Source organism: Xenophilus sp., from assembly GCF_044462705.1.
Lineage (GTDB): Bacteria > Pseudomonadota > Gammaproteobacteria > Burkholderiales > Burkholderiaceae_C > Xenophilus > Xenophilus azovorans.
In genome coordinates, this window is record NZ_JBIQNC010000005.1 from 1 (window position 1) to 55,095 (window position 55,095).

Below are 55,095 nucleotides of genomic sequence, written 5' to 3' on the forward strand. Positions count from 1 at the left end.
TCCCACGCGAGCCGGCTCTCGCCGCTGGGCGACTGCAGGCGCAGGCCGGTGTCGAGCAGTTCGATCTCCATGGGCTGCCGGATGGCCGGATAGCGGCGGTAGTGGCGCCGCCACACCAGCGGGCCGATCACGAAGCGCGTCAGCAGCATCATCGCGGCCAGGCCGATCAGCCCGCCCAGGCCGGCCTCGCGCCAGGGCGAGCGCATGAACAGCAGGGCAAGGACGCACAGCAGGGCCAATGCCGCGATGAAGGCCCACTGCCAGCCGCGCGGGCGGGCGTGCAGTTGCATGGCGGCCAGGTAGTCGTCTTCGGTGATCAGGAAGCTGTGGGACATGCGGCGGGAGGAGGGGGCTGGTTCAGTGGGCCGCCAGCGCCTGCGCGCCGGGCTGCAGCCGGGTGCGCAGCAGCATACCGCTCAGCAGCGCGGCGACGGCCGTGAACACTGCGCCGACGAGGAAGGCCCACTGGTAGCCGCCGTTGAGCGCCTGCACCGGATCGGCGCCCGCCGCGCCCAGCGCCGCCGTGCGCGCCGAGGCCAGGCTCGCCAGCACCGCGAGCCCCAGCGCGCCGCCCAGCATGAACGAGGTGTTGACCACGCCCGAGGCCAGCCCCGCATCGGACGGTGCCACGTCGCTCATCGCCGCCAGCAGCATCGGGTTGAAGGCGATGCCCGCGCCGACGCCCAGCAGCAGCATGCCGGGCAGCACGTCCAGCACGAAGCTGCCGCCGGCCGGCGCGCGCGCGAACAGCGCCAGGCCCGCCACGGCCAGCGCCAGCCCGGCCGCCAGCGGCCGGCGGACGCCGAAGCGCATCACCAGCCTGGCCGAGACCCCCAGCGACAGCGCCGCCATGATGATGTTGGCCGGCAGGAAGCCCAGGCCCACCTGCATCGGCGTGTAGCCCAGCACGAGCTGCATGTACAGCGCCGAGAGGAAGAACCAGGCGAACATGCCGGCGGACCACAGCACGCCCGTGACGTTGGACACCGCCACGTTGCGCAGCCTGAACAGCGCGAGCGGCACCAGCGGATGCGCCACGCGCGATTCGATGGCGATGAAGAGAAGCATCAGCACCGCCGCCGCACCCAGCAGCGCGAGCGTGCGCGGCGAGGTCCAGCCGGCCTCGTTGCCGCCCACCACGGCGTACACCGCCAGCATCAGCGACAGGGTGACGGTGACGGCACCCGCCACGTCCAGCCGCGCGTCGGCCGCGGCCGCGCGCGAGGCCGGCAGCAGTGCCGCGCCGAAGGCGTACACCGCCAGGCCGATCGGCAGGTTGACCAGGAAGACCCAGTGCCAGCTCAGCTGGCTGGTGAGCAGGCCGCCCAGCAGCACGCCCACGCTGCCGCCGCCGGCGCAGACGAAGCCGTACACGCCCATCGCCCTGGCGCGCTCGCCCGGCTCGGTGAAGAGGTTCATGATCAGCGAGAGCGCGACCGCCGAGACCACCGCGCCGCCCAGGCCCTGCACGGCGCGCGCGGCCACCAGCACCGCCTGTGAGGCCGCCACGCCGCAGGCCAGCGAGGCCGCGGTGAACAGCACCAGCCCGGCGAGGAACAGGCGCCGGTGCCCGTACAGGTCGCCCAGCCGCCCGCCCAGCAGCAGGAAGCCGCCGAAGGTCAGCATGTAGGCGTTGACCACCCACACCAGCGCTGTCTCGGAAAAGCCCAGGTCGGTGCGGATGGAGGGCAGGGCGACGTTCACGATCGTCGTGTCGAGCACGATCATCAGCTCGCCCAGGCACAGCACGACCAGCGCCAGCCAGCGGCGGCGCGCGTCGGTGGCGGCGGCCGTCATGCCGGCGGGTTGCCCGTGTCGGTGATCACCATCCAGTTCATGCCGAACCGGTCGGCCACCATGCCGAAGGCCGAGGAGAAGAAGGTCTTGACCAGCGGCTGCTGCACCTGGCCGCCGTCGGCCAGCGCGTCGAAGGCGCGCTTCGTCTCGGCATCGGTCGGATACGAGAGCGACAGCGCCATGCCCTTGAACTCGGCCTTGCCGGAGTTCATGCCGTCGGAGGCCATGATGCGCTGGCCGCCCACGAGGAAGCTGGCGTGCATCACCTTGTCCATGTCGGCGGGCGCCGGGGCGCAGCCGCCGGCGTCGGTGTTCGCGCCCTCCGGGTCGGGTGGCGCGTCCTTGAAGCGCATCAGCATCTCGACCTGCGCGCCGAGGGCCTTCTTGTAGAACTCGATGGCCTCTTCCGTGCGGCCTTCGAAGAAGAGATAGGGCTGGATCTGCATAGGTGCTCCTGGGTTGGAAAAGGGGGAAGAGGGAGGCGGCAGCGGCACTGCGCGATCGCATGTTGTGTACGCCGTCCACAAACAATAGCAGGATCGCTGGACGCTGTCCACATTGGAATCCTTCCGGCCGGCCGTGTCCAATGGGCGCATGAGCTCGACCCGCAGAACCTCCCCGCGCCCGCCGGCGCGTGCCTCCTCGTCTTCCCTGGCCTCCCGGCCGCAGCTTGCGGCCGCCTCGCCGGCGGATGCGACGGCCTCCGCCGCCAAGGCGCTGGTGCTGCAGGGTGGCGGCGCGCTCGGCGCCTACCAGGCGGGGGTGTACGAGGCGCTGTTCGAGCAGCACAAGGACCTGGACTGGGTCGCCGGCGTCTCCATCGGTGCCATCAACGCCGCGCTGATCGCCGGCAACCCGCCGGCGCGGCGCGTCGAGCGGCTGCGCGAGTTCTGGCGCCTTGTGTCTTCCGGGGCCGGCCAGATGCTGCCGGGCTGGGCCGGCGAGCGCACCTGGCTGAACCAGTTCAGCGCCGCCTCGGCGATGGTGGCCGGCATCCCCGGCTTCTTCGAGCCGCGCATGACGCCGGCCCTGTTCCTGGGCCCGGCGGCGCCGGTGCTCAGCTACTACGACACCGCGCCGCTGAAGGCCACGCTGGAGCGGCTGGTGGACTTCGACCGCATCAACCATCAGCGCGGCATGCGCTTCTCGGTCGGCGCGGTGAACGTGCGCACCGGCAACTCGGTGTACTTCGACAACGGCAGCGTGGCGATCCGGCCCGAGCACATCATGGCCAGCGGCGCGCTGCCGCCGGGCTTTCCGCCGGTGCACATCGACGGCGAGGACTACTGGGACGGCGGCCTCGTCTCCAACACGCCGCTGCAGTACGTGCTGGACGAGCACCTGCGCACGCGGCGCCTGCTGGTGCTGCAGGTGGACCTGTTCAGCGCCCGCGGCACCCTGCCGCGCACGCTGGGCGACGTGGCGATGCGGCAGAAGGACATCCAGTACTCCAGCCGCACCCGCATGAACACCGACGCGCTGGCGGCCAACGTGAACCTTCAGCAGGCGCTGGCCGCGCTGCTGGACCGCCTGCCGCCGCACCTGCGCGACGAACCCGAGGTCGCCGCCCTGTGCGGGCACCTGCGCAGCGAGCCGATCGACATCGTGCACCTGATCTATCGCCACAAGCCCTACGAGCTGGAGTCCAAGGACTACGAGTTCTCCCGCATCACGGTGGAGGACCACTGGCAGGCCGGCATGCACGACATGTGCCGCACGCTGGACCATCCCGAATGGCTGCGGCCCCACGCGCAGGCCGGCGGCGTGACCACCTACGACCTGGCCGAGCCGGGCGCGGCGCGGGTGCGCCACCCCGGCACGCCGGGCTGAAGCTGCTTCGGGTGGACGATGCGGGGCGCGGCGGTGATAAGGTTGCGGCCATGAGCGCCCAACCGTCCTCCCTCCGTTCGTCGTTCGTGTCGCCTGCCGCCCGCCGCGGCGCGGGCCTTGCCGCCCTGGCGGCGATGGTGCTGGCCGGCTGTACCTCGGTCTCGCTGGACGAGCCGCCCTCCGCGCGGCAGCCCTACCCGCCGTCTCCGCAGGCGCCGTACCCGGCGCCGCCGCCGGTGCAGACCATCCCGGCCGTGCCGCCGCCGGTGCAGGCCACGCCGGTGCCGCCGCCCCCGCCGGTGACGACGGCGCCCGCGCCGGTGCGCGAGCCGCAGCTGGCCGCCTTCAGCACCCGCCTGGACGGTCGCAACGAGGTGCCGCCGGTCTACAGCATGGGCACCGGCACGGTTGACGCCGTGCTGGACCGCGACACCGGCCTGTTCCGCTTCCGCATCGGCTATTCCAATCTCAGCGGGCCGATCACCGCGGCGCACTTCCACGGTCCGGCGGACGTGGGCGCCAACGCGGCGCCGGTGATCACGCTCAACCCCCCGTTCCCCAACCCCTACGAAGGCCGCATCCAGCTCACGCCCGTGCAGGCCGGCGACCTGCTGGCGGGGCGCTGGTACCTGAACCTGCACACGGCGCAGAACCCGGGCGGGGAACTGCGCGGCCAGCTCATCGAGCGCCGCTAGGCGCGCCGGCGGCGCACGCCGCTTCCAGCTGCGCATGGAAGCGCGGCGCGGCGAACTCGAAGCGGCCGAAGCGCAGCGCCTCGTTGGCGCCGCTGGCCAGGCCGGCCTGGATCGATTCCGCGAGCGCGTAGTCCTCGGCCAGCGTGCGCCGGTACAGCGCGACATTGCGCTCCCAGTGGCGCAGCGCCTTGTCGCCGGCCGGCGCCTCGGGCAGCAGCGTCAGCTCGTGCACCGCGGTGCGGTCGGGTGCGAGCGGCTCCCAGTGGCTCAATTAGGCATGGCCGCCCTGCACCAGGATCGCCGTGCCGGGAAAGAAGAAGTAGATGAGGTTGCCGTGCTCGCGCGGCCGGAAGTCCGCCGGCGCCGGCGCGGTGCGTGTGTCCAGGCCGGCCTTGACCAGGTACAGGCGCCGGTTCGGGCCGAACTCGTCGATCACCTGCTGGTTGTCCGCGAACATCGAGGCGATGGTGTCGCGGTGCGCGGTCTTGAAGTGGTAGGCCTCGAAGGCGCCGTCGACCAGCAGCTTCCAGTTGCAGCGCAGTTCGAGCCGCCGCGGCGCGAAGGGCACGTGCGTGCCGAAGCCCATCGCGTCCAGTTCGGCGGCCAGCGGGCCGAACTGCGCGTGCAGGTCGTGGCCGGCGCAGTCCGGGTCGGGCAGCACCCACACGACGCCGGCCGCCTCGGCCACGGCCAGCGGGCGCAGGCCGGCGGCGCTCATGTCCAGGCCGGGAAAGCCGTCGCGCTGCGGCAGGCCGCGCAGCGTGCCGTCGCTGCCGTAGGTCCAGGCGTGATAGGGGCAGGCGAAGCGCCTCGCGCCGCGGCCCTGGCCGTCCGGCACGACCTGCGCGCCGCGGTGGCGGCACACGTTCAGGAAGGCGCGCAGCACGCCGTCGTCGCTGCGCACCGCGAGCAGGGGGACGCCCAGGCGGTGCGCCGCCACGTGGTCGCCGGCCTGCGCCAGGTCCGCGGTTGCGGCGATCGGCACCGGATGGCGGCGCAGCGTCTTCATCTCGCGGGCGAAGCGGTCCGCGTCCAGGTAGTGGCGCACGGGGATCTCGGCGTCGTGTGCGGCCATCTCGGGCTGGCCGGCGGCGAGCGAGCGCAATGCGCGCGCCAGGATGGCGGAGGCGGTCGCCGCGTCCATCGTCAGGGCCTGCGGCGGCCGGCAGGGGAAGGGCAGTGCATCGGCCGACCTTAGGCGCCGGCGTGCACGGCGGGCAAGCCGGGAAGACACCGAGCCCCGCCGCTACAGCCGCAGCGACCAGGTCTCGCCGACCAGCTTCTGCCCGTAGCCCTCGTAGGGCTCCGACTTGTCGAGCACGAAGCCGCGCCGCGCGTAGATCGCCCGTGCGGCGGTGAGGTTGCTGTTGGTCCACAGCACCATCCGGCGGTAGCCCTTGCCGCGGGCGAAGGCGATGGCCTCGTCCGTCAGCCGCGCGCCCAGGCCCAGGCCGCGCGCCTCGGGCGAGAGGATCAGCATGCGCAGCTGCGCCACCGTGGCGGACTTGCGCACCACGAAGATCGCGCCCACCCGCCGGCCGTCCAGCTCGGCGATCCAGCACTTCTCCCACTGCGGCTGGAACTTGCGCACGAACTGCGCGGCGATGTCGGCCACCAGCGCCTCGAATTCCGTGTTCCAGCCGTACTCGCGCCAGTACAGCTCGCCGTGCAACTGCACGACCCAGCCGATGTCGCCCGGCACCGGGTCGCGCAGGACCACGGTGCGCGTCGGGATGGGGGCGGGCGCGCCCTCGGCGCCGAGCAGCGATTCGATGCGCTCCATCGACGCCACCAGTTCCTGGCGCTGGCCGGGGGCCAGGCCGGCCAGCAGCGCGGCCGCCGCGTCGCGGGACTTCTGCTGCAGCGGCGCGAAGGCGGCGTGGCCGGCTTCCGTCAGCGCCAGCAGGCTCTGCCGCGCGTCCTTCGGACTGGGCGTGCGCAGCAGCCAGCCGGCCGCCTCGAAGCGCTTGAGGACGCGGCTGAGGTAGCCGCCGTCCAGCCCCAGCTCGCGCTGCAGCACGGTCGCCGTCAGGCCCTCGCGGTGGGCCAGCTCGTACAGCACCCGCACGTCGGTCAGCGAGAGATCGCTGGCCAGGTACGGGTCCAGCACGCCGATGCGGCGGGTGAAGAAGCGGTTGAAGCGGCGCAGCGCCTTGACTTGCGTGGCATCGATTTCGCTTGCCATAGTCATCTAAATAAATTGACAAAAGCAAGTATATAGCTGTGCCGGCCCGTGTGGGGAATGCCCCGCGCGGGCGACAGGAAGGCGCCGGACTTCTACAATCGCCCGTTGCCTGCGCCGGACGCCGGGCTGCCCCACACGCCCCGCATGAACGCCCCCGTCGACGTCTCCTTCTTCGCGCGCGCCGCCAAGCCGATCACCAGCTACCGCAGGTACTGGGCGCATCGCTTCGGTACGGCGAAGTTCCTGCCGACCTCGCGCGAGGAGATGGCGCAGCTCGGCTGGGACAGCTGCGACATCGTCATCATCAGCGGCGACGCCTACGTCGACCACCCCAGCTTCGGCATGGCCGTGATCGGCCGCGTGCTGGAGGCGCAGGGCTTTCGCGTGGGCATCATCGCGCAGCCCGACTGGACCAGCGCCGAGCCCTTCAAGGCGCTGGGCCGGCCCAACCTGTTCTGGGGCGTGACGGCCGGCAACATGGATTCGATGATCAACCGGTACACCGCCGACCGGAAGATCCGCAGCGACGACGCCTACACGCCCGGCGACGCCGGCGGCGCCCGGCCCGACCGCGCCGCCATCGTCTACAGCCAGCGCTGCCGCGAGGCCTTTCCCGAGGTGCCCATCGTGCTCGGCGGCATCGAGGGCAGCCTGCGCCGCATCGCCCACTACGACTACTGGAGCGACAAGGTGCGCCGCTCCATCGTGCTCGACAGCAAGTGCGACCTGCTGCTGTACGGCAACGCCGAGCGCGCCATCGTCGAGGTGGCGCACCGCATCGCCGCCAGGGAGCCGGTGCACCGCATCACCGACGTGCGCGGCACCGCCTTCGTGCGCCGCCAGGGCGACGAGTCGGCCCGAGGCTGGTTCGAGATCGACTCCACCGAGGTGGACCAGCCCGGCCGCGTGGACGCGCACGTCAACCCCTACCTGATGGTGTCGGAGCAGGCGAAGGCGCAGGGCCAGAGCTGCGCGCGCGAGGACGAGGCGCAGGCTGCCGCCGACGCGGCCAATGCCCGACATACCGTTCAGGCTGAGCCTGTCGAAGCCCGGAGCGGCGCTTCGACAGGCTCAGCGAGAACGGGTGTGGGTGAGCAACCCATCCATTTCGTCGCCAATCCGGCAGTTCGCCTCAAGGCCCCGCCGCGCGACCGCACCGTGATCCGCCTGCCCAGCTACGAGCAGGTGAGAGCCGACCCGGTGCTCTACGCCCACGCCAACCGTGTGCTGCACCTGGAGACCAACCCCGGCAACGCCCGCGCGCTGGTACAGGCGCACGGCGAAGGCGCCACGGCGCGCGACGTGTGGATCAACCCGCCGCCGATCCCGCTCACCACCGCCGAGATGGACCACGTGTTCGACCTGCCGTATGCGCGCAGCCCGCATCCGCGCTATGCCGACGAGCACGGCCGCCACGACGGCGCGACGAAGATCCCTGCCTGGGAGATGATCCGCTTCAGCGTGAACATCATGCGCGGCTGCTTCGGCGGCTGCACCTTCTGCTCCATCACCGAGCACGAAGGCCGCATCATCCAGAGCCGCAGCGAGGACTCGATCATCCGCGAGGTCGAGGAGATCCGCGACAAGGTCGAAGGCTTCACCGGCATCGTCTCCGACCTGGGCGGCCCGACGGCCAACATGTACCGCCTGGGCTGCAAGTCGCCCGAGATCGAGGCCGCCTGCCGCAAGCCTAGCTGCGTGTACCCCGGCATCTGCCAGAACCTGCACACCGACCACGGTCCGCTCATCAGGATCTACCGCCGCGCGCGGGGCCTGAAGGGCATCAAGAAGATCCTCATCGGCTCGGGCCTGCGCTACGACCTGGCGGTGAAGTCGCCCGAGTACGTGAAGGAGCTGGTGCAGCACCACGTGGGCGGCTACCTCAAGATCGCGCCGGAGCACACCGAGCAGGGTCCGCTGTCGAAGATGATGAAGCCGGGCATCGGCAGCTACGACCGCTTCAAGCGCATGTTCGAGCAGGCGAGCGCCGAGGTGGGCAAGAAGCAGTACCTGATCCCGTACTTCATCGCCGCGCACCCGGGCACGCGCGACGAGGACATGATGAACCTGGCGGTCTGGCTCAAGCGCAACGGCTTCCGCGCCGACCAGGTGCAGACCTTCTACCCGAGCCCGATGGCCACCGCCACGGCGATGTACCACTCCGGCCGCAACACGCTGACCAAGGTGCGGCGCGAGATGCGCGACGTGGAGGAGGAGTCGGTGGACGTGGTGCGCGGCGAGAAGCGCCGCCGCCTGCACAAGGCCTTCCTGCGCTATCACGACCCGAACAACTGGCCGCTGCTGCGCGAGGCGCTGAAAAGCATGGGCCGGGCCGACCTGATCGGCAACGGCAAGCAGCACCTGATCCCGAGCTTCCAGCCGGCCACGGACGGCGGCTACCAGAGCGCGCGCCGCAAGAACTCCACGCCGGCGCCGCGCAAGGGCACGCTGCTCACGCAGCACACCGGCCTGCCGCCGCGGCAGACGGGCGGGCAGGGCAAGCCGCGCAGGAAGCCCTGAGGCCGACCGCCGGCATGGCCGGCGGCGCCCGAAGGCGCGGCGGCAGTGCCTATTCGATCTTCAGCGCTGCGGTGGGCAGGCTCACGCGGATCGTGCGCCTTTCCTCCTGCTCGGGCGCGGCCGCCTCTTCCGGCGCGCGGATCAGCAGCACCGGCACGGTGGCGGCGCGCACGATGGTCTCGGCGCTGCTGCCCAGCAGCATGCGGCCCACGCCGCGGCGGCCGTGGGTGCCGATCACCAGCAGCTCGGCCGGCCAGGCCTGCGCCTCGTGCAGCACGACGTCGGTGACGGGGGCGCCGATGTTGTCGTGCAGCGCGGTGTCGCAGGCGACGCCGGCCGCCTTGGCGGTGGCGGCGGCCTCGTCCAGCACCTTCTGGCCGGCGTCGCGCAACTGCTCGGTCCAGCCCTCGATGGGGCCGGCGTAGCCGCCCATGCCGGCCGCCAGCGACAGCTCGTCGACGACGTGGATCAGGCGCAGCTGCCCGCCGGTGAGCTTCGCCAGGCGGACCGCTTCGTCCAGGCCCTTGCGCGAGGTGGCGCTGCCGTCGATGGGGACCAGGATGCGTTGGTACATGGAAGGCTCCTTGTGGTGGTTCGATGCTGCCGAGTGTGGGCCGATTGCACGCTGGTGGTTTGATGTGGCTCAAAAACCCGTGTCGCGGTCATTGCGGCGCCGGCTCGGGCGGGAGCGTGTGCAGCGGGATGTCGCGCTCCGTCGCGAGCGCGTCGAGTTCGGCCCGCGTGCGGCCGGCGATCCACGCGGCCACGCCGCGGTGCGCGGCGGGCGCGACCAGGTCGGCCGTGTCCAGGCCGGCCGCCTCGGCCAGGCGCCGGGCGAAGTGCGGCTCTAGCGCGGCCACCGCCACGCGGCCGTCGGCGCAGGGGTAGACGCGGTAGCCGGCATGCGCGCCGCCCACGGCGCCGTCGGGCGTGGTCAGGCCCCAGGTGCGCGGCAGCGCCAGCCACTCGGCCGCGCCGTGCAGGGCCACCTCGACGCACGTGCCGGCGCCGTGGGTGCGCAGGTGCAGCACGGCCTGCAGCACCGCCTCGGCGGCCATCAGGGCGCCGGCCATGTCGGCGAACAGCGTGGGCGGCAGCGTGGTGCCCGCCACCAGCCCGGCGTCGGCCAGGTAGGTGAGGTCGTGGCCGGGCTCCTCGGCGCGCGCGCCGGCCGCGCCGACGATGGCGACCTGCGCCAGCCGCGGGTGGCGTTCGTGCAGGACCTCCCAGTCCAGGCCCAGCTTGCGCAGCGCGGAGGGGCGGAAGGAGGTGAGCAGCACGTCGGTGCGGGTCAGTTCCTCGTGCAGGGCGGCCTGCGCGGGCGCGGTCTTGAGGTCGGCCTCGCGCACCTCGATGCCCTGGTGCAGGTCGGCGTAGGCGCGGGGCTGGTACAGGCGCATCGGGTCGCCCGAGGGCGGCTCCAGCTTGAGGCAGTGCGCGCCCATGGCGCGGCAGCGCAGCAGGGCGGCGGGGCCCGGGAGGTTGAGCGCGAGGCTGAGCACGCGCACGCCGGCCAGCGGGGCGAGGGAGGGGGAGGGGGTCGATGTCACCGGCAGCACTTTCTCAATCCACGATGTCGGCGCCGCGCTCGGCCAGCAGCTCGCGCAGGACGGAGCGGTGGCAGTGCGCCTCGTTCTCGCAGTAGCAGCCCACCGACAGCGCGCTGCGGTGCGACAGGGCCGCCAGCAGGTCCAGGCTGTGGCTGGCGTGCGCTTCGTTCATCTCGCTGCGGTAGCGGCGCTGGAAGGCCTTCCACTCGGCGGGCGTCTGCGCGGCCTGCGCCTGCTTCACCGTCTCGGCGGAGGGCGCCAGCTCGGGAAACCACACGTCGTACCAGTCGCCGCTGGCGAACTCGCTCTTGGGCACCCCGCGCGGCGGGCGCCGCACGGTGCCGACGCGCAGCCCTTCGCCTTCGGCGCGCGGGCTGCCCAGGCGCACGATGCGCAGGCTCATGTCTCGGTCTCCTCGGGTCTCAGTCGTGAAAGCGCAGCCATTCGTCCAGCGGGGCGCGCTCGCTGCGCAGCCGGTTGACGGGGTGCTCCGGGTCGCGCCGGCCGATGGCCATGCCGCAGAAGATCATGCGCTCGTCGGGCCAGCCGAGGAAGCGGCCGACCGTCTGCGGGTAGAAGGCCCAGCATTCCTGCGCGCAGCTGTCCAGGCCGCGTTCGCGCAGCAGCAGCATCACGGTCTGCAGGAACATGCCCAGGTCGGACCACTGCGGCGGCCCCATGCGCCGGTCGACCGAGCACATGAGCGCCAGCGGCGCGCCGAAGAAGGCGAAGTTGTTGGCGAACCAGCGCCGGCGGGCGGGCTTGTCCTCGCGCGGGATGCCCAAGAGCGCGTACATGTCCTCGCCGACGCCGAAGCGCCGCTCGCGCCAGGGCGAGGGCAGGTGCGGCGGGTACACGTCGTAGGCCGGCGCCTCGGGCTCGGCATCGGGGGCCAGGCGTGCCTGCATGAGCGCCTTGAAGCGCGCCAGCGTGCCGCCGGCCAGCACGTCGACGTGCCAGGGCTGGAGGTTGCCGCCGCTGGGGGCGCGGGCGGCGTCCTCCAGCACCTGGCGGATGATGTCGGGCGGAACCGGGTCGGGCAGGAAGGCGCGTACCGACAGGCGGCTTTGCACGGCCTCGCGGACGGTGGATGCGGCGGCGGTCATGGCCTGCCACTGTAGCGGCGGCCGGCGGGCGGGGCCGTGCCCGTGCAGGCGCCGCCAAAGCCCACCGGCCCCGCTCGGGTGTGGGTTGTCCCGCTCCCTCTTTCTTGACCGATTGGATAAATTTCGATCTTCCCCATCCCCACACACCCGATCCCATGAAACTGCGCACACGCTACTGGTCCGACCTGACGAGCGAGGAGTTCTCGCGGCTCGATCGGGAGCGCCTCATCGCCGTGCTGCCGGTGGGAGCCACCGAGCAGCACGGGCCGCACCTGCCCATGTCCACCGACACGGCCACCATCGACGCGATGGTGCGGGCCTGCCTGCCCTATCTCCCCGGCGAGCTGCCCGTGCTCTTCCTGCCCACCGTGCCCTACGGCAAGAGCAACGAGCACTCGCGCTATCCGGGCACGCTGACGGTCTCGGCCAGCACGCTGATCGCGCTGTGGATGGAGATCGGCGCCTGCGTGGCCCGCGCCGGCGTGCGCAAGCTGGTGCTCTACAACAGCCACGGCGGCCAGATGGCGCCGATGGACATCGTCGCGCGCGACCTGCGCGAGGCGCACGGCATGATGGTGGTGGCGGCCAACTGGTACACGCTGGGCCTGCCGCAGGGCATGTTCACCGAGGAGGAGGGCCGCCACGGCATCCACGCGGGCGATCTCGAGTCCTCGATCATGATGCACGTCACCCCCGACGACGTGCGGCACGACCAATTGCGCAATTTCCACTCGATGACGCAGGACCTCGCGGCGGAGAACCGCTTCCTCTCGATCACGCCCAGCGGCAAGCTCGGCTGGCAGATGCACGACATCAACCCCTGGGGCGCGGCCGGCGATGCCTCGCGCGCCACGGCGGAGAAGGGCGCGGCGGTGCTCGACCACGTGGGGCGGCGCTTCGTGCAACTGCTGCAGGAGGTCGACCGCTTTCCGCTCGCGCGGCTGGGCAACGAGCCCGCGTGGCGCTGAACCCGCACGTGGAACTGAGCGCCCTGCACATCCCCCGCGCGCTGCGCGCCTTCGACGCGGGCGGGGCCGAGGTCTTCGACGTGGCGCTGCACGACGGCCGCATCGCCGCGATCCGCCCCAGCACGCAGCCCGCGCGCGGCCTGCTCCTGAGCGCACCCGTCGAGGCGCATGCGCACATCGACAAGAACTACACCGTGGAGGAAACCGGCGGCGCGCAGGGCGACCTGTTCAGCGCCATCCGGCGCATGGAGGCGCATCGCGCAAGCTGGAGCGGCGCCACCCTGCGGCCGCGCATGGAGCGCGCGCTGCAGGAGGCGTGGGCCTTCGGCACCCGCGCGCTGCGCACCCACCTGGACTGGGGCGGCGCCGCGCCGCCGGCCTCGCTGGCCGTGCTGGAGGCGCTGCGCGAGGCCTGGCGCGGGCGCATCGAGCTGCAGTTCGTCGCGCTCACGCCGCTGGACGTGTATGCCGACGAGGCGGCCGGCGCGCAGATCGCGCGCGAGGTGCGGCGCGCCGGGGGCGTGCTCGGCGCCTTCGTCTACCGCAACGCCGACCTGGCAGCCAGGCTGCGGCGCGTGTTCGCACTGGCGGCGCAGCACGGGCTGGCGCTCGACTTCCACGTCGACGAGGGCCTCGATCGCGACGCGCAGGGCCTCGCCCTGATCGCGCAGATGACGCTGGAGCACGGCATGCAGGGCCGCGTGGTCTGCGGCCATGCCTGCTCGCTGTCGGTCCAGCCCGACCACGAGGTCGAGGCCACGCTGGCGCTGTGCGCCCGCGCCGGCCTGCACCTGGTGGCGCTGCCCAGCACCAACCTCTACCTCCAGGGCGCCTGGGAGCGCACGCCCGTGCCGCGCGGCATCACCCGGCTGCGCGAGGCGCGCGCGGCCGGCGTCGGCACGAGCCTGGCCACCGACAACGTGCAGGACGCCTTCTACCCCTTCGGCGGCTATGACCTGCTCGACGCCTTCGGCCTGGGCGTACAGGCCGCGCACCTGGCGCCCGCGCTGGACTGGATCGACACCATCACCGTGAACCCCGCGCGCGCCCTGGGCCTGGCCTGGGACGGCCGCCTGCACGAAGGCTGCCCCGCCGACCTGCTGTGGCTGGATGCGCGCAACGAGTACGAACTCATCGGCCCGCACGGCCGCGCCCGGCGGGTGATCCGCGCCGGGCGCCCTCTGGAGATGCCCGCATGAACACCGGAACCCCCATGGCCAGGTACGCCGCCGCGAAGCGCGTGGGCGACTTCGTCTTCATGAGCGGTGTGGTCGCCACCCACCCGGCCACGCGCCGCGCCGTCACGCACTACGACGAGTTGCCCGGGCACGCGCGCACGGCCCTGCAGGGCCTGGGCTACGTCACGGGCCAGATGTCGGTGGACGTGTTCGAGGCGGCCATCGTGGCGCAAAGCTGGTGCGTGCTGGAGCGCATCCGCCAGCTCGCGGCGGAGCACGGCGGGACCATGGACGACGTGGTGAAGCTGGTGCAGTACTTCCGCCACCTGCGCGACTACGCGCCCTACAACCGCGTGCGCGGCCTCTTCTATCCGGGCGAGCCGCCGGTCAGCACGGTGGTCGAGGTGTCGCGCTTCCTGCCGGGCGACGAGGTGCTGGTCGAGGTCGAGGCGACCATGTACCTGCCGCGGCGCTGAGGCTCAGGCCGGCGCGCCGGGCGGCGCGGCCTCGATGCCCGCCGCGCGGAAGATGTGCAGCGTCGCCTCGTCGATGAGGCGCTGGCGCCCCTCGGCGCTGTCCAGCTCGCCAGGCAGGAACAGGTGCACCTGGGCGGCCTGGTCCGCGTAGAACTGCGTGATCGCCCAGATGTGGAACAGGAAGAGCAGCGGGTCCACCGGCGCCATCAGGCCGGCCTGGATCCAGTTGCGGATCACGGAGTCGGCCTGCCACGTGCGGCGGCCGCTGCCGCCCATGAGCGGCAGCGCCACCGGGCCGCCGCGCATCATCTCGGCCGTGAAGATGCGCGAGCGCAGCGGCTCCTCGAAGGAGAACACCATCTTGCGGCGGATGTAGTCGCCCAGCACCTTGCGCGGGCCCAGCGCCTCGTCGCCGTAGCCGAAGACCGCCACCCAGTCGTCCAGGATGTCCTGGATCACCTCGCGGTACAGCGCGTCCTTGGTCTCGATGTAGTAGTGCAGCTGCGCCTTCGAGAGGCCGGCGCGGTCGGCGATGGCCTGCGTCGTCGCGCCCGCCGGGCCCTCGCTGGCGAAGACCTCGATGGCGGCAGCGTGGATCTGCGCCATCACCTGCGCGTACTTGCGCGAGCGGCCGCGCTGCTGCAGCGCCTCGCTGCCCGGCGCAGGCGCGTGCAGTTCCTCGGTCGAGTGACGGTGCGGCTTCGCGTTGGCCATCCGCGGCATTGTCGTCAGATGTGCAGGCTCAACTGGTCGCCCCTGGCGCGCGAGCAGCACAGCGCGACCTTGTGGCGGCGCTCGGTGCCGCTGAGGCAGAAGTCGCGGTGCTCGGCGCCGTCGCCCTCGGCCGGCACCACGCAGGTGCCGCACAGGCCCTGCTGGCACGAGACCGGGATGTCGATGCCCACGTCGTGCAGCGCCTCCACGGCGGTCTGCTCGGCCGCCACCGGCACGCTGATGCCCCGTTGCAGCAGCCGCAGCGTGAAGGGCCGGCCGGTCGAGGCGACCATGCCGTCGGGCGCCGCGAAGTACTCGGCGTGGATGTTGTCCTCGGGCCATTCGCCGGCCGCGCCGCGCACCGCCTGCATGAAGCCCGCCGGTCCGCACATGTACAGGTGCGAGCCGGCGGCGGGTGCGGCCAGCAGCTCGGCCAGGCGGATCTTCTGCGCCGGCGTGCCGCCCTCGTCGAAGTGCAGCCGCACGTGCGGCGCCAGCGACGAGGCGCCCAGCGCACCGGCGAAGGCCAGGTGCTCGGGGCTGCGCGCGAACACGCACAGCGTGAAGCGCTCGCCGCGCGCGGCCAGCGTCTGCGCCATCGCCAGCAGCGGCGTCATGCCGATGCCGCCGGCCAGCAGCATGTGGTGCGCCGCGCCGGGCGCCAGGGCGAAGGTGTTGCGCGGCTCGCCGACCGGCAGCAGGTCGCCTTCGCGCACGCGCTCGTGCATGGAGGCCGAGCCGCCGCGGCCCGCCGGCTCGCGCTTGACGCCGATCAGGTAGCGGTTGTCCGCCACGTGCGGCGCCTGCGCCAGCGAGTACTGGCGCGAGAAGCCGCCGGGCATGTGCACGTCGATGTGGGCGCCGGCCTCGTAGGCGGGGAGTTCCCGGCCCCACGGATGCGCCAGCTCGAAGCCGAGGATCTCGGGCGTCTGGCGCGTGATGCGCGCCACCCGCAGGGTGAGGATGCGCGTCTGGCTCATGCTTGGCTCACTTCTCGTTCTTCTCCATCACTTGCCGCCGGTCAGCTGCCTGCGCACGTCCAGGCCGGTGCCCTTGTTGACGAACCGGGTGGTGTAGGAGGCCTCGGGGTTGATCTGGCCCGCGGTGAACAGGCCGGCCTCCACGGTCTTGGCGTGGAAGTCCTTGATGCGCTGCGGGTCGATCGCGCCGATGCCCTTGGCGAGCGCGTCGCCGCTGTCGATGTGCTCGCGCAGGATCGGGATGGACTTGGCGGTGTACTCGGGCGTGATGTCGGGGTTGGACTCGCGGATCAGCTTGTCGGCCGCCGTGCGGTCGCCGTAGAGGTAGTTGTACCAGCCGATGTTGCTGGCCTCGACGAAGCGCTTCACCAGGTCGGGCTTCTTCTCGACCAGGTCCTTGCGCGTCTCGATGACCATGCCGTAGGTGGACCAGCCCGCGTCTGCCAGCGAGAAGGCCAGCGGCTTGAAGCCGGCCTGCGCCTGCACCGAGATGGGCTCGGAGGTGGCGTAGCCCTGCTGCACCGCCTTCTTGTCGGCCAGGAACTGCGACAGGCTGAAGTTGTACGGCCGCACCTGCTCGTCGCGGAAGCCGTAGGCCTTCTTCATCCACTGGAAGTAGCTGATCTGGCCGTCCTTGGCCATGAGGATGGTGGGTGCTTTGGTCAGGTCGGTGAACTTCTCGTAGCCCTGGCCCGGGTGGGCGATGAGGATCTGCGGGTCTTTCTGGAAGTAGGCCGCCACCACCACGGTGGGCACGCCGGCCTTCAGGTTGTCGAAGGGCAGCAGCATGTTGCCGGACATGAGGAAGTCCACGCGGCCGGCCGGCAGCATGGGCCGGTTGTTCACCTGCGGCCCGCCCTGCTGGATGGTCACGTCCAGGCCGAACTTCTTGTAGGTGCCGTCGGCCAGCGCCTGGTAGAAGCCGCCGTGCCCGGGCTGGGCCCGCCAGTTGGTGGCGAGGGTGACCTTGTTCTGCGCCGCGGCGAGGTGGGCGAGCAGGGACATCCCGAGGCCGAGGCCGAGGCCGAGAAAGAGCTTCTTGCGCATGCTGTGCTACTCCGGTTGACGAATGAGGTGTTGGGTTCAGGCCGGGCGGGCCATCTCCGGCCGCCAGCCGCGCGTCTTGCCGGGATTCATCAGGCCCATCGGGTCGCCGTGCTTCTTGAATTCGATCTGCTGGTCGTCGATCGCCTTCATGCCGCCCTCCTCGATGGTGACCACGTGGGGATTGAAGATCTGGCAGCCGCCCTGCGATTCGATTTCGCGGATCACTTCGTACTGGTGCTCGATGCCCTTCCAGCGGACCAGGATGATGCCAAAAGTCCCGAACTCGCCGCCGGCGCGCGCGAAGTCCTGGTGCTGCAGCACGTCGTCGCCGAAGACGTCGAGGTGCCGCTGCACCACGGCCGGGTCGAAGGGCTGGGCGTAGGCCACCTGCAGGTAGGTCCAGCTCCGGTCCACCTTCAGCGCCTGCAGCGTGGTGTGGTTGTAGGCGCACTCGTAGGCCGGCGGCAGGCCGGCGTCGAGCAGCTCCTGCTCGGTGCCGCAGACCGAGATCTCGCCGCCCATGCGCTGCGCCAGCGCGCGCACCTCGCCGATGGCGTCGGGCGAGACCATGGTGAAGACCGCGTGCCGGTCGGCAGGGAACCTGTCGCCCATGCTGGTGTAATAGGGCGAGAAGCGCGCCTCCACGGTGGAGAGCAGGAACAGGTCCAGCGCGGGCGTGCTGGCGGCGCAGGCGAAGTCCAGCGCGCCGCGGTAGGTCGGGAACAGCACCGTCGTGTGCAGCCATTCCACGTGCGGGTCCAGGGCCACTTCCACGTCGAGGATCACGCCGTTGGTGCCGAAGGCGTGCTGCACCTTCTGGATCTCGTCGCCCGCCAGTTCGATGATGCGCGGCTCCTGCTCGACCGTTATCACGCGCGCGCGCAGCATGTTGCCGGGGTCGCGCAGGATGCCGTTGCGCATCGAGCCGATGCCGCCGAAGCCGCCCGAGATGAAGCCGCCGATGGAGGCCACGTGCCAGGTCGAGGGCCACATGCGCAGGCCCTGGCCGGTCTCGCGCGCCGCCATCTCGATGTCGTACATGCGTGCGCCGGCCTGGGCGCGCACGCGGCCCGGCTGGATGTCGAGCACGCGCGCCAGGCCGCTCACGTCCATCACGATGCCGCCGTTGAGCGGCACGCACTGGCCGTAGTTGCCGGTGCCGCCGGCGCGCACCGTCAGCGGCACCCGGTGGCGCGCGGCCACCTGCGCCACCTGGCGCACGTCCTCCTCGGTGCCCACGCGCACCACGACGTCGGCCACGCAGTCGGCGAGCAGGTCGACCAGCACGGGGCTGTACCAGAAGAAGTCCTTGGAGAGCTGCCGCCGCTGCGGCAGCCGCGTGATCACGTCCAGGCCCTGCAGTTCGGCCTGCACCTGCTGCCAGTCCACGCGGGACAGGTCGTAGGCGAAGCCCGCATGGCCGGTGGGCGGCGCGGCGGGAATGGAGATCGGCATGTCGGTCATCTCGGCTATTGCTCCCTGCGCATCTCGCTCTCGTGCCAGTGCCCCAGCACCATCTTCGAGAGGACGGCGAAGACCAGGAAGATCACCACGCCCAGTGCGGAGACCAGGAACAGCGCGGCGAACATCATCGGGATCTCGGTGCGGAAGCTCGACTCCAGGATGCGCGAGGCCAGGCCCGTCTCGCGGCCCGCCGTGCCGGCGGTGAACTCGGCCACCACCGCGCCGATCAGCGCCAGGCCGCCGGCGATCTTCAGGCCCGCCATGAAGTAGGGCAGGGCGCTGGGCACCAGCAGGTAGCGGAAGCGCTGCCAGGGCGTGGCCTTGTAGAGCTGGAACAGGTCGCGCAGGTTGCTGTCGGCGCTCTTGAGCCCGATCACCGTGTTCGACAGGATGGGGAAGAAGGCCACGATCCAGGCGCACAGCAGCAGCGCCGCCGTGGTGTTGGACACGTAGATCAGGATCAGCGGCGCGATGGCGATGATCGGCGTGACCTGCAGCACCACGGCGATGGGGAAGAAGCCGATCTCCACCCAGCGGAACAGCGCGAAGGCGATGGCCAGCAGCACGCCGCCGACCACGGCCGCCAGCAGCGCCAGCAGGGTCAGCTTGACGGTGAACCACAGGGCCGGCCACAGCGTGGCCCAGTTGTCGAGCAGCGTGCGCCAGATCAGCGACGGCGCGGGAATGATGTAGTGCGGGATCTCGTTGACGCGCACCATCATTTCCCAGCCGACGAGGATGGCAAGGATGATGACGGCCGGGACCGCGACGCGCATGACGGCCTCGCGGCGCTGCGCCTTGCGCTGGTGTGCGTCCAGGTGGGGCTTGCTCACGTTCGCCTCGCTCTCTCAGTGGTCGATGTCCTGGCCGCCCAGCGCGCCGTGCAGCGAGCGCTGCACCGCCATGCAGTGCTGGTTGTAGCGGCTGGAGGTGCGGAACTCCTCGCCGCGCGGGTAGGGCTCCTCGATGCCGAAGGTCTCGACCACGCGGCCCGGCCGGGCGGCCATCACGACGATGCGGCTGGACAGGTACACCGACTCGTAGACGCTGTGCGTGACGAAGACGACCGAGAAGCGGTGCTCGCGCCAGATGGCCAGCAGGTCGTTGTTGAGCTTGATGCGCGTCATCTCGTCGAGCGCGGCAAAGGGCTCGTCCATCAGCAGCAGGCGCGGCTGCGTGACCAGCGCGCGGGCGATGGACACGCGCATCTTCATGCCGCCCGACAGCTCGCGCGGGTACACGTCGGCGAAGCGCGACAGGCCCACCATCTCCAGCACCTGCCGGATCACGGGCGCCGCCGCGTCGCGCTTCACGCCGGCCAGCTTGAGCGGCAGCCAGACGTTGTCGAAGACCTTGGCCCAGGGCATGAGCGTGGGCTCCTGGAACACGAAGCCCAGTTCGCGCTGGCCGTCCGCCGGCGCCGGGCGCTCGGGCCATTCCAGGGCGCCTTCGCTGATGCGCGTGAGGCCCGCGATCAGGCGCAGCGCGGTGCTCTTGCCGCAGCCCGAGGGGCCGAGGAAGCTGATGAACTCGTGGTCGCCGCATTCCAGCGACATGCCCTGCAGGGCGAGGGTGCCGTTCGGGAAGCGCTTGCCGACGTCGCGCATGCTGAACAGCGGCGGCGGCGAGGCGGCGGCGGAGGGCGGCTGGAGGCTTGGCATGGGGATGGGCTGGGCCGTGTGGGTTCGGGGGATCGGGAATCTCAGCGCAGGAGGGCGTGCCATTTCGCGCACTGCCCCGATGCGTCCTCGAAGCGGTGCGGCGCCGCCGCGGCGGGCTCGGACCAGACGGGCGCGATGCGGGACGAGGCGGTGAGCGGCGGCCATGGGCCGCGGCCTTCGCCCTGGACGGGCACGCCGCTGCGGGCGAAGGCGCCCCAGGCCTGCATCATGCGATGCGAGAGAGCGCGGTCGTCCGGGTCCAGCGGATAGCCGGGTGGATAGACCGGCGCGGCGAAGAGCAGGTCCAGTTCGTCGCCGTGCGTCGCGCCCAGGTAGGCCTTGGGATGGTTCCGGCTCACGTGCGCGAACCAGTAGGCGTAGGCCGGGCGCCGGCCGTGCCGGGCCAGTGCGGCGGCGGCCGTGTAGCTGCCGCAGTTCAGGTAGAAGTCGCCCAGCAGCCGGCTCAGCGCGTGCCAGTTGCCCTGCGTGGCGCGCTGCGGGGCGTACCACGAGAGGATGTCCTCCACCTGGCCGGCCGGGTAGAAGGGCGAGAGCGCATCGCGTGCGGCCTTCAGGTAGGCGGCGTCGTCCACCGGCTGGTCGGGCCGCTTCCAGCCCGTGCGGGACATGGCCATGAAGTGGCCTTCCTCGGCATTCAGGCCGATGAGGACGGGCACCTGCCGCTGGAAGCGGCCTTCCTCCAGCAGGGCCAGCGGCTGCGCCTTCAGCCGCACGCCGTCGACGGTGGGCTGGAAGGCATGGCTGTCGGCCAGGGGCGGAAGCAGCTTCTCCGCTGGTACGCGCTTCAGGCACGCGACCATCGTGGCGGCATCGTCCGTCGCGCAGTTCAGCCGCCGCGCCAGCGCGTGGGTGCCGGCGGTGGCCTGCGCCAGCGTGGGCAGCCGCCACTGCCAGGTGGATTGCAGCACCGCGCGCTGGAACAGCCCCTCGGCGGCAGGGTCCAGCAACTGCGCCAGCACGCTGCCGGCGCCGGCGCTCTCGCCGAAGAGCATCACGCGCCGCGGGTCGCCGCCGAACGCATGCACATGGCGCGCCAGCCAGCGCAGCGCGAGCTGCTGGTCCTGCAGGCCGAGGTTGGCGTCGCCGGCGCGGGCGCGGGCCGGGTCCGCCAGGAAGCCGAAGGCGTTGAGGCGGTAGGCCACCGTCACGACGACGGCGCCGCTGCGCGCCGCCAGCTTCTCGACCTTGTTCTCTGAAGCGCGGCCGGTCCAGTAGCGCCCGCCGTGGAGGAAGACCATCACCGGCCGCGGGCCCGCATCGGATGCGGCCTGCGGCACATAGACGTTCAGGTACAGGCAGTCCTCGGACATGCCGACGTCCGCCGGCACCTGGCCCTGCTGCATGCAGGCGGGCTTGAAGCGCGTGGCCTGCAGGGGCTGCGGCCCCCAGGGGCTGGCCGGGCGCGCCTTTTCGAAGCGCAGGTCTGCGACGGGCGGCTGCGCGAAAGGAATGCCCAGGTAGGCCGCCACGCGGCCTTCGTCCATCCAGTTGCCCTGCACCGGGCCCAGCGCCGTGCGGACGATGGGCGCCTGGGGTGCCGGCGAAACGGCCGCAGCGCCGATCGGCAGGAGCCCCCAAGCGAGGGCGAGCACGGCCGCCGCGCCGCGCATCACTTGGCGGCCTTGACGCCCACGCCCTTGTTGACGAAGCGGTCGGTCACCGCCAGGTCGGCGTCGACCTCGCCGGGCTTGTAGATGCCGGCCTTGACCATGCGCGCCGCGAAGTCGCGCACGCGGGGCATGTCGATCGCGCCGATGCCCTTGGTCTTGGCGTCGCCCGAGTCGACGAGGTCCAGCCGGATCATCTGCTCGCGTTCGGCGGCCAGCTTGGCGTCGTTGACGTCGGGGTTGAACTTCTTGATGAGATCGAGGCCGGGCTTCGGATCGCCGTAGAGGAAATTGTTCCAGCCGATGGTGGAGGCGTCCACGAAGCGCTGCACCAGGTCGGGCTTGTTCTTCACCAGCTCGGTACGCGTCTCGATCAGGTTGCCGTAGGTGTTGTAGCCCTGGTCGGCCAGGAGGAACACGTCCACCTCGGTGCCCTGGTCGCGCGCATAGAGCACCTCGGAGGTGGCGAAGGCCTGCTGCACGGACTTCTTGTCGACCATGAAGGGGCCGATGTTGAAGGTGTAGGGCTTGAACTGCTCGTCGCTGAAGCCGTGCTCGGCCTTGAGCCACTGCCAGAAGCCGAACTGGTTGCTCTTGGCGATGAAGACGCTCTTGGCGTTCTTCAGCTCGGCAAAGTTCTTGTACTCGCCCTTGTGGGCGATCAGCGCGGTGGGGTCCTTCTGGAAGTAGGCCGCCACGATCACCGTGGGCACCTTGTTGCGCGTGTTCTCCAGCGCCGTCAGCAGGCCGCCGGTCATCAGGAAGTCGATGCGCCCGGCCGGCAGCATGGCGCGGTTGTTGACCTGCGGGCCGCCCTGCTGGATCTCCACCTCCAGGCCGTACTTCCTGTAGGTGCCGTCGGCCACGGCCTGGAAGAAACCGCCGTGGGTGGCCTGCGCGCGCCAGTTGGTGGCGAAGGTCACCTTGTCCTGTGCCAGCGCCGCGGTCGCGCTGCCGAGGACCAGCGCGCAGGCGGCGAACGACCGGACGCTGCGGGAGAGGCGCGGCAGATTCATCGTGGGCATTCCTTGTCGGGCGTCATGGACGAGCGCCCAGAGAGTTGTGGGGAGGCGGGTCGCGATTCTGGTGAGGTTTGACCATTCGGTCAAATGATCGCTTTCCCCGAGATCCGGGCTTGTCTCAGGCATTGCGCCGTGGCATGGCGTGTTCGTATGATCTGATTTGACCGTTTGGACAAATTCAGATGCGGACCCACGACGCCGATCGGCGGGCACCTGGAGAAAAGAACTTGAGCGCCTACGAGAAACCCGACCTGACCGGCGTGGCCTACGGCCGCCCGGCCGGCCAGCACGACGCCCTGCTCACCGAGGTGGGGCCCGGCACGCCCTGCGGCGAATTCATGCGCCGCTACTGGCACCCCGTCACCCTGTCGGAGCGCGTGACCACCACGCCGGCGCGCATCCGCATCCTGGGCGAGGACCTGATCGTCTTCCGCGACCGCAGCGGCCGCGCCGGCCTGCTGCACAACCGCTGCGCGCACCGCGGCACCGACCTGTTCTACGGCCGCGTGGAGCCCGAGGGCATCCGCTGCTGCTACCACGGCTGGCTGTTCAGCGTGGAAGGCCGCTGCCTGGACCAGCCCTGCGAGAAGGGCGGCGGCGCGAACCGCGAGCGCATCCGCCAGCCGTGGTACCCGGTGCAGGAGCGCTACGGCATCCTCTGGGCCTACATGGGCCCGCCCGATCGCATGCCGCTGCTGCCGCGCTGGGACATCCTCGAGACCATCGAGCCCGGCATGAAGCTGCACGTCTCGCACTCCAGCCTCTACGCCGGCGGCGACGACGACGTGGAGATCGTGCCCTGCAACTGGCTGCAGGAGTGGGAGAACGTGATGGACCCCTTCCACATCCCCGTGCTGCACACCACCTTCAGCGGCGTGCAGTTCGTGCTGGAGATGGGCGTGATGCCCGAGGTGGAATGGGAGTACACCGACGACGGCATCCGCTACACCGCCTACCGCAAGCTCGACGACGGGCGCGAGATGGACCGCATCACGGCGGCGAGCTTCCCCTACGTGCGCATGGTGCCCAACGTGCAGTTGCGCCACGGCGCCGCCGGCGGCATCGGCTTCGTGGTGCCGGTGGACGACACCCACTTCCGCCTGTGCTTCGCGATGAAGATCCCCGAGGACCAGAACGCGCTGCCGCGCAGCCCCAACCTGCGCCCGTGGTCGAAGATGACCGAGGAGGAGCGGCAGCGCTACCCCGGAGACTGGGAGGCGCAGGTGGGCCAGGGGCCCATCACCTTCCACAACGAGGAGCACCTGGCCACCAGCGACAAGGGCGTGGGCATGCTGCGCCGCGCGCTGCGCCAGCAGATCAAGGCGGTGCAGGAGGGCAGGGACCCGGCCGGCGTGAACTTCGACCCCGACAAGGTGCTGATCCGCGTCGAGGCCGGCAACTGGTTCCGCGACCCGCGCTGAAGCAGGCCGGCGGCGAGGGCGATCAGCCCTCGAACAGTGCCAGCAGCCGGTCCAGCCCGCCCTCGTCGATGGCGATCATCGCCTGCTCGCGCACCCGGGGCTTGGCGCGGTAGGCCACCGACAGGCCCGCCTCGCCCATCATCGGCAGATCGTTCGCGCCGTCGCCCACCGCGATCGCCTGCGCCGGGTCGATGCGCAGCAGCGATGCCACCTCCAGCAGCGTGCGTCGCTTCTCGGCGCCGTCGCAGATGTCGCCCCAGCTCTGCGGCACCACGCGGCCGGTGAGCATGCCGCCGTCCTGCTCCAGCAGGTTGGAGCGCACGAAGTCGATGCCCAGCCGTTCGCGCACGCGGTCGGCGAAGAAGGTGAAGCCGCCGGAGACCAGCAGCACCTTCAGCCCCGCCGCCCGGCAGGCGGCCACCAGCTCGGGCGCACCGGGCGTGAGGCGCAGCCGCTGGTCGTACACCTCCTGCAGGGCGCCGGCCGGCACGCCGCGCAGCAGGGCCACGCGCCGCCGCAGGCTTTCCTTGAAGTCCTTGATCTCGCCGCGCATGGTGGCTTCGGTGATGGCGGCGACCTCCGCCTTCTTGCCCACCACGTCGGCGATCTCGTCGATGCACTCGATGGTGATCAGCGTCGAATCCATGTCGAAGGCGATCAGGCGGAAGTCCGACAGCGCCAGCGGCGGCTGGACGCCGCGCAGCACGAGGCCGGGCGCGAATTCGACGGGAGCGGGAAGCGGGGCGGAGGACATCGGCGGAGGCGGAAAGTCGGGAAGGAGTGCGGCCGTCAGGGCCGGCGCAGGTAGAGCGTATCGGACCAGGTGGCCAGCCACTGCGGCGCGAAGGCCACGAAGATGCTGGCCAGCATGCCGGTGACGATGCCGTCGCCCCAGGCCATCAGCCAGTGGGCGACCAGCGCGAGGCCGGGTTCGGTGCCGGGCAGGCGTTCGCCCGCCCACACCTGCAGCGCGCCGGCCAGGAAGACGCAGGCCACGGTGCCCAGGAAGGCGCGGCCCAGCAGGTACACGAAGGGATGCTCGCCCAGCCAGCGCCGCAGCAGCGCGCCCAGGCCCAGCGCCAGCGTGGCCGGCAGCACGCCTTGCCAGAAGGCGATGCCGATCGTTTCGGCGGGGCCGAGCGAGGCGATCAGCCCGGCCAGCGCGGCGGCCGCCAGCAGCACCGGCACCGCCACCGGCCAGCCCAGCAGCAGCACCGCCAGGCAGGCGCCCGACCAGCGCAGTTGCGAGGCCACCGGATGCAGCGCCGGCAGCGCCCACACCCACGGCAGCAGCACCAACACGGCCAGCAGCGGGCCGAGGCGCTCCCCATGCGGCATCAGGCGCCACGGCCGCAGCGCGAGCGCCGCCGCCAGGGCGACGAGAAGGAGGGCGGCTTCGGCGAACATGGCGCGGGCGCGGCGGCTCAGGCGGGCACCGCCTGCGCTTCCACCTTCGGCTGCCCCAGCGAGCGCAGCACGTCGCGCACCATCTGCGCGCGGTCCTTCGGCTCCTTCAGCTCGCGCTCGATGCGCAGCTTCTCGTTGCCGGCCAGCTTGATGTGCCGGTTCTTCTGGATCAGGCCGATGATCGCCATCGGGTCGACCGGCGGGTTGGGCTTGAAGGTGATGTGGATGACGCCCGGCGCCGCGTCGACCTTGACCACGCCGTAGGGCCGCGCCAGCACGCGCAGGCGGTGCACGTCGATCAGCGTCTGCGCCTGGGCGGGGAGCTTGCCGAAGCGGTCGACGATCTCCTCCAGCAGCGCATCGATCTGGTCGGAGGTCTTCGCGGTGGCCAGCTTCTTGTAGAAGGACAGGCGCAGGTGTACGTCGCCGCAGTAGTCGTCGGGCAGCAGGGCGGGGGCGTGCAGGTTGATCTCGGTGGTCACGTTCAGCGGCGAGAGCAGGTCCGGCTCCTTGCCTTCCTTGAGCGACTTCACCGCCTCGGCCAGCATCTCGTTGTACAGCTGGAAGCCGATCTCCATCATGTTGCCGCTCTGGTTCTCGCCCAGCACCTCGCCGGCGCCGCGGATCTCCAGGTCGTGCATCGCCAGGTAGAAGCCGCTGCCCAGCTCCTCCATCTGCTGGATCGCGTCCAGCCGCTGCGCGGCCTGCTTGGTCAGGCCCTCGATGTCGGGGACCATCAGGTAGGCGTACGCCTGGTGGTGGCTGCGGCCGACGCGCCCGCGCAGCTGGTGCAGCTGCGCCAGGCCGAACTTGTCGGCGCGGCTGATGACGATGGTGTTGGCGGTGGGCACATCGATGCCGGTCTCGATGATGGTCGAGCACAGCAGGATGTTGTAGCGCTGCGCCACGAAGTCGCGCATCACGCGCTCCAGCTCGCGCTCGGGCATCTGGCCGTGGGCCACGGCGATGCGCGCCTCGGGCAGGATCTGCTCCAGCTTCTGGCGGCGGTTCTCGATGGTCTCGACCTCGTTGTGCAGGAAGTAGCACTGCCCGCCGCGCTTGAGTTCGCGCAGCACCGCCTCGCGGATGACGCCGGTGCCTTCGTTGCGCACGAAGGTCTTGATCGCCAGCCGGCGCTGCGGCGCGGTGGCGATCACGGAGAGGTCGCGCAGGCCTTCGAGCGCCATGCCCAGCGTGCGCGGGATCGGCGTGGCGGTGAGGGTGAGCACGTCCACCTCGGCGCGCAGCGCCTTCATCGCCTCCTTGTGGCGCACGCCGAAGCGGTGCTCCTCGTCGATGATGAGCAGGCCCAGGTTCTTGAACTTGACCGATCCGGAGAGCAGCTTGTGCGTGCCGACCACGATGTCCACGCTGCCGTCGGCCAGCCCCTTGGCGGCGGCTGCGATCTCCTTGCCGGAGCGGAAGCGGCTCATCTCCGCCACCTTCACCGGCCACTTGGAGAAGCGGTCCACCAGCGTCTGGTGGTGCTGCTCGGCCAGCAGCGTGGTCGGCGCGAGGAAGGCCACCTGCTTGCCGCCCGTCACCGCCACGAAGGCCGCGCGCAGCGCCACCTCGGTCTTGCCAAAGCCGACGTCGCCGCAGACCAGGCGGTCCATCGGGCGAGGCGAGACCATGTCCTGGATGACGGCGTGGATCGCGGCCTTCTGGTCGGCTGTTTCCTCGAAGCCGAAGTCGTTGGCGAAGACCTCGTAGTCGGCCGCCGAGAAGCGGAAGGCGAAGCCCTCGCGCGCGGCGCGGCGGGCGTAGATGTTCAGCAGCTCGGCGGCGGCGTCGCGCACCTGCTCCGCAGCCTTGCGCTTGGCCTTTTCCCACTGGCCGCTGCCCAGCTTGTGCAGCGGCGCCTCGTCGGCGCTCACGCCGGTGTAGCGGCTGACCAGGTGCAGCTGCGACACCGGCACGTACAGCGTCGCCTTGTCCGCGTACTCCAGGTGCAGCATCTCCTGCAGGGCCGGCGTGCCGTCGGCGTTCTTCGAGCCCAGGTCCATGTTGACCAGCCCGCGGTAGCGGCCGATGCCGTGCGCGCTGTGCACGACCGGGTCGCCCACCTTCAGTTCCGACAGGTCCTTGATCAGCGCATCGACGTCGCTGGTCGCCTCCTGCCGCTTGCCGCGCCGGCGCGTGGTGGGGCCGGTGGCGAACAGCTCGGTCTCGGTGACGAAGTCGATGCCGGCCTCGGTCCAGGCGAAGCCGGCCGCGACGGCGGCGGTGGCGATGCCGGCCTTCTCGCCTTCCGCTTCCTCGAACTCCGCCAGCGAGTCGAAGGCCGGCGGGCTCACGCCGCTGGCGCGCAGGAAGTCCAGCAGGCTCTCGCGCCGGCCGTCGCTCTCGGCCAGCACCAGCACGCGGTGCGGCGTGCGGGCGATGTGCTCCTTCAGGCGGGTGAGTGGGTCGTCGGCGCCGCGCGAGACGGCCAGGGGCGGCAGCGATTCGAACTCGGCGTAGGCGGATGTGGATTCCTCCCCCACCGTTCGGGCTGAGCTTGTCGAAGCCGGGCCAGGCGCTTCGACAGGCTCAGCGCGAACGGGGGAGGGGGTGCGGACAGCGAGTTGCGGATGCGCCTTGGACTTGCCGTAGAACTGCTCCGCCGACAGGAACAGCGCCTCCGGCGGCAGCGCAGGCCGCTCCGGGTCGCCCTGCACCAGCCGGTAGCGCTCGCGCGTGTCCTGCCAGAAGTGCTGGAAGGCCGCCTCCAGGTCGCCGTGCAGCACCAGCGTGCTGGCCGCGCCCAGGTAGTCGAACACTGTGGCCGTCTCGTCGAAGAACAGCGGCAGGTAGTACTCGATGCCGGCGGTGGCGACGCCGTTGCCCATGTCCTTGTAGATGCGGCTCTTGGTCGGGTCGCCCTCCAGCAACTCGCGCCAGCGGGCGCGGAAGCGCGCGCGCGCCTCGTCGTCCATCGGGAACTCGCGGCCGGGCAGCAGGCGCACCTCGGGCACCGGGTAGAGGCTGCGCTGCGAGTCGGGGTCGAAGGTGCGGATCGAGTCGATCTCGTCGTCGAACAGGTCGACGCGGAAGGGCTGCGGCGAGCCCATCGGGAACAGGTCGATCAACCCGCCGCGCACCGCGTACTCGCCGGGGCTGACCACCTGCGTGACGTGGCTGTAGCCGGCCAGCGTGAGCTGGGCCTTGAATTTCGCTTCGTCGAGCTTCTGCCCGGTCTTGAACTGGAAGGTGTAGCCGGCCAGGAAGGCCGGCGGCGCCAGGCGGTACAGCGCCGTGGTGGCCGGCACCAGCACCACGTCCACCTCGCGCTGCGAGATGCGCCACAGCGTCGCCAGCCGCTCGCTGATCAGGTCCTGGTGCGGCGAGAAGCTGTCGTAGGGCAGCGTCTCCCAGTCCGGGAAGACGGCGCAGCGCAGGCCGGGCGCGAAGAAGGCGATCTCGTCGAGCAGGCGCTGGGTGTCGGTGGCCTCGGCCGTGAAGAGGGCGACGAGGCGGCCGTGCTGCTGCTCGCGCTCGGCCAGCCGCGCCAGCAGCAGCGCGTCGCCGGAGGCCGGCGGGCGCGGCAGCGTGAAGCGCTTGCCGGGAAGGAGGGTGGGGAGTTGCATCGGTGCGGGAAATGACAAACACCCCGCGCCGTGGGGGCGAGGGGTGTGAGAAGCCCGATTCTAGAATGGCGCCCCTCTTTCCGCAGGGCTTGCCGCCCCGCGCCAACCCTCGCATCCATCCATGTCCGCACCCCGTCTGCATGTGCTCGTTCCGTGTGCCGGCGTGGGTGCGCGCGCCGGCGCGGCCGGGCCCAAGCAGTACGCGCCGCTGGCCGGGCGGCCGATCGTGGCGCACACCGTCGAGGCGTTCCGCGCGCTGGGCCATCGGCTGGCGACGCTGGCGCTGGTGGTGGCGCCGGACGACGCGCTCGTCGAACAGGTGCTGCCGGACTTTCCCCACGCCGGCGAGCGGCTGCTGCGCGTGGGCGGCGCCACCCGCGCTGCCACGGTGGCGAACGGCCTGCGCGCGCTGGCCGCAGCGGGCGCCGGCGCGCAGGACTGGGTGCTGGTCCACGACGCCGCGCGCTGCCTGGTCACGCCGGCGCTGGTCGAGCGGCTGGTGGCCGACTGCGCCGACGACCCGGTGGGCGGCCTGCTGGCGCTGCCGCTGCCCGACACGCTCAAGGCGGCCACACCCGAGGGCCGCGTGGCAGGCACGCTGCCGCGGGCCGGCAAGTGGCTGGCGCAGACGCCCCAGATGTTCCGCCTGGGCACGCTGGCCGAGGCGCTGGCGCAAGCCGGCGACGCCATCACCGACGAGGCCGGCGCCATCGAAGCCGCCGGCCTGGCGCCGCGCCTGGTGCCGGGCAGCGCGCAGAACTTCAAGATCACCTATCCCGAGGACTTCGCCCTGGCCGAGGCCGTGCTTGCCGCGCGCGCCACCACCGCCGGGGCGCGCCGCATCCCATGACCGAATCCGCGCCTGCCGCCCCCTTCTCCATCCGCATCGGCGAGGGCTGGGACGTCCACCAGCTCGCCGAAGGCCGCCGCCTGGTGCTGGGCGGCGTCGAGATCGCGCACGACAAGGGCCTCGTCGGCCATTCCGATGCCGACGTGCTGGCCCATGCGATCACCGACGCGCTGCTCGGCGCCGCGGCGCTCGGCGACATCGGCCGCCATTTCCCCGACACCGACCCGCAGTTCCGCGGCGCCGACTCGATGGTGCTGCTGGCCGAGGCGGCGCGGCGCGTGCGCGCCGCCGGCTGGCAGATCGGCAACGTCGACAGCACCGTCATCGCGCAGGCGCCGAAGCTGGCGCCGCACATCCCGGCCATGTGCGCGCGGCTGGCGCATGTGCTCGACCTCGATGCCGGCCAGGTCAACGTGAAGGCCAAGACGGCCGAGAAGCTCGGCCCGGTGGGCGAGGGCCGCGCGATGGAGGCGCGCGCCGCGGTGCTGCTGCACCGCTGAGGCTCACGCCATCCGGGCCGTCTTGCCTTCGGCCTTCTGCTTCTTCGCCGCCACCGCCTGGCTGGTGGCGGCGCGCTGCAGCCGCATGTGGGCCGCGAAGCCGCGTCCCGGCGTGCTCGTCAGCGCGAAGCTGCCGCCCATGCGCTCGATGTTCTTGGCCACGATCGACAGCCCCAGCCCGGCGCCGGCCGCCGAGGTGCGCGCCGCGTCGCCGCGGAAGAAGGGCTTGGTCAGCTGCACCAGGAGCGACTGCGGCACGCCCGGGCCGTGGTCGCGCACCTTCAGCAGCACCGCGTCGTTGTGCGCCTGGGCCTGGATGTTGATTTGCGCGACCTCGGTGCCGGGGGTCCTGCCGTAGCGACGGGCGTTCTCCACCAGGTTGGAGATCACGCGGATCAGCTCCACCTCGTCGGCCATCACGGCCAGCTCCGGGTCCACCTCGACCTTGATCTCCACGTCGTCGTAGTCCTGCACGCTGAAGATGCTGGCGTCGATCACGTCGCGCAGCAGCACCGGCAGGAACTGCACGTGGTCGGGCCGCGCGTAGTCGAGGAACTTGTCGATGATGGCGTCCAGCTGCGCGATGTCGGCGGCCATGTGGGCGCGCGCGTCCTCGTCGGCCACGCTCATCTCGGTTTCCAGCCGCAGGCGCGCCAACGGCGTGCGCAGGTCGTGCGAGATGCCGGCCAGCATCACGGCGCGGTCCTGCTCGATCTTGGCGAGCTGGTCGGCCATGCGGTTGAAGCCGACGTTGACGTCGCGGATCTCCTTGGTGCGCGCGTGCTCGTCGAGCCGGTGCGCCTCGTACTCGCCCTCGCGCACCTGCGTGGTGGCGCGCGACAGCTGCTTGAGCGGCCGGTTGATGAAGCGCGTGATCAGCGCCGAGCCGGCCAGCGACAGCGCCACGGCCGTGATCAGCCAGGTCAGCCAGGTGCGGCCGCCCACGCGCGAAAAGCGCGCTGGGTCCAGCAGCAGCCAGTAGTTGTCGGAGTCGATCGCGAAGCCGATCCACAGGCCCGGCTCGTCGTTGACGCGGCTGGCGATCACCGTGCCTTCGCCCAGGCGGTCCACCAGCTCCTCCGTCGCGCGGCGGTCCAGCGTGCCCTGGGTGTAGGCCTCGAAGCGGTCGTGCGGCTCGCGCGGCAGGATGCGCACGCCCTCCTGGTCGGCCAGCGTCTTGATCAGCGAGACGCGGGTGATGGCGTCCGAATAGACCAGCGCCGCGCGCGTGAGGTTGACCAGCGAGGCGATCTGGTGCGCCGTCTGCACGGAGCGCGGCTCGTCCTCCAGCGAACGGAAGGTCTGCAGCCACACGAAGATGCAGCCCATCAGCAGCAGCGCCAGCAGGAAGAAGGTGCGCCAGAACAGGCTGAAGCCCAGCCGCAGGCGCCGGCGGCGGCCGCGGTGCGGCCGCATCTCCAGCGGCGTGGGCAGGGTGACCGACGCCGTGTCCTCAGCCAGCGGGCTGGGCTGCGTCGTATCAGGGCCGGCGACGGCCGACACGATGCGTCACGCCGTGCCGTCCGGCACGAACACGTAGCCGACACCCCACACCGTCTGGATGTAGCGCGGCGCGGCGGCGTCGGACTCGATCAGCTTGCGCAGACGCGAGATCTGCACATCCAGGCTGCGGTCGAAGGGCTCGAACTCGCGGCCGCGCGCCAGTTGCGCCAGCTTCTCGCGCGACAGCGGCTGGCGCGGGTGGCGCACCAGCGCCTTGAGCATGGCGAACTCGCCGGTGGTCAGCGAGAGCTCCTCGCCGTCCTTCTTGAGCGTGCGCGAACCCAGGTCGAACTCGAAGGGGCCGAAGCTGACCATCTCGTTTTCGGTCGAGGGGGCGCCGGGCGCCTCCTGCGGTGGGCGGCGGCGCAGCACCGCATGCACGCGCGCCAGCAGCTCGCGCGGGTTGAAGGGCTTGCCCAGGTAGTCGTCGGCGCCGACCTCCAGGCCGACGATGCGGTCCACGTCCTCGCCCTTGGCGGTGAGCATGATGATCGGGGTGCGGTCGTTGGCGGCGCGCAGGCGGCGGCACACCGACAGGCCGTCCTCGCCGGGCATCATCAGGTCGAGCACGATCAGGTCCACCGTGTCGCGCAGCAGGATGCGGTTGAGCGCCTTGCCGTCTTCCGCCACGATGACCTCGAAGCCTTCCTGGGTCAGGTAGCGGCGCAGCAGGTCGCGGATGCGGGCGTCGTCATCGACGATGACGATCTTGTCGGTTCGGGCGGGTGCTTGAGTCATTGGAGCAACAGTTCCGAGAGATGAATTTGTAACAGCGGCGATTCTGAAGGCGTTCTTCTGACGTCTGCCGCGAAATCGGTGTTGTCTGACACTAAGTTACAAAACTTGCGCACGCTCGCGCCCGCCTTGCCGAAGCGACACGTTGGGGTGGCACAGTGTCAGGCTTTTCAATGGATGCCTGAGCCGATGCCCCGTTCCGTCATTCTGCGTCTGCTGTGCCTTGCCGCCGTCGCCGCGCCCCTGGCAGCGGGTGCGCAATGGCTGCGTGCGGGCCAGCCCGACCGCCTGGACGTGCGGCGCGCCGTGGCCGACCACCGCGACGAGCAGCGCGAGCAGATCCGCGCCGACGAGGCCATGGCCGGGCGCCGGCTGACGGCGGCCGAGAGGGCGCAGTTGCGCGAGCAACTGCGCAGCGAATGGGCGGCCCGCAACGAGGCGACGCAGACGGCCGAGTCCGGCCCGGCGGTATCGTCCGGCGGCAGCGGACAGCCGGCCGGCAGCGGCTGGCGCGTCTTCTGGCCCTGGGCGTCCAACTCGCGGCAGTGAGCCGGCGCGGCGCCGGGCCGCGCCGTTCCCTTCCCGTATCCAGCCATCCACACCCACTTCAGGGAGAGCCTGTCTTGAATTTGAATGCCATGAAGCTGATCGCGGTCTGCGCCGCGCTGGCTGCCGCCGGTGCGGCGGCCGCCCAGAACGTCCCGTGGACCCCGCCGCAGAACGTGCTGCAGCTGTCCGCCAGCGGCACGGTCGAGGTCCAGCAGGACCTGCTGAACATGACGCTCGGCACCACGCGCGACGGCGCGGACGCGGCGACCGTGCAGTCCCAGGTGCGCAGCGCGCTCGACGCGGCGCTGGCGCAGGCCAAGAAGGAAGCCCAGCCGGGCCAGCTCGACGTACGCACCGGCAACTTCAGCCTCAGCCCCCGCTACAGCCGGGAGGGCAAGATCAGCGGCTGGCAGGGCAGCGCCCAGTTGATCCTCGAAGGGCGTGACTTCGCCCGCATCACGCGCACCGCCTCGCGCATCGACACCCTGACCGTGAGCCACGTGGGCTTCGCCCTCAGCCGCGAGCAGCGCCAGAAGTCGGAGGCCGAGGCGCAGCAGCTGGCCATCGAGAACTTCCGGCGCAAGGCCGACGAGCTGGCCCGCGGCTTCGGCTTCTCGGGCTATTCGCTGCGCGAGGTGTCGGTCAATTCCAGCCACGGCGGGCCGGTGCAGCCGCGCGTGATGGCTGCGGCCGCCAAGTCCTTCTCGTCCGACGCGCCGGTGCCGGTGGAAGCCGGCACGACGGCGGTGACCATCGACGTCTCGGGCTCGGTGCAGCTCAAGTAGAGGAAGCTGCCGGCCCGGCCTTCACTGGGCCGTCCAGCCGCCGTCCACCTGCCAGGCCACGCCGCGCACCTGGTCGGCGGCAGGCGAGCACAGGAACACCGCCAGGCCGCCGAGCTGTTCCACCGTGGTGAACTGCAGCGAAGGTTGCTTCTCGCCGAGCAGTTCGCGCTGCGCCTGCTCGACCGGAATGCCTTCGCGCGCCGCGCGGTCGTCGATCTGCTTCTGCACCAGCGGCGTCAGCACCCAGCCGGGGCAGATGGCGTTGCAGGTCACGCCGGTGGCGGCCGTTTCCAGTGCCACCGCCTTGGTCAGGCCCACGATGCCGTGCTTGGCCGCCACGTAGGCCGACTTCTGCGCCGAGGCGACCAGGCCGTGGGCCGAGGCGATGTTGATCACGCGGCCCCAGTTGGCCTCGCGCATGGCGGGAACGGCCAGGCGCGTGGTGTGAAAGGCGCTGGAGAGGTTGATGGCGATGATGGCGTCCCACTTCTCGGGCGGAAAGTCCTCCACCTTCGCCACGTGCTGGATGCCGGCGTTGTTGACCAGCACATCCACGCGGCCGAACTTGGCGGCCGCGAACTTCATCATGTCCTCGATCTCCGAAGGCTTGCTCATGTCGGCGCCGTGGTACTCGGCGCGCACGCCCAGCTTCTCGATCTCGGCCCTCGGCGCGGCCGAGTCGCCGAAGCCGTTGAGGACGATGTGGGCGCCCTGCTGCGCCAGGGCCTTGGCGATGCCGAGTCCGATGCCGCTGGTGGAGCCGGTGACGAGGGCGGTTTTGCCTTTGAGCATGATGCGAGAACTCCGGATCAATTACGATGAACCGGCCCATTATCCGCAGCAAGACGGACCCTTCGAATGACTGAACCCAGGCTCGATTTCGTGAACTGCCCCGACGGGCAGGGCGGTCATCGCATGGCGTACTGGCAATGGAACAGCAGCCCGGGCGATCCCGCCGCGGCGCACGTCGTCGTGTGCATGCACGGCCTGACGCGCCAGGGCCGCGACTTCGACACGCTGGCGCGCGTGCTGCTGGCGCAGGTGCACGGGCCGCTGCGCGTCGTCTGCCCGGACATCGTCGGCCGCGGCCGCAGCGACTGGCTGCGCGATCCGCAGGGCTACCAGGTGCCGCAGTACGCCGGCGACGTGCTGGCGCTGCTCGCGGCGCTGCAGGCCGAGGCCCCGATCGGTGCACTCGACGTCGTGGGCACCAGCATGGGCGGGCTGATCGGCATGGTGCTGGCGGGCGCGAAGGACCTGCCGCTGCCGGCGCCGGTGCGCCGGCTCGTGCTCAACGACGTGGGGCCGGCGATCGAGGCCGCCGCCATCGCGCGCATCGCCTCGTATGTCGGCCGCGGCGGACGCTACCCGGACGTGCAGGCCGCGGCCGATGCGCTGTGGTCGATTTCCACCGGCTTCGGTCCCCACACGCCCGAGCAGTGGCTGGCGCTGACGCGGCCGATGGTCGTGCCGGCGGGCGAGCGCAGCGCCGACGGCCGGCGCAAGCAGGCGCCTGGCACAGGCGAGGGCGGCGACGGCGTGGTGCTGCACTACGACCCGGCCCTCGCCGAGCCGATCCGCGCGCTCACGCCCGAGATCGCCGCGCAGGCCGAGCAGGCCGCGTGGGCCCTGTACGACGCCATCCACGTGCCCACGCTGCTGCTGCGCGGCGCGCAGTCCGATCTGCTCTCGCCGGCCACCGCGCAGGCCATGACGCAGCGCGGCCCGCGCGCGCGGCTGGTCGAGTTCGCCGGGGTCGGCCATGCGCCGACGCTGATCGATCCGGCACAGAGCGGGGCCGTCGCGTCCTTCCTGCTGGACCGATGAGGGCGACGTGCGCTCGATGACCGAGACGACCACCCGGCCGGCGCCGGCCGAGCACGCGCTGTCCGCCGCCACCGCGCAGGGGCAGCCGGCGATCGCGAACATGCTGGAGCGGGCGCGCGCCTTCGCCGCGCCGCTGATCGAGGGCGAGTTCCTCGACACCGGCGAGAACACCTTGGCCCATGCCGACGCGGTGGCGGCCATCGTCGCGTCCATGGGCGGCTCCGAAGCCATGCAGGCGGCGACCTACCTGGTCTATTCCTGCCAGCACCTGAACCGGCCGCAGGAAGTCATCGCCAAGGTCTTCGGCGACAACTTCGCCGCGCTGGCGGTGGAGACCACCAAGCTGGTGCAGGTGCAGAAGCAGACCCGTTCGGTCGTCACCGCCCACCAGGACGCCGGCGCGCAGACGGAGAACGTGCGCAAGATGCTGCTCGCCTTCTCGCGCGACCTGCGGGTGGTGATGCTGCGCCTGGCCTCGCGCCTGCAGACGCTGCGGCATGCGGCGGCCTCCAGGACGCCGGTGCCCGAGAGCCTGGCGCGCGAGTCGCTGCAGGTCTTCGCGCCGCTGGCCAACCGGCTGGGCATCTGGCAGGTGAAGTGGGAGATCGAGGACCTGTCCTTCCGCTTCCTGGAGCCCGAGACCTACAAGCTCATCGCGCGCCTCCTGGACGAGAAGCGCGTGGAGCGCGAGGGCTACGTGGCGCAGCTGCGCGAGCGCCTGGAGCGCGAACTGGCGGCGCAGGGCATCACCGCCACCGTGCAGGGACGGCCGAAGAACATCTACAGCATCGTCAAGAAGATGCGCGGCAAGTCGCTGGACTTCGGCCAGGTGTTCGACATCCTGGCGCTGCGTGTCATCGTGACCGACGTGAAGGACTGCTACGCGGTGCTGGCCTGGGTGCATTCGCACTTCCAGCCCATCGTCGAGGAGTTCGACGACTACATCGCCCGGCCCAAGGCCAACGGCTACCAGTCGCTGCACACGGTGGTGCGCGAGGTGGCGAACGGGCAGGCCGGCAAGCCCATCGAGATCCAGATCCGCACGGAGCAGATGCACGAGCACGCCGAGCACGGCGTGGCCGCGCACTGGGCCTACAAGGAGGCCGGACCGCGCGGCTACGCCGGGGTGTGGGCCGGCGGCGAGTACGACGCCAAGATCGCCGTGCTGCGCCAGCTGCTGGCCTGGGAACGCGACCTCGCCGGCGGCGACCAGGGCAAGGGGCTGTTCGACGACCGCATCTACGTGCTCACGCCCGATGCCGCCATCGTCGAGCTGCCGCAGGGCGCCACGCCGGTGGACTTCGCATACACCGTCCACACGCAACTGGGCCACCGCTGCCGCGGCGCGCGGGTCGACGGCGCGATGGTGCCGCTGAACACGCCGCTGCAGAACGGGCAGACGGTGGAGGTCATCGCGGCCAAGGAGGGCGGCCCCTCGCGCGACTGGCTCAACCCGGACCTGGCCTACCTGGCCAGCCAGCGCGCACGCGCCAAGGTGCGGGCCTGGTTCAACGCGCAGGCGACGCAGGAGACCGTCGCCCGCGGCCGCGAGGCGGTGGAGCGGCTGCTGCAGCGGGAAGGCAGGACGGCGCTCAAGCTGGACGACCTGGCCTCGCAACTGGGCTTCCGCTCGGCCGACCAGCTGTTCGAGGTGGTGGGCAAGGACGAGTTCTCCCTGCGCAACATCGAGAACCTGCTGCGCCCGCAGGAGGCCGCGCCGCCGGCCGACGACGTGCCCCTGGTGCGCAAGCCGCGCGGCAGCGAGCAGGGCAGCAAGGGCGGCGTGCTGGTGGTCGGCGTCTCGTCGCTGATGACGCAACTGGCCAAGTGCTGCCGGCCCGCGCCGCCGGACGCGATCCGCGGCTTCGTCACGCGCGGCCATGGCGTGAGCGTGCACCGTGCCGACTGCAGCACCTTCCGGCACATGGCCAACCGCAACCGCGAGCGCGTGATCGAGGTGGAGTGGGGCAAGCCCAAGGCCGGCGCCGGCGACTCGGTCTATGCCGTCGACGTGGCGGTCGAGGCGGCCGACCGGCAGGGGCTGCTGCGCGACATCTCGGACGTCTTCGCCCGCGAGAAGATGAACGTCATCGGCGTGCAGACGCAGTCGGTGCGCGGCACGGCATGGATGACCTTCACCATCGAGATCACCGACACGAGCCGCCTGGCGCAGGTGCTGGGCGTCGTGGCGAACGTGCCGGGCGTGCGTTGGGCGCGCCGGCGCTGAGCAGAAACGGAAAGAGAGGGGCGCGGCCCGAAGAAGGCCGCGTTCTTCCTGCTACAATCTCACTTCTCGAACACCCTTAGGCGCGTAGCTCAGCTGGTTAGAGCACCACCTTGACATGGTGGGGGTCGTTGGTTCGAGTCCAATCGCGCCTACCAATTTCCTTTCTCTCCTTGCCTCCAGAGGCCTCCCTTGCGGGAGGCAGGCTCCGGGCCCTCGTGCGCGGCGCATGTCTGGAGGCGGCCCCTGGCTTGTGGTACCTTGACGCCGGCATGCGCATGCCGCCTGATCCGTACTTTTTCCAGCCCATGACCTCCATCGACGCCCCGCAGCTCCAGGCCGTGGAATCGCGCCTGGCAGCGCTCATGCGCCAGGCGCCGCTGGAGTTCGCGCGGGCGGTCTACGGCATGAACGACCGCGCCGCAGGCCGCGTCGACACCATGGCGGCCGAGGACGTGCTGCGCGCGGAGAGCCACGGCGCCGCCGTGACGCGCGAGCGCGCCGAGCAGCGGGCGCGCGCCTACCTGCCGGTGGCCGGCCAGGAGCACTGCCCGCGCTGCTGGGTGTTCGGCGGCTTTAAGCACCTGCTGAGCTTCCACCGCGCCGGCGACGGCATCACCGAAACGGGCCGGTGCCGCAGCTGCGGCGCGGAGTACGCCACCACCCCCTGAGGCGGGCCGGGCCGGTCAGGGTAAACCTTGGCGCGGTGCAGCAATACCGCTTCCTAGAATGATCCGGACCGCCCCACCAGCGGGCGCCGCAAGGAGTGAGCAGTGCAGAGCAAGAAGGGCGCTTCCAAGTCGCCGCAGCGCGTCATCAAGAAGTACCCCAACCGCAGGCTCTACGACACCGACACCTCGGCGTACATCACGCTGGCCGAGGTCAAGCAACTGGTGATGGAGAACGCGCCCTTCGTGGTGCGCGACGCGAAGACCGGCGACGACCTCACGCGCAGCATCCTGCTGCAGATCATCCTGGAGGAAGAGGCGGGCGGCGCGCCGATGTTCACCGAGCAGGTGCTGGCCAGCATCATCCGCTTCTACGGCCACGCGATGCAGGGCTTCATGGCGCCGTACCTGGAGAAGAACATCCAGGCCATGACCGAGGTGCAGGCCCAACTGGCCGAGAAGGCGCAGAGCCTCACGCCCGAGATGTGGGCCCGCTTCATGTCGATGCAGTCGCCCATGCTGCAGGGGCTGATGGGCAGCTACGTCGAGCAGTCCAAGAACGTCTTCCTGCAGATGCAGGAGCAGATGCAGAAGAACACCGAGCAGGTCCTCGGCGCCTTCGGCATCAAGCGGCCCTGAACACCCCGCGCGGGCGGGGCGCCATCGGGCCGGGGCGCCCCGGAACTGGGACAATAGCGCGATGAGCGAAGTTGCCTCCCCCGAACGAACCAGCCCGCCGGCCGCCGCAGCGCCCAAGGTCGGCTTCGTCAGCCTGGGCTGTCCCAAGGCGCTGACCGATTCGGAACTCGTCCTCACCCAGCTCAGTGCCGAGGGCTACAGCACGTCCAAGACCTTCGAGGGCGCGGACATCGTCATCGTGAACACCTGCGGCTTCATCGACGACGCCGTGAAGGAGAGCCTGGACACCATCGGCGAGGCGCTGGCGGAGAACGGGCGGGTGATCGTCACCGGCTGCCTGGGCGCCAAGGCCGGGCAGGACGGCGGCAACCTGGTGCAGCAGATGCACCCCAGCGTGCTGGCGGTGACCGGCCCGCATGCGACGCAGGAGGTGATGGACGCCGTCCACGCCAACCTGCCCAAGCCGCACGACCCCTTCGTGGACCTGGTGCCGCCGGCCGGCATCAAGCTCACGCCGAAGCACTACGCCTACCTGAAGATCAGCGAGGGCTGCAACCACCGCTGCACCTTCTGCATCATCCCCTCGATGCGCGGCGACCTGGTGTCGCGGCCGGTGGGCGACGTGCTGAAGGAGGCGCGCGCGCTGTTCGAGGGTGGCGTGAAGGAACTGCTGGTGATCAGCCAGGACACCTCGGCCTACGGCGTCGACCTGAAGTACCGCACCGGCTTCTGGGACGGCAAGCCGGTCAAGACGCGCATGCTGGAACTGGTGCGCACCCTGGGCGAGATCGCCGAGCCCTACGGCGCCTGGGTGCGGCTGCACTACGTGTACCCGTACCCGAGCGTGGACGAGATCATCCCGCTGATGGCCGAGGGCCGCGTGCTGCCTTACCTGGACGTGCCTTTCCAGCACAGCCACCCCGACGTGCTGCGGCGCATGAAACGCCCGGCCAGCGGCGAGAAGAACCTGGAGCGCATCGCGCGCTGGCGCGAGATGTGCCCCGAGCTGGTGATTCGCAGCACCTTCATCGCCGGCTTCCCGGGCGAGACGGAAAGCGAGTTCGAGCACCTGCTCGACTTCGTGCGGGAGGCCGGCATCGACCGCGCCGGCTGCTTCGCCTACAGCCCGGTCGAGGGCGCCACCGCCAACGAGCTGCCCGGCATGCTGCCGGAGGCCGAGCGCGAGGCGCGCCGCGCCCGATTCATGGAAGTGGCCGAGGCCGTGTCGGCCGAGCGCCTGAAGCGCCGCATCGGCGCGAACATGCAGGTGCTGGTGGATTCGGCGCCGGCGATGGGCCGCAGGGGCGGGGTGGGGCGCAGCTATGCGGACGCGCCCGAGATCGACGGCATCGTGCGCCTGCTGCCGCCCGAGAAGATCAGCAAGCAACTGAAGGTGGGCGAGTTCACGCGGGCGCGCATCGTGGCCACCGAAGGCCACGACCTAGTGGCGCTGCCCGTCTGAGGCATCACGTCGCGTGACCGACCGTCGCAGCCGAAGCCGCAAAGAAAAAGCCACCGGGGTTGCCGGTGGCTTTGTGTGTTTGGTGCCCAGGAGAGGACTCGAACCTCCACGATGTTACTCGCTAGTACCTGAAACTAGTGCGTCTACCAATTCCGCCACCTGGGCTGATGTTCTCGCTGGGTAAGCAAGAACGTCTGCGTTTCAGAACAGAAGGAGATCATATCAAAAATTCAGGCCACTCCGGCAGTCTGCTGGAAGAAATTGAAGGAACGGTGTTGGGCCATCGGGACGGGCACGGCTTCGTGCAGCGCGACGACGGCGAGGCCGACATCTACCTGCCCCCCAACGAGATGCGTGCGGTGCTGCACAAGGACCGCGTCAAGGCGCGCATCGTGCGCACCGACCGCCGCGGCCGCCCCGAGGGCCGCGTGGTGGAGATCATCGAGCGGCCCGAGCAGCCGATCATCGGCCGGCTGCTGCACGAAGGCGGCATCTGGCTGGTCGCGCCGGAGGACAAGCGCTACGGGCAGGACGTGCTGATCCCCAAGGGCGCCACCGGCGCCGCGAAGACGGGCCAGGTGGTGGTGGTGCAGCTCACCGAGCCGCCGGCTCTGTTCGGCCAGCCCGTCGGGCGTGTGACCGAGGTGCTGGGCGAGATCGACGACCCCGGCATGGAGATCGAGATCGCGGTGCGCAAGTACGGCGTGCCGCACGAGTTCTCCGAGGCCTGCCTCGCGGAAGCCAAGGCGCTGCCGGACAAGGTGCGCCCCGCCGACAAGCGCAACCGCGTGGACCTGACCGACGTGCCGCTGGTCACCATCGACGGCGAGGACGCGCGCGACTTCGACGACGCGGTGTACTGCGAGCCGACGAAGGTCGGCCGCGGCCGGTCGGCGAAGAACGGCTGGCGCCTGCTGGTGGCGATCGCCGACGTCAGCGCCTACGTGAAGACCGGTTCGCCGATCGACATCGACGCCTACGACCGCGCCACCAGCGTGTACTTCCCGCGCCGGGTGATCCCGATGCTGCCGGAGAAGCTGTCCAACGGGCTGTGCTCGCTCAACCCCGAGGTCGAGCGCCTGTGCATGGTGTGCGACATGGTGGTGACGGGCGCCGGCGAGATCGAGGCCTACCAGTTCTACCCGGCCGTGATGTTCAGCCACGCCCGCTTCACCTACACCGAGGTGGCGGCGATCCTGGCGAACACGCGCGGGCCGGAGGCGATGCGGCGGCAGGAGCGGGTGCAGGACCTGTTGAACCTGCACGACGTGTACCGCGCGCTGCTGTCGCAGCGCGAGAAACGCGGCGCGGTGGACTTCGAGACCACCGAGACGCAGATCGTCTGCGACGACGCCGGCCGCATCGAGAAGATCGTGCCGCGCATCCGCAACGACGCGCACCGCCTGATCGAAGAGGCCATGCTCGCGGCCAACGTGTGCAGCGCCGACTTCATCGCGCAGGGCAAGCATCCGGGCCTGTATCGCGTGCACGAAGGCCCCACGCCCGAGAAGAAGGAGATCCTGCGCAACTACCTCAAGGCGATGGCGGTGGGCATGTCGATCAGCGACGAGCCGCACCCGTCGGAGTTCCAGGCCATCGCGCAGGCGACCAAGGAGCGCCCCGACGCGCAGCAGATCCACACCATGCTGCTGCGCTCGATGCAGCAGGCGATCTACACGCCGATCAACAGCGGCCACTTCGGCCTGGCCTACGAGGCCTACACGCACTTCACCAGCCCGATCCGCCGCTATCCGGACTTGCTGGTGCATCGCGTGATCAAGGCGATCCTGGGCAACACGAAGTACCAGCTCCCCGTGCTGCCCACGCCGGGCGAGGCGCACGCCAAGCTGGCCAAGCGCCTGGCCTCGCGGGTGAAGGCGCCGGTCGCCCGGCAGGCCAAGCCGGCGGCGCCGCACAGCAAGGAAGTGCAGGCCTGGGAGGCCGCCGGCCTGCACTGCAGCGCCAACGAGCGCCGCGCCGACGAGGCCAGCCGCGACGTCGAGGCCTGGCTCAAGTGCAAGTACATGCGCGAGCACCTGGGCGAGGAGTACGGCGGCGTGGTCACGGCCGTGACCACCTTCGGCATCTTCGTCACGCTGGACGCGATGTACGTCGAGGGGCTGGTGCACATCACCGAGCTGGGCGGCGAGTACTTCAAGTTCGACGAGGCGCGCCAAGAACTGCGCGGCGAGCGCACCGGCATCCGCTACGCCATCGGCAGCCGCGTGCGGGTGCAGGTCAGCCGGGTCGACCTGGACGGCCGCAAGATCGACTTCCGCCTGGTGCGCGAGGGCGAGGAACTGGCGGCGCGCGCGATGAAGGACAAGGGCGTCGCGCCTCCTTCGGGCGTGCCCGCCAAGGCCTCCGACAAGAAGCGCCAGTCGCGCAGCAAGGCGCGCGACGCGCGCCCGACCTCGCCCATCCAGGCCCTGACGTCGGCGGTCAAGAAGGCCGCCGGCAAGATGAAGAACAAGCGCAGCAACAAGGGGCCGCGCGGCTGAGCGCCGCCGGTCCGCATCCAAGGAGAAGACCGCATGAACGACAAGACCTCCCGCATCGCCATCGTCACCGGGGCGGGCTCCGGCATCGGCCGCGCCGCCGCCCTGGCGCTGCTGGCCGACGGCTGGAGCGTGGCCCTGGCCGGGCGCCGGCTGGAGCCGCTGGAAGCGGTGGCCGACGAATCCGGTGCCGGCGCGCGCGCCTTCGCCGTGCCCACCGACGTGGCCCGGCAGGAATCGGTGGCCGCGCTGTTCGCCGCGGTGGTCGAGCGCTTCGGCCGCGTCGACCTGCTGTTCAACAACGCCGGCGTCGGCAATCCGCAGGGGCCCTTCGAGGACTGGACGGCCGAGCAGTGGAAGGGTGTGGTCGACATCAACCTGAACGGCATGTTCTATTGCATCCAGCAGGCCTTCCGCGTGATGCGCGACCAGTCGCCGCGCGGCGGGCGGATCATCAACAACGGCTCGATCTCCGCCACCACGCCGCGGCCCAACTCCATTGCCTACACCGCCACCAAGCACGCGGTGGCCGGGTTGACCAAGACGGCCTCGCTGGACGGGCGCAAGTACGACATCGCCGTCGGCCAGATCGACGTGGGCAACGCGCTGACCGAGATGGCGGCGCGCTTCCAGAAGGGCGTGCCGCAGGCGAATGGCGAGATCGCGGTGGAGCCGGTGATGGACGTGGCCATCGTCGGCCAGTCGGTGCTCTACATGGCCAACCTGCCGCTGGAGGCCAACGTGCTCTTCCACACGGTGATGGCGACCAAGATGCCCTTCGTCGGGCGCGGCTGAGGCGGTTTCAGAATGGTTGCGCGGCGCGGGCCAGTGCCAATGCGGTGAGCGCGCGTGCGGGCGGCCAGCCGTCGGCCAGCGCGCCGTGGCGCCAGCAGGCCGCGGCCGCCGCCTCGTGCGGCGGCAGGCCTGCGGCGAGCGCGGCGCCCACCATGCCCGCCAGCACGTCGCCGGTGCCCGCGGTCGCCAGCCGGGCGTTGCCGGTCGGGTTGATCCGTGGCGTCTCGCCCGGCGAAGCGATCACCGTGCCGGTGCCCTTGAGCAGCACCGTGCAAGCCAGCGCGGTCGCCTGGTCGCGGGCGTGGCGCAGGCGATTGGCCTGCACTTCGGCGGCGGAACAGCCCGCCAGCCGCGCCGCCTCCAGCGGATGCGGCGTCAGCACCGTCGGCAGGCCGCGGCCGGCACGGCGCGCCACGGCATCGCGCAGCGGCGCGTCGGCGGCCAGCGCGTTGAGTGCGTCGGCATCCAGCACCAGAGAGCCGGCTTCGTCGATCACGCGCGGCAGCAGGGCGCGCACCGCCTCGCCCCCGCCGCAGCCGCACACGACGGCCTGGTGCGCCAGCGCCAGCGCGCCGGGCGATCGGAACATCAATTCGGGCTGCGTGCCGTCCCACGCCGGCGCAGCGGCCGGCGGCGCCAACGGCGCGACGAACACGCGCCCGGCGCCGGCATGCAGCGCGGCCGTGCCGGCCAGCACGGCCGCGCCGACCATGCCCTCGGCGCCGCCGATTACCGCCACGTCGCCGAAGCTGCCCTTGTGCGAGGCGTGGGGCCGGGCCGCGGGGGCCGGGGCGGCGGCCAGCAGGGCATCCGGCGCCACGTCACCGGGCACGCAGCCCAGGTCGTCGAACCAGACCTCGCCCGCCGCGTCGCGGCCGTGGGCCGTGAACAGGCCGGGCTTGAGCGTCAGCAGGCTCAGGCAGAAGCGGGGGGCTGCGCCGCCATCGGGCCCGAGCCGGCCGCTGTCGGCGTCCAGGCCGGAGGGCAGGTCCACGCTCAGCAGCGGCGCCGGCCCCGAACGCATCCGGCGCAGCCAGTCGGCCATCGTGCCTTCCGGCGCCCGCCGCGCGCCCAGGCCGAGGAGGGCGTCGATGGCGAGGTCGAACTGCGCGGGCGGGGCCGCGGCCAGCGTCACGCCGGCCGCGCGCATGCGGCGCAGCGAGGCGGCGGCGTCCTGCGGTAGCCGCGCTTCGTCGCCGGCGAAGGTGACGACCGGCGCGAAGCCGCGCGCCGCCAGGTGCATCGCGGCCTCGAAGCCGTCGCCGCCGTTGTTGCCCGGCCCGCAGGCGATCCAGACGGTGCCGGCGCGCGGCGCCAGCGCCATCGCCAGCCGCGCCACGGCCAGGCCGGCGCGCTGCATCAGCGTGTGCGGCGGCAGCGGCGCGGCGGCCAGGCTTTCGATGCGGCGCGAGGCCTCGACGCCGAAGAGGGGCAGCGGTGCGGCGAGGTCGGACGGGCGGATCGGGCGCATCGGCCGATTCTGCCGCCGCGCGAGGGATTCAGGCGCCGGGCAGCAGCCGCTCCAGCCCCAGGCCCTCCAGGTCGATCTCCGCCTCGCGGCCGGCCACCATGTCGGCCAGCACGCGCGCGCTGCCGCACGAGAGCGCCCATCCGCTGGAGCCGTGGCCCAGGTTCAGCCACACGCCGGGCACGCCGCTGGGGCCGATGACGGGCGGGCCGTCGGGCAGCATGGGCCGCGCGCCCTTCCACTGCTGCACGCCGCCCGATTCGATCTGCGCCGCAGCCGGGAACCAGTCGTGCAGCACCTTGTACAGCGTCTGCACGGCCCCCGGATGCAGCTCGCCGGGCCGCCCGCCCAGCTCCGCGCTGCCGGCCACGCGCACGCGCAGGCCCATGCGCGAGATGGCGACCTTGAAGCGCTCGTCCATCACCGCGCTGCGCGGCGCATTGAGCGGCTCGCGGATCGATGCGCTGAGCGAGTAGCCGTACACCGGTGCCAGCGGCACCCGCACGCCCAGCGGCGCCAGCAGCGCGGCGCCAGCGACGCCGGCGCAGACGATCACGGCGTCGAATGCCAGCGCCGGCGAGCCGGCCGCCAGCGAGAGCGAGCGGGGCGCCGCGCGCGACAGCGGCGCGATGTCGCAGTCGAAGAAGAACTGCGCGCCCAGCGCCTCGGCCTCGCGCTTGAGCAGCATCGCGAACTGGCGGCAGTTGCCCACCTCGTCGTCGGGCAGGTGGATGGCGCCGGCCAGGTCCGTGTCGGGCGACAGCGCGGGCTCGAGGCGCCGCGCCTCGTCGGCGTCGATCTCGCGGAACACCGCGCCGGCCTGGCGCAGCACCTCCAGGCCGGGCCGCACGAGCTTCTTCTCGCGCTTGCCGCGCAGCAGCACCAGGTAGCCGTCGCTGCGCTCGTAGACGAGTTCGCGCGCCGCCACGATGCCGTGCAGCCGCTGGCGGCTGTAGAAGGCCAGGCGCTGCATGCGGGCGCGGTTGGCCAGGTAGGTTTCCAGCCGGCAGGCGCGCTGCCAGGCGCGCATGAAGCCGACGTCGCGTCCGCTGAGCGGCCAGCGCAGCTTGATCGCGCCGTGCGAGGACAGCAGCGAGCGCAGCACCTTCATGCGCATGCCGGGCGCGGCCCAGGGCGTGACGTAGCCGGGCGCGACCACGCCGGCGTTGGCGAAACTGGATTCCTCGGCCGCGGCGCTGCGGCGGTCGAAGACGTGGACCTCGTGGCCATCGCAGGCCAGCTCCCAGGCGGTGGTGACGCCGATGATGCCGGCGCCCACGATGGCGATTTTCATGAAGACAGGGGCAGGAACAGGGCGCGCCGCGGCTGCGCCGGAGGTAGCGAGGATAGTGGACGCGCGGCGGCCCGCCGGTCGCCGGCGGGCGCTATTTGAGCCGCCGTTGCACCAGCACCACCACGCCCGTCGCCAGGGCCAGCAGGCCCAGGCCGCGGTACAGGTCCTCGCAGGCCATCAGCAGCGACTGCTGGTCGACCACGCGCGAGAGTTCCGCCAGGGCGGCGCCGTGCGCCTGCGCGGGCGCCATGCCGTGGGCGGCGAAGCCGGCCTGCAGCGTGTCCAGCCACTGGGTGGCGGCGGGGTTGGCCGTGTTCAGGCGTGCGGCCAGGTCGCTCGCGGTGGCGAACTGCCGGTCCTGCAGCGCGATGGCCGCCACCGCGGTGGAGAAGGAGCCGGCCAGTTGCCGCATCAGGTTCTTGCTCTGGTAGCCGTGCGCGAACTGGGCCTCGCCCAGGCTGCGGAAGGTCAGGCCTGCCACCGGCAGGATCATCAGCACGCCGAACAGGCCCTTGACGGCCACGCCCAGCCACAGCGCGGCGGCCGGCGCTCCGGGCGGCAGCACGGCGAACAGCCAGGAGGCCAGTGCCAGCCCCAGGGCGCCGCCGACGACCAGCGGCTTCTTCTTCGCCATGCGCGGCCCGAAGCGGATGTACAGCCAGGCCATGCCCACGCTCGCCACGCCGGCGAAGCCGTTGAGCCAGCCGGTGGTCGCCAGGGGCAGGCCCAGGCTGCGCTCGGCGAAGATGGGGAACAGGTAGGCGCTGAAGTTGGTGAGGCAGTAGTAGAGGAAGTACAGCCCCAGGCCCATGACGTAGGCCGGGTGGCGCAGTTCACGCAGGCGCAGCAGCGGCTCGTGGTGGTGCCATTGGTGCCGCAGGAAGGCGCCCGCCAATGCGGCGCCGGCCAGCACCGCGAGCGTGAGGCGCGCCGGGTGCGAGAACACCTCATAGCGCGCCTCCGACAGCGCCCACTGCACGCAGCCGATGGCCGCGGCGAAGAACAGCAGCGGCCCGGCCGCCCAGCGCACCGGCTCGCCGCCGCGGCCGACGCCGCCGGGCAGCAGCGCGAGCACGCCGGCCAGCGCGATGCCGGCCGGCGGCAGCGCGGCCAGGAAGACCCACTGCCAGCCCCATGCCTCGACCATCGTCGCGGCCAGGATCGGCGAGAGGGCGCCGGTCCCGAAGGCGCCGATCATGAAGCACTTGGTCGCCGCCGGCCGGTCGGCCGCCGTGAACAGCATCTGCACCAGGACGCGGCTGCTGGTGAACAGCGCGCCGCTGCCCAGGCCCTGCACCGTGCGCGCCAGCGCCAGCCCCGCGGTGCTGCCGGCCTGCGCAGCCGCCAGTGCGCCGACCGTGAACAGCACCAGCGCGCCGGCCAGGTAGCGCCGGTAGCCGAAGTGGCGCGACAGCCACTGCTGCGCCGCGATCGACAGCATGCTGGCCACGGCGTAGGCCGCCTGCACCTCGGCGAACTCGCGCGGACCCGCCCCCACGCCGCCGGCGATGTGGCTGGCGGCGAAGATGAACATCCCGTTTTCCAGGAAGTCGAGCCCGACCAGCAGGCCCAGCAGCAGCATCAGCAGGCGCTTGCGGCCGGCGTGGCGCAGCAGCGGGGCAAGGCGGCGCGCAGCGCCGCTCACGATGCGTCCTTCGCCAGGTGCTCGTGCAGCCGGCGCAGGGCGCCGCCGGTGCGGCGCGTGCCGTCCTCGCCCAGCGGGGCCCAGGCGGCCAGGTACGCGGCGTGCGCCAGCGGGGTGGCGGCGGCCACCAGCGCGGCGCCGGCCTCGGTCTGCGCCAGGTGCAGGCTGCGCCGGTCGGCCTGGTCGGGCACCCGGCGCACCAGGCCGCGGGCCTCCAGCCCGTCGAGCAGCCGCGTGATGCGGGTGCGGTTGGCGTTCAGCGAGGTCCCGAGGTCGGAGGGGCGCAGCGGCTCGACGGCGTCGTCGGCGATCAACACCAGCGCGAGGTATTCGCGCATCGTCAGGCCGTGCGGCGCCAGCGCGGCGTCGATGCGCTGCTCCAGCAGCGAGGCGGTGCGCAGCAGCATGCGCGAGGCGATCACCGCGTCCCGCAGCGGCGCAGGACGGTCTGCCAGCAGGCGGTGGAGGCGGGAACCGGTGTCCATGATTTCTTTCGATATAATTTCAAATGAAATTATATGAATGAAGCCGATCCGATGCAGGCCGCTGCGAAGCAGCCGCCGCCGTGCGCTGGCTGCTATTCTTTTTGAAGCAACTCTTCGGCCTGCGCCGCGACGGCGAGCACCGTGTCGTCGTGCAGGGCGGCCTGCCACAGCATCAGGCCGGCGGGCAGTTCGCCCGGCGCCTGGCAGGGGATGGAGACGGCGCAGCCGTCCAGCATGTTCACCACCGAGGGGTTGCGCAGCAGCAGCGCGTTGACGCGGAAGAAGGCTTCGTCGCGCTCGGCGCCAGGCGCCACGTCGGCGATGGGCGGCGCGACGATCGGCACGGTGGGCGAGAGCAGGGCGTCGTAGGGCGCCATCAGGGCCTGCATGCGCTCGATCCAGGCGGCGCGCTCGCGCACCAGGTCCAGGTACTGCCAGGCCGTCATGCCGGCGCCCTTGAGGATGCGCTGCGCCACGCGCGGGTCGTAGCCGGCGCCGCTGCGCTCCAGCAGCAGGCGGTGCCAGGCGTAGCTCTCGGCGGCCGAGAAGCCGCCGGTGGCGTTGATGGCCGGCAGGTCGGCCAGCGGCGGCAGCGCGATCCCGTCGATGCGGGCGCCGGCATCCCGCAGGCGCTGCAGGGCGCGCTCGAAGGCGGTGCCCACGCCGGCGTCCAGGCCGTCGAGGAAGAGGTCCTTCACCACGGCCAGCCGGCGCTGCGCCAGCGGCGTCGGGTCGGGCCGCACGCGCCGCGCGGCCAGGATCTCGTGCGCCAGCACCGCGTCGCGCACCGAGCGCGTCATGGCGCAGGCCGTGTCCAGCGTGGTCGACAGGGGCACGGCGCCTTCGGTGGGCACCAGCCGCGCGGTGTGCTTGAAGCCGACGATGCCGCACAGGGCGGCGGGGATGCGGATCGAGCCGCCGGTGTCCGAGCCCAGGCCGATGAAGGCGGCGCCGGCGGCCACCGACACCGCGGCCCCCGATGAGGAGCCGCCCGGGATGCGTGCGGTCGCCGTGTCCGCCGGGTTGGCCGGCGTGCCGTGGTGCGGGTTGACGCCGACGCCGGAGAAGGCGAACTCGGTCATGTTGGTGCGCCCGACCAGCGCCCCGCCGGCGTCCAGCAGGCGCTGCACGGCCGGCGCGCTGCGCGCGGCCGCCGGCGCGTGGGCCAGCACCACGGAGCCGGCGGGGGTGGGCGCCCCGGCGACGTCGAACAGGTCCTTCACCGAGAAGGCCAGCCCGGCCAGCGGCCGGCCGGGCGCGGCGGCGGCAGCCTGCCGGCGCGCGTTCTCGGCGTGCAGGGCGACGAAGGCGTGGGCGCAGGCCGGCGAGCGGGCGGCCTCGAGGGCGAGCTCGATCTGCGCCGGCGCATCGGTGCGGCCGGCGCGCAGGGCGGCGAGGGTGGCGTTCAGGTCGGCGGGAGCGGGCATGTGGGGGTGGCTGCGGCAGAGGGTGGGAGACGGGGCGCAGCCCCGCCGGAAAGGAGGCGTCATGCTATACTTTTCGGGTTTCGCCCAGGCTGCCTTTCCTCCTTGCGAGGGGGCTGCGCAACGGCGGAACGCATCCGCGAACCAGCCCCCTCAAGGTGTTCGCAGCGTCGCAAAGAGCCCGCCGGGCATGCGCCGCGCGAAAACGGGCTGGCTTCAAGACCTAACCTTTGGAGCAAACAATGTCGACCAACATGCGCGAAATGCTGGAAGCCGGTGTCCATTTCGGCCACCAGACCCGCTTCTGGAACCCGAAGATGGCTCCCTACATCTTCGGCAGCCGCAACAAGATCCACATCATCAACCTGGAAAAGTCGCTTCCGATGTTCCAGGAAGCGCAGAAGTACGCCCGCCAGCTGGCGTCCAACCGCGGCACCATCCTCTTCGTGGGCACCAAGCGCCAGGCGCGCGAGATCGTCGCCGAGGAAGCCCGCCGCGCCGGCATGCCCTACGTCGAGACCCGCTGGCTCGGCGGCATGCTGACCAACTTCAAGACGGTCAAGACCTCCATCAAGCGCCTGAAGGACATGAAGGCCCAGCAGGAGGCCGGCCTGGACGGGCTGTCCAAGAAGGAGCAGCTCACCTTCACCCGCGAGATCGAGAAGCTGGAGAAGGACATCGGCGGCATCCAGGACATGAACGCGCTGCCCGACGCCATCTTCGTGATCGACGTGGGCTTCCACAAGATCGCCGTGGCCGAGGCCAAGAAGCTCGGCATCCCGCTGATCGGCGTGGTGGACTCCAACCACTCGCCCGAGGGCATCGACTACGTGATCCCGGGCAATGACGACTCCTCCAAGGCCGTCACCCTGTACGCCCGCGGCATCGCCGACGCCATCGTCGAGGGCCGCAACAACGCCGTGGCCGACGTGGCCAAGGCCGCCGGTGAAGGCGAAGGCGACGAGTTCATCGAAGTCGAGGAAGGCGCCTCGGCCTGAGCGTCGGCACCAGCCTGAAGTGAAGGGGCTCGCTGCCCCTTTTTTTCATCCGATTCACGCAAGACAAGCATCCTGGAGAACATCCCAATGGCAGCAATCACCGCAAGCATGGTCGCCGAACTGCGCGCCAAGACCGACGCCCCCATGATGGAGTGCAAGAAGGCACTGACCGAAGCCGAAGGCAACATGGAGAAGGCCGAGGAACTGCTGCGCGTCAAGCTGGGCAGCAAGGCCGGCAAGGCCGCCTCGCGCATCACCGCCGAAGGCGTGGTCGCCGCCTACATCGACGGCAAGACCGGCGCCATCGTCGAGGTCAACAGCGAGACCGACTTCGTCAGCAAGAACGACTCCTTCATCGCCATGGCGCAGGCCGCGGCCGAGCTGGTGGCCAAGAACAACCCGGCCGACCTGGCCGCCCTGGGCGCGCTCGCCTACAGCCAGGACGGCTTCGGCCCCACCCTGGAAGACGTGCGCAAGGGCCTGATCGGCAAGATCGGCGAGAACATGAGCTTCCGCCGCTTCAAGCGCTTCGACTCCGGCGCCAAGCTGGCCTCCTACCTGCACGGCACCCGCATCGGCGTGGTGGTCGAGTACGAAGGCGACGACACGGCCGCCAAGGACGTGGCGATGCACGTGGCCGCCATGAAGCCGGTGGCCCTGACGGCCGCCGACGTGCCGGCCGAGCTGATCGAGCGCGAGCGCGCCGTGGCCGCCGGCAAGGCCGACGAGGACCGCAAGGCCGCCGAGGCCGCCGGCAAGAAGCCGCAGCCGGACGACATCGTCGCCAAGCGCATCGAGGGCGGCGTGCAGAAGTTCCTCAAGGAGGTCTCGCTGCACAACCAGGCCTTCGTGAAGAACGACAAGCAGACCGTCGAGCAGATGCTCAAGGAAAAGGGCACCACGGTGAAGGGCTTCACCCTGTTCGTGGTGGGCGAAGGCATCGAGAAGAAGGTCGACGACTTCGCCGCCGAGGTGGCCGCCCAGGTGGCCGCCGCCAAGGGCGCTGCCTGAGCGTTCCCGCCCCGCGGCGCGGTCTGCCGGCCCGCCGCGCTTTCCACTGCCCGCCTTACACTCGCTCCCGCCAACTCCAGAGGACCTTCCCCTATGCCCGACACCCGACCGGCCCACAAGCGCATCCTGCTCAAGCTGTCGGGTGAGGCGCTGATGGGAGACGATGCCTTCGGCATCAACCGGGCGACCATCGTGCGCATGGTGGAGGAGGTGGCCGAGGTGGTGAACCTGGGCGTGGAGGTGGCCGTCGTCATCGGCGGCGGCAACATCTTCCGCGGGGTGGCCGGCGGCTCGGTCGGCATGGACCGCGCCACCGCCGACTACATGGGCATGCTGGCCACCGTGATGAACTCGCTGGCCCTGGCCGACACGATGAACAAGCAGGGCCTCACCGCCCGCGTGATGTCGGCCATCGCCATCGACCAGGTGGTCGAGCCCTACGTGCGGCCGAAGGCGCTGCAGTACCTCGAGGAAGGCAAGGTGGTGATCTTCGCCGCCGGCACCGGCAACCCCTTCTTCACCACCGACACCGCCGCCGCGCTGCGCGGCGCGGAGATCGGTGCCGAGCTGGTGCTCAAGGCCACCAAGGTGGACGGCGTGTACAGCGCCGATCCGAAGAAGGACCCCTCCGCCCAGCGCTACGCCCGCCTGAGCTTCGACGAGGCGATCGCGAAGAACCTCGGCATCATGGACGCGACGGCCTTCGCGCTGTGCCGCGACCAGAACCTGCCGATCAAGGTGTTCTCGATCTTCAAGCACGGCGCGCTCAAGCGCGTGGTGATGGGTGAGGACGAGGGCACGCTGGTCCACGCCAGCGCCATGGAAGACTGACATGACCATTGCCGACATCCACGCATCGACCGAAGGCAAGATGAAGCAATCCATCTCTGCCTTGCAGAACAACCTTTCCCGCATCCGCACCGGCCGGGCCAACCCGGCGCTGCTGGACAGCATCCACGTCGAGTACTACGGCTCGCAGGTGCCGCTGTCGCAGGTGGCGAACGTGGCGCTGCTGGACGCGCGCACCATCAGCGTCCAGCCCTGGGAAAAGAACATGGCCGCCAAGATCGAGAAGGCCATCCGCGAGAGCGACCTGGGCCTGAACCCCGCCAGCATGGGCGACCTGATCCGCGTGCCGATGCCGCCGATGAGCGAGGAGCGCCGCAAGGAGATGACCAAGCTGGCCCGCCACGAGGGCGAAAACGCCAAGGTCGCCACGCGCAACCTGCGCCGCGACGCCAACGAGGCGGTCAAGAAGCTGGTCAAGGACAAGCAGGCCTCCGAGGACGAGCAGAAGCGCGCCGAGGCCGAGATCCAGAAGATGACCGACCGCTACATCGCGGAGATCGACAAGCTGGTGGCCGCCAAGGAAGCGGACATCCTGGCCGTCTGAGGGCACGGGTCCTGCTTCGCCCCGGCCTTCTGCGCGCCGTCTTCTCCGCCACGGCCCCATGAGCGCCCCCGCCATCCCGCATCACATCGCGATCGTGATGGACGGCAACGGCCGCTGGGCCACGCGCCGCTTCCTGCCGCGGGTGGCGGGCCACAAGCAGGGCGTGGAATCGCTGCGCCGCTGCGTGCGGGCCTGCGCCGTGCGGGGCGTGCGCGTCCTCACCGTCTTCGCCTTCTCCTCGGAGAACTGGAACCGTCCGCGCGACGAGGTGTCCGGCCTGATGGACCTGCTGGCCGGTGCGCTGGCACGCGAGGTGCCGCGCCTGTCGGCCGATGGGGTGCGGCTGCACTTCGTGGGCGAGCGCTCGGGCCTGTCGGAGCGCATCGCCGCCGGCCTGGTCAAGGCCGAGCAGGCCACGGCGGCCAACGAACGCCTGGTGCTCAACGTGTGCTTCAACTACGGCGGTCGCTGGGACATCGCCCAGGCCGCGGCCAGCCTGGCGGCCCGCGGCGAGCCGCTGACCGAGGCGAACCTGCACGGCGCCATGGCGCTGGCGCACGTGCCGGATCCGGATCTGGTGATCCGCACCGGCGGCGAGCAGCGCCTGTCCAACTTCCTGCTCTGGCAGAGCGCGTATTCCGAGCTGTTCTTCAGCGAGCGGCTCTGGCCCGACTTCGACGAGGCGGCGCTGGACGAGGCCATCGCCGCCTTCGCGCGGCGCGAGCGGCGCTTCGGCCAGACCTCGGCGCAGGTGGCCGATGCCGCCGGGCACGCCGGGCAACCCGACCGGCGGCAGCCGGCCTGAGGGCGCATGCTCAAGCAACGCATCATCACCGCGCTCGTCCTGCTGGCCGTCCTGCTGCCGGCGCTGTTCCATCCGTCGCCCGTGCCCTTCACCTGCGTCATGCTGGTGCTGATCGGCGCGGCCGGCTGGGAGTGGGGGCGCCTGAACGGCTACGGCGGCGGCGTGGCGCTGTTCCTCGGGGCGGAGGCGCTGGCGCTGTGCGCGCTGTCGTGGTGGCTCGGCCTGCCGCAGCGCTCGCTGCCGGTGCTGTGGGCCATCGCCGGGGCCGGTTGGGTGCTGGCCGGCGGGGCCCTGCTGCGTGCCGGCCCCACCGGCTGGC

At 71.2% G+C, this 55,095-nt stretch carries 51 protein-coding genes, 2 tRNA genes and 1 pseudogene (1 of these 54 only partly in view); 25 read left to right on the forward strand and 29 right to left on the reverse strand.

The genetic code is table 11. The annotated features are described in order from the left end of the window. The 3 genes from ACIY1X_RS01940 to ACIY1X_RS01950 all read right to left on the reverse strand — a co-directional run. A partial coding sequence (locus ACIY1X_RS01940) for a YcxB family protein (protein ID WP_399677588.1) occupies window positions 1–335 on the reverse strand: 335 nt, incomplete at its 3' end. Between the two features lie 22 nt (window positions 336–357). After that, complete coding sequence (locus tag ACIY1X_RS01945) at window positions 358–1,797, reverse strand: DHA2 family efflux MFS transporter permease subunit (protein ID WP_399677590.1); 1,440 nt, start codon at window positions 1,795–1,797, stop codon at window positions 358–360. Next, complete coding sequence (locus tag ACIY1X_RS01950; RefSeq protein ID WP_399677592.1) at window positions 1,794–2,243, reverse strand: VOC family protein; 450 nt, start codon at window positions 2,241–2,243, stop codon at window positions 1,794–1,796. The genes ACIY1X_RS01945 and ACIY1X_RS01950 overlap by 4 nt, the downstream gene beginning before the upstream one ends. Before the next feature lie 148 nt (window positions 2,244–2,391). Between ACIY1X_RS01950 and ACIY1X_RS01955 the strand changes: the two genes are divergently transcribed. Together ACIY1X_RS01955 and ACIY1X_RS01960 are read left to right on the forward strand one after the other, a co-directional pair. Next, complete coding sequence (locus tag ACIY1X_RS01955) at window positions 2,392–3,627, forward strand: DUF3734 domain-containing protein (protein WP_399677594.1); 1,236 nt, start codon at window positions 2,392–2,394, stop codon at window positions 3,625–3,627. Between the two features lie 50 nt (window positions 3,628–3,677). Then, window positions 3,678–4,322 (forward strand): CHRD domain-containing protein, encoded by a 645-nt coding sequence (locus ACIY1X_RS01960; RefSeq protein WP_399677595.1) that lies wholly within the window; start codon window positions 3,678–3,680, stop codon window positions 4,320–4,322. On the opposite strand, the pseudogene ACIY1X_RS01965 reads toward ACIY1X_RS01960, so the two are convergent. After that, a pseudogene (locus ACIY1X_RS01965) lies at window positions 4,306–5,466 on the reverse strand (aromatic ring-hydroxylating dioxygenase subunit alpha). The gene ACIY1X_RS01960 and the pseudogene ACIY1X_RS01965 overlap by 17 nt on opposite strands. Before the next feature lie 102 nt (window positions 5,467–5,568). After that, the gene (locus ACIY1X_RS01970) at window positions 5,569–6,513 is read right to left on the reverse strand and encodes a GNAT family N-acetyltransferase (protein ID WP_399677597.1); all 945 of its coding nucleotides are present in this window, start codon (window positions 6,511–6,513) and stop codon (window positions 5,569–5,571) included. 138 nt (window positions 6,514–6,651) lie between these two features. Between ACIY1X_RS01970 and ACIY1X_RS01975 the strand changes: the two genes are divergently transcribed. Beyond that, window positions 6,652–9,027: a YgiQ family radical SAM protein gene (locus ACIY1X_RS01975; RefSeq protein ID WP_399677599.1), complete on the forward strand. Its 2,376-nt coding sequence runs from the start codon at window positions 6,652–6,654 to the stop codon at window positions 9,025–9,027. Window positions 9,028–9,076: 49 nt separating this feature from the next. Here ACIY1X_RS01975 and ACIY1X_RS01980 read toward each other — a convergent pair whose 3' ends face one another. The 4 genes from ACIY1X_RS01980 to ACIY1X_RS01995 form a co-directional block, all read right to left on the reverse strand. Then, the gene (locus tag ACIY1X_RS01980) at window positions 9,077–9,601 is read right to left on the reverse strand and encodes a universal stress protein (RefSeq protein ID WP_038210447.1); all 525 of its coding nucleotides are present in this window, start codon (window positions 9,599–9,601) and stop codon (window positions 9,077–9,079) included. Window positions 9,602–9,689: 88 nt separating this feature from the next. Next, window positions 9,690–10,583, reverse strand: coding sequence for a CoA transferase (locus ACIY1X_RS01985; RefSeq protein ID WP_399677687.1), 894 nt, complete (start codon window positions 10,581–10,583; stop codon window positions 9,690–9,692). A 7-nt stretch (window positions 10,584–10,590) separates the two neighbouring features. Next, window positions 10,591–10,980 carry a DUF488 domain-containing protein gene (locus ACIY1X_RS01990; RefSeq protein WP_399677601.1) on the reverse strand — a complete coding sequence of 130 codons (390 nt, stop codon included), beginning with the start codon at window positions 10,978–10,980 and terminating at the stop codon, window positions 10,591–10,593. 19 nt (window positions 10,981–10,999) lie between these two features. Then, window positions 11,000–11,683: a nitroreductase gene (locus tag ACIY1X_RS01995; RefSeq protein ID WP_399677603.1), complete on the reverse strand. Its 684-nt coding sequence runs from the start codon at window positions 11,681–11,683 to the stop codon at window positions 11,000–11,002. 155 nt (window positions 11,684–11,838) lie between these two features. Between ACIY1X_RS01995 and ACIY1X_RS02000 the strand changes: the two genes are divergently transcribed. The 3 genes from ACIY1X_RS02000 to ACIY1X_RS02010 are packed head-to-tail and all read left to right on the forward strand — an operon-like array spanning window position 11,839 to window position 14,305. Beyond that, window positions 11,839–12,651 carry a creatininase family protein gene (locus ACIY1X_RS02000; RefSeq protein WP_399677605.1) on the forward strand — a complete coding sequence of 271 codons (813 nt, stop codon included), beginning with the start codon at window positions 11,839–11,841 and terminating at the stop codon, window positions 12,649–12,651. Beyond that, window positions 12,642–13,850, forward strand: coding sequence for an amidohydrolase family protein (locus tag ACIY1X_RS02005; protein WP_399677607.1), 1,209 nt, complete (start codon window positions 12,642–12,644; stop codon window positions 13,848–13,850). Before ACIY1X_RS02000 ends, ACIY1X_RS02005 begins: the two co-directional genes overlap by 10 nt. After that, window positions 13,847–14,305, forward strand: a complete 459-nt coding sequence (locus ACIY1X_RS02010) for a RidA family protein (RefSeq protein WP_399677609.1) — start codon at window positions 13,847–13,849, stop codon at window positions 14,303–14,305. The genes ACIY1X_RS02005 and ACIY1X_RS02010 overlap by 4 nt, the downstream gene beginning before the upstream one ends. A 3-nt stretch (window positions 14,306–14,308) precedes the next feature. On the opposite strand, the gene ACIY1X_RS02015 is transcribed toward ACIY1X_RS02010, so the two are convergent. The 8 genes from ACIY1X_RS02015 to ACIY1X_RS02050 all read right to left on the reverse strand — a co-directional run bounded on the left by ACIY1X_RS02015 (window position 14,309) and on the right by ACIY1X_RS02050 (window position 22,815). After that, a complete protein-coding gene (locus ACIY1X_RS02015) occupies window positions 14,309–15,019 on the reverse strand; it encodes a TetR family transcriptional regulator C-terminal domain-containing protein (protein ID WP_399677611.1) in 711 nt (236 codons plus the stop codon). Between the two features lie 14 nt (window positions 15,020–15,033). Next, window positions 15,034–15,999, reverse strand: a complete 966-nt coding sequence (locus ACIY1X_RS02020) for a PDR/VanB family oxidoreductase (protein WP_399677613.1) — start codon at window positions 15,997–15,999, stop codon at window positions 15,034–15,036. Window positions 16,000–16,026: 27 nt separating this feature from the next. After that, entirely contained in the window at window positions 16,027–17,046 is a 1,020-nt protein-coding gene (locus tag ACIY1X_RS02025) for an ABC transporter substrate-binding protein (RefSeq protein WP_399677615.1), read from the reverse strand. A 36-nt stretch (window positions 17,047–17,082) separates the two neighbouring features. After that, a complete protein-coding gene (locus ACIY1X_RS02030; protein ID WP_399677689.1) occupies window positions 17,083–18,501 on the reverse strand; it encodes an FAD-binding oxidoreductase in 1,419 nt (472 codons plus the stop codon). 14 nt (window positions 18,502–18,515) lie between these two features. Beyond that, window positions 18,516–19,286, reverse strand: coding sequence for an ABC transporter permease (locus ACIY1X_RS02035; protein WP_084217149.1), 771 nt, complete (start codon window positions 19,284–19,286; stop codon window positions 18,516–18,518). A 72-nt stretch (window positions 19,287–19,358) separates the two neighbouring features. Next, window positions 19,359–20,171: an ABC transporter ATP-binding protein gene (locus ACIY1X_RS02040; protein WP_038210432.1), complete on the reverse strand. Its 813-nt coding sequence runs from the start codon at window positions 20,169–20,171 to the stop codon at window positions 19,359–19,361. Between the two features lie 41 nt (window positions 20,172–20,212). After that, the gene (locus ACIY1X_RS02045; RefSeq protein WP_399677617.1) at window positions 20,213–21,784 is read right to left on the reverse strand and encodes a carboxylesterase family protein; all 1,572 of its coding nucleotides are present in this window, start codon (window positions 21,782–21,784) and stop codon (window positions 20,213–20,215) included. A 17-nt stretch (window positions 21,785–21,801) separates the two neighbouring features. Continuing rightward, window positions 21,802–22,815 (reverse strand): ABC transporter substrate-binding protein, encoded by a 1,014-nt coding sequence (locus tag ACIY1X_RS02050; RefSeq protein WP_399677619.1) that lies wholly within the window; start codon window positions 22,813–22,815, stop codon window positions 21,802–21,804. 233 nt (window positions 22,816–23,048) lie between these two features. Here ACIY1X_RS02050 and ACIY1X_RS02055 point away from each other — a divergent pair, with 233 nt between their 5' ends. Next, window positions 23,049–24,242: a Rieske 2Fe-2S domain-containing protein gene (locus tag ACIY1X_RS02055; protein WP_399677621.1), complete on the forward strand. Its 1,194-nt coding sequence runs from the start codon at window positions 23,049–23,051 to the stop codon at window positions 24,240–24,242. Between the two features lie 22 nt (window positions 24,243–24,264). On the opposite strand, the gene serB is transcribed toward ACIY1X_RS02055, so the two are convergent. The 3 genes from serB to mfd are packed head-to-tail and all read right to left on the reverse strand — an operon-like array spanning window position 24,265 to window position 29,218. Next, complete coding sequence (gene serB, locus ACIY1X_RS02060; protein WP_399677622.1) at window positions 24,265–24,996, reverse strand: phosphoserine phosphatase SerB; 732 nt, start codon at window positions 24,994–24,996, stop codon at window positions 24,265–24,267. A 35-nt stretch (window positions 24,997–25,031) separates the two neighbouring features. Continuing rightward, a complete protein-coding gene (locus ACIY1X_RS02065; protein WP_399677624.1) occupies window positions 25,032–25,649 on the reverse strand; it encodes a hypothetical protein in 618 nt (205 codons plus the stop codon). Window positions 25,650–25,666: 17 nt separating this feature from the next. Then, window positions 25,667–29,218: a transcription-repair coupling factor gene (gene mfd / locus ACIY1X_RS02070; RefSeq protein ID WP_399677626.1), complete on the reverse strand. Its 3,552-nt coding sequence runs from the start codon at window positions 29,216–29,218 to the stop codon at window positions 25,667–25,669. A gap of 121 nt (window positions 29,219–29,339) precedes the next feature. Between mfd and ispD the strand changes: the two genes are divergently transcribed. Together ispD and ispF are read left to right on the forward strand one after the other, a co-directional pair. Then, window positions 29,340–30,068, forward strand: coding sequence for a 2-C-methyl-D-erythritol 4-phosphate cytidylyltransferase (gene ispD, locus ACIY1X_RS02075; protein WP_399677628.1), 729 nt, complete (start codon window positions 29,340–29,342; stop codon window positions 30,066–30,068). Continuing rightward, on the forward strand, window positions 30,065–30,568 hold the full coding sequence (gene ispF / locus ACIY1X_RS02080) for a 2-C-methyl-D-erythritol 2,4-cyclodiphosphate synthase (protein WP_399677629.1): 504 nt from the start codon (window positions 30,065–30,067) through the stop codon (window positions 30,566–30,568). Before ispD ends, ispF begins: the two co-directional genes overlap by 4 nt. 3 nt (window positions 30,569–30,571) lie before the next feature. Here the strand turns inward: ispF and ACIY1X_RS02085 are convergent, their stop codons facing one another. After that, complete coding sequence (locus ACIY1X_RS02085; protein WP_399677691.1) at window positions 30,572–31,984, reverse strand: ATP-binding protein; 1,413 nt, start codon at window positions 31,982–31,984, stop codon at window positions 30,572–30,574. Window positions 31,985–32,077: 93 nt separating this feature from the next. Then, window positions 32,078–32,809 (reverse strand): two-component system response regulator OmpR, encoded by a 732-nt coding sequence (ompR, locus tag ACIY1X_RS02090; protein WP_038210410.1) that lies wholly within the window; start codon window positions 32,807–32,809, stop codon window positions 32,078–32,080. Window positions 32,810–32,995: 186 nt separating this feature from the next. Here ompR and ACIY1X_RS02095 point away from each other — a divergent pair, with 186 nt between their 5' ends. Both ACIY1X_RS02095 and ACIY1X_RS02100 read left to right on the forward strand, forming a co-directional pair. After that, the gene (locus tag ACIY1X_RS02095) at window positions 32,996–33,355 is read left to right on the forward strand and encodes a hypothetical protein (protein ID WP_399677632.1); all 360 of its coding nucleotides are present in this window, start codon (window positions 32,996–32,998) and stop codon (window positions 33,353–33,355) included. Window positions 33,356–33,444: 89 nt separating this feature from the next. Beyond that, the gene (locus ACIY1X_RS02100; RefSeq protein ID WP_038210408.1) at window positions 33,445–34,140 is read left to right on the forward strand and encodes an SIMPL domain-containing protein; all 696 of its coding nucleotides are present in this window, start codon (window positions 33,445–33,447) and stop codon (window positions 34,138–34,140) included. 21 nt (window positions 34,141–34,161) lie between these two features. Here the strand turns inward: ACIY1X_RS02100 and ACIY1X_RS02105 are convergent, their stop codons facing one another. Further along, window positions 34,162–34,932, reverse strand: a complete 771-nt coding sequence (locus ACIY1X_RS02105) for a 3-hydroxybutyrate dehydrogenase (protein ID WP_399677634.1) — start codon at window positions 34,930–34,932, stop codon at window positions 34,162–34,164. Window positions 34,933–34,998: 66 nt separating this feature from the next. Between ACIY1X_RS02105 and ACIY1X_RS02110 the strand changes: the two genes are divergently transcribed. From ACIY1X_RS02110 to rimO, 6 genes are all read left to right on the forward strand, one after another. Further along, window positions 34,999–35,967 (forward strand): alpha/beta fold hydrolase, encoded by a 969-nt coding sequence (locus ACIY1X_RS02110; protein ID WP_399677635.1) that lies wholly within the window; start codon window positions 34,999–35,001, stop codon window positions 35,965–35,967. Window positions 35,968–35,983: 16 nt separating this feature from the next. Continuing rightward, on the forward strand, window positions 35,984–38,194 hold the full coding sequence (locus ACIY1X_RS02115; protein ID WP_399677637.1) for a RelA/SpoT family protein: 2,211 nt from the start codon (window positions 35,984–35,986) through the stop codon (window positions 38,192–38,194). A gap of 78 nt (window positions 38,195–38,272) precedes the next feature. Then, a tRNA-Val gene (locus tag ACIY1X_RS02120) sits at window positions 38,273–38,349 on the forward strand. Between the two features lie 150 nt (window positions 38,350–38,499). Beyond that, the gene (locus ACIY1X_RS02125) at window positions 38,500–38,862 is read left to right on the forward strand and encodes a hypothetical protein (protein ID WP_399677638.1); all 363 of its coding nucleotides are present in this window, start codon (window positions 38,500–38,502) and stop codon (window positions 38,860–38,862) included. A gap of 102 nt (window positions 38,863–38,964) precedes the next feature. Beyond that, a complete protein-coding gene (gene phaR / locus ACIY1X_RS02130) occupies window positions 38,965–39,498 on the forward strand; it encodes a polyhydroxyalkanoate synthesis repressor PhaR (protein WP_038210399.1) in 534 nt (177 codons plus the stop codon). A 61-nt stretch (window positions 39,499–39,559) separates the two neighbouring features. Continuing rightward, window positions 39,560–40,960, forward strand: a complete 1,401-nt coding sequence (gene rimO / locus ACIY1X_RS02135) for a 30S ribosomal protein S12 methylthiotransferase RimO (protein ID WP_399677640.1) — start codon at window positions 39,560–39,562, stop codon at window positions 40,958–40,960. An 80-nt stretch (window positions 40,961–41,040) separates the two neighbouring features. On the opposite strand, the gene ACIY1X_RS02140 is transcribed toward rimO, so the two are convergent. Then, window positions 41,041–41,125: transfer RNA gene (locus tag ACIY1X_RS02140), tRNA-Leu, on the reverse strand. A 2-nt stretch (window positions 41,126–41,127) separates the two neighbouring features. On the opposite strand from ACIY1X_RS02140, the gene rnr reads away from it, so the two are divergent. Both rnr and ACIY1X_RS02150 read left to right on the forward strand, forming a co-directional pair. Continuing rightward, window positions 41,128–43,461: a ribonuclease R gene (gene rnr / locus ACIY1X_RS02145; protein WP_399677642.1), complete on the forward strand. Its 2,334-nt coding sequence runs from the start codon at window positions 41,128–41,130 to the stop codon at window positions 43,459–43,461. Between the two features lie 33 nt (window positions 43,462–43,494). Next, the gene (locus tag ACIY1X_RS02150) at window positions 43,495–44,253 is read left to right on the forward strand and encodes an SDR family oxidoreductase (RefSeq protein WP_399677644.1); all 759 of its coding nucleotides are present in this window, start codon (window positions 43,495–43,497) and stop codon (window positions 44,251–44,253) included. A gap of 7 nt (window positions 44,254–44,260) precedes the next feature. Here ACIY1X_RS02150 and ACIY1X_RS02155 read toward each other — a convergent pair whose 3' ends face one another. From ACIY1X_RS02155 to ACIY1X_RS02175, 5 genes are all read right to left on the reverse strand, one after another. Continuing rightward, on the reverse strand, window positions 44,261–45,724 hold the full coding sequence (locus tag ACIY1X_RS02155; RefSeq protein ID WP_399677646.1) for an NAD(P)H-hydrate dehydratase: 1,464 nt from the start codon (window positions 45,722–45,724) through the stop codon (window positions 44,261–44,263). 28 nt (window positions 45,725–45,752) lie between these two features. Continuing rightward, window positions 45,753–47,015, reverse strand: coding sequence for a D-amino acid dehydrogenase (locus ACIY1X_RS02160; RefSeq protein WP_399677648.1), 1,263 nt, complete (start codon window positions 47,013–47,015; stop codon window positions 45,753–45,755). A gap of 91 nt (window positions 47,016–47,106) precedes the next feature. Beyond that, a complete protein-coding gene (locus ACIY1X_RS02165; RefSeq protein WP_399677650.1) occupies window positions 47,107–48,660 on the reverse strand; it encodes an MFS transporter in 1,554 nt (517 codons plus the stop codon). Then, complete coding sequence (locus ACIY1X_RS02170; protein ID WP_399677652.1) at window positions 48,657–49,145, reverse strand: MarR family winged helix-turn-helix transcriptional regulator; 489 nt, start codon at window positions 49,143–49,145, stop codon at window positions 48,657–48,659. The genes ACIY1X_RS02165 and ACIY1X_RS02170 overlap by 4 nt, the downstream gene beginning before the upstream one ends. A gap of 92 nt (window positions 49,146–49,237) precedes the next feature. Then, on the reverse strand, window positions 49,238–50,572 hold the full coding sequence (locus ACIY1X_RS02175) for an amidase (RefSeq protein ID WP_399677654.1): 1,335 nt from the start codon (window positions 50,570–50,572) through the stop codon (window positions 49,238–49,240). Between the two features lie 239 nt (window positions 50,573–50,811). Here ACIY1X_RS02175 and rpsB point away from each other — a divergent pair, with 239 nt between their 5' ends. The 6 genes from rpsB to ACIY1X_RS02205 form a co-directional block, all read left to right on the forward strand. Next, window positions 50,812–51,567: a 30S ribosomal protein S2 gene (gene rpsB, locus ACIY1X_RS02180; RefSeq protein WP_399677656.1), complete on the forward strand. Its 756-nt coding sequence runs from the start codon at window positions 50,812–50,814 to the stop codon at window positions 51,565–51,567. Between the two features lie 87 nt (window positions 51,568–51,654). Then, window positions 51,655–52,578, forward strand: a complete 924-nt coding sequence (gene tsf, locus ACIY1X_RS02185; RefSeq protein WP_399677657.1) for a translation elongation factor Ts — start codon at window positions 51,655–51,657, stop codon at window positions 52,576–52,578. 93 nt (window positions 52,579–52,671) lie between these two features. Continuing rightward, the gene (pyrH, locus tag ACIY1X_RS02190) at window positions 52,672–53,409 is read left to right on the forward strand and encodes a UMP kinase (protein WP_038210383.1); all 738 of its coding nucleotides are present in this window, start codon (window positions 52,672–52,674) and stop codon (window positions 53,407–53,409) included. A 1-nt stretch (window position 53,410) separates the two neighbouring features. After that, window positions 53,411–53,971 carry a ribosome recycling factor gene (frr, locus tag ACIY1X_RS02195; protein ID WP_038210381.1) on the forward strand — a complete coding sequence of 187 codons (561 nt, stop codon included), beginning with the start codon at window positions 53,411–53,413 and terminating at the stop codon, window positions 53,969–53,971. A 58-nt stretch (window positions 53,972–54,029) separates the two neighbouring features. Beyond that, window positions 54,030–54,776 carry a polyprenyl diphosphate synthase gene (gene uppS / locus ACIY1X_RS02200; RefSeq protein ID WP_399677659.1) on the forward strand — a complete coding sequence of 249 codons (747 nt, stop codon included), beginning with the start codon at window positions 54,030–54,032 and terminating at the stop codon, window positions 54,774–54,776. Window positions 54,777–54,782: 6 nt separating this feature from the next. After that, on the forward strand, window positions 54,783–55,095 hold the 5' end (the start) of the coding sequence (locus tag ACIY1X_RS02205; protein WP_399677661.1) for a phosphatidate cytidylyltransferase. Its footprint extends 533 nt past the window's final position; the window shows 313 of its 846 coding nt (coding positions 1–313); it begins with the start codon at window positions 54,783–54,785; the stop codon falls past the right edge of the window.

Coding starts and splice junctions, on each gene's coding strand:
- ACIY1X_RS01945 (WP_399677590.1), bottom strand. CDS start 1,797: ATGACGGCCGCCGCCACCGACGCGCGCCGCCGCTGGCTGGCGCTGGTC.
- ACIY1X_RS01950 (WP_399677592.1), bottom strand. CDS start 2,243: ATGCAGATCCAGCCCTATCTCTTCTTCGAAGGCCGCACGGAAGAGGCC.
- ACIY1X_RS01955 (WP_399677594.1), top strand. CDS start 2,392: ATGAGCTCGACCCGCAGAACCTCCCCGCGCCCGCCGGCGCGTGCCTCC.
- ACIY1X_RS01960 (WP_399677595.1), top strand. CDS start 3,678: ATGAGCGCCCAACCGTCCTCCCTCCGTTCGTCGTTCGTGTCGCCTGCC.
- ACIY1X_RS01970 (WP_399677597.1), bottom strand. CDS start 6,513: ATGACTATGGCAAGCGAAATCGATGCCACGCAAGTCAAGGCGCTGCGC.
- ACIY1X_RS01975 (WP_399677599.1), top strand. CDS start 6,652: ATGAACGCCCCCGTCGACGTCTCCTTCTTCGCGCGCGCCGCCAAGCCG.
- ACIY1X_RS01980 (WP_038210447.1), bottom strand. CDS start 9,601: ATGTACCAACGCATCCTGGTCCCCATCGACGGCAGCGCCACCTCGCGC.
- ACIY1X_RS01990 (WP_399677601.1), bottom strand. CDS start 10,980: ATGAGCCTGCGCATCGTGCGCCTGGGCAGCCCGCGCGCCGAAGGCGAA.
- ACIY1X_RS01995 (WP_399677603.1), bottom strand. CDS start 11,683: ATGACCGCCGCCGCATCCACCGTCCGCGAGGCCGTGCAAAGCCGCCTG.
- ACIY1X_RS02000 (WP_399677605.1), top strand. CDS start 11,839: ATGAAACTGCGCACACGCTACTGGTCCGACCTGACGAGCGAGGAGTTC.
- ACIY1X_RS02010 (WP_399677609.1), top strand. CDS start 13,847: ATGAACACCGGAACCCCCATGGCCAGGTACGCCGCCGCGAAGCGCGTG.
- ACIY1X_RS02015 (WP_399677611.1), bottom strand. CDS start 15,019: ATGGCCAACGCGAAGCCGCACCGTCACTCGACCGAGGAACTGCACGCG.
- ACIY1X_RS02020 (WP_399677613.1), bottom strand. CDS start 15,999: ATGAGCCAGACGCGCATCCTCACCCTGCGGGTGGCGCGCATCACGCGC.
- ACIY1X_RS02025 (WP_399677615.1), bottom strand. CDS start 17,046: ATGCGCAAGAAGCTCTTTCTCGGCCTCGGCCTCGGCCTCGGGATGTCC.
- ACIY1X_RS02030 (WP_399677689.1), bottom strand. CDS start 18,501: ATGCCGATCTCCATTCCCGCCGCGCCGCCCACCGGCCATGCGGGCTTC.
- ACIY1X_RS02035 (WP_084217149.1), bottom strand. CDS start 19,286: ATGCGCGTCGCGGTCCCGGCCGTCATCATCCTTGCCATCCTCGTCGGC.
- ACIY1X_RS02040 (WP_038210432.1), bottom strand. CDS start 20,171: ATGCCAAGCCTCCAGCCGCCCTCCGCCGCCGCCTCGCCGCCGCCGCTG.
- ACIY1X_RS02050 (WP_399677619.1), bottom strand. CDS start 22,815: ATGAATCTGCCGCGCCTCTCCCGCAGCGTCCGGTCGTTCGCCGCCTGC.
- serB (WP_399677622.1), bottom strand. CDS start 24,996: ATGTCCTCCGCCCCGCTTCCCGCTCCCGTCGAATTCGCGCCCGGCCTC.
- ACIY1X_RS02065 (WP_399677624.1), bottom strand. CDS start 25,649: ATGTTCGCCGAAGCCGCCCTCCTTCTCGTCGCCCTGGCGGCGGCGCTC.
- mfd (WP_399677626.1), bottom strand. CDS start 29,218: ATGCAACTCCCCACCCTCCTTCCCGGCAAGCGCTTCACGCTGCCGCGC.
- ispD (WP_399677628.1), top strand. CDS start 29,340: ATGTCCGCACCCCGTCTGCATGTGCTCGTTCCGTGTGCCGGCGTGGGT.
- ispF (WP_399677629.1), top strand. CDS start 30,065: ATGACCGAATCCGCGCCTGCCGCCCCCTTCTCCATCCGCATCGGCGAG.
- ACIY1X_RS02085 (WP_399677691.1), bottom strand. CDS start 31,984: ATGCGGCCGCACCGCGGCCGCCGCCGGCGCCTGCGGCTGGGCTTCAGC.
- ompR (WP_038210410.1), bottom strand. CDS start 32,809: ATGACTCAAGCACCCGCCCGAACCGACAAGATCGTCATCGTCGATGAC.
- ACIY1X_RS02095 (WP_399677632.1), top strand. CDS start 32,996: ATGCCCCGTTCCGTCATTCTGCGTCTGCTGTGCCTTGCCGCCGTCGCC.
- ACIY1X_RS02100 (WP_038210408.1), top strand. CDS start 33,445: ATGAAGCTGATCGCGGTCTGCGCCGCGCTGGCTGCCGCCGGTGCGGCG.
- ACIY1X_RS02105 (WP_399677634.1), bottom strand. CDS start 34,932: ATGCTCAAAGGCAAAACCGCCCTCGTCACCGGCTCCACCAGCGGCATC.
- ACIY1X_RS02110 (WP_399677635.1), top strand. CDS start 34,999: ATGACTGAACCCAGGCTCGATTTCGTGAACTGCCCCGACGGGCAGGGC.
- ACIY1X_RS02115 (WP_399677637.1), top strand. CDS start 35,984: ATGACCGAGACGACCACCCGGCCGGCGCCGGCCGAGCACGCGCTGTCC.
- ACIY1X_RS02125 (WP_399677638.1), top strand. CDS start 38,500: ATGACCTCCATCGACGCCCCGCAGCTCCAGGCCGTGGAATCGCGCCTG.
- rimO (WP_399677640.1), top strand. CDS start 39,560: ATGAGCGAAGTTGCCTCCCCCGAACGAACCAGCCCGCCGGCCGCCGCA.
- rnr (WP_399677642.1), top strand. CDS start 41,128: ATGTTCTCGCTGGGTAAGCAAGAACGTCTGCGTTTCAGAACAGAAGGA.
- ACIY1X_RS02150 (WP_399677644.1), top strand. CDS start 43,495: ATGAACGACAAGACCTCCCGCATCGCCATCGTCACCGGGGCGGGCTCC.
- ACIY1X_RS02155 (WP_399677646.1), bottom strand. CDS start 45,724: ATGCGCCCGATCCGCCCGTCCGACCTCGCCGCACCGCTGCCCCTCTTC.
- ACIY1X_RS02160 (WP_399677648.1), bottom strand. CDS start 47,015: ATGAAAATCGCCATCGTGGGCGCCGGCATCATCGGCGTCACCACCGCC.
- ACIY1X_RS02170 (WP_399677652.1), bottom strand. CDS start 49,145: ATGGACACCGGTTCCCGCCTCCACCGCCTGCTGGCAGACCGTCCTGCG.
- ACIY1X_RS02175 (WP_399677654.1), bottom strand. CDS start 50,572: ATGCCCGCTCCCGCCGACCTGAACGCCACCCTCGCCGCCCTGCGCGCC.
- rpsB (WP_399677656.1), top strand. CDS start 50,812: ATGTCGACCAACATGCGCGAAATGCTGGAAGCCGGTGTCCATTTCGGC.
- tsf (WP_399677657.1), top strand. CDS start 51,655: ATGGCAGCAATCACCGCAAGCATGGTCGCCGAACTGCGCGCCAAGACC.
- pyrH (WP_038210383.1), top strand. CDS start 52,672: ATGCCCGACACCCGACCGGCCCACAAGCGCATCCTGCTCAAGCTGTCG.
- frr (WP_038210381.1), top strand. CDS start 53,411: ATGACCATTGCCGACATCCACGCATCGACCGAAGGCAAGATGAAGCAA.
- uppS (WP_399677659.1), top strand. CDS start 54,030: ATGAGCGCCCCCGCCATCCCGCATCACATCGCGATCGTGATGGACGGC.